Origin of the sequence: Mesorhizobium sp. L103C131B0 (genome assembly GCF_000502275.1) — a bacterium.
In the GTDB taxonomy this organism is placed as follows: domain Bacteria; phylum Pseudomonadota; class Alphaproteobacteria; order Rhizobiales; family Rhizobiaceae; genus Mesorhizobium.
Window position 1 is genome coordinate 57672 of the sequence record NZ_AYXC01000012.1, and the last position, 55581, is coordinate 113252.

General features: G+C 63.4%; 58 protein-coding genes (2 of these 58 running past the window's edge). 20 read left to right on the forward strand and 38 right to left on the reverse strand.

Annotation, left to right across the window (positions count from 1 at the left end; translation table 11 throughout):
- Positions 1-56 carry the 3' end of a TadE/TadG family type IV pilus assembly protein gene (locus X730_RS145545; protein WP_023688725.1) on the forward strand. 580 nt of this gene lie to the left of the window's left edge, so only the last 56 of its 636 coding nucleotides appear in the window; its start codon lies beyond the left edge, outside the window; it ends in the stop codon at positions 54-56.
- Between the two features lie 28 nt (positions 57-84).
- On the opposite strand, the gene X730_RS145540 is transcribed toward X730_RS145545, so the two are convergent.
- Entirely contained in the window at positions 85-1038 is a 954-nt protein-coding gene (locus X730_RS145540; RefSeq protein ID WP_023669581.1) for a PhnD/SsuA/transferrin family substrate-binding protein, read from the reverse strand.
- 175 nt (positions 1039-1213) lie between these two features.
- On the opposite strand from X730_RS145540, the gene X730_RS145535 reads away from it, so the two are divergent.
- The 4 genes from X730_RS145535 (at position 1214) to rpsT (ending at position 4575) form a co-directional block, all read left to right on the forward strand.
- The gene (locus X730_RS145535; protein WP_023681992.1) at positions 1214-2452 is read left to right on the forward strand and encodes a phosphopentomutase; all 1239 of its coding nucleotides are present in this window, start codon (positions 1214-1216) and stop codon (positions 2450-2452) included.
- Entirely contained in the window at positions 2445-3335 is an 891-nt protein-coding gene (gene mutM / locus X730_RS145530; RefSeq protein ID WP_023681993.1) for a bifunctional DNA-formamidopyrimidine glycosylase/DNA-(apurinic or apyrimidinic site) lyase, read from the forward strand. The genes X730_RS145535 and mutM overlap by 8 nt, the downstream gene beginning before the upstream one ends.
- 40 nt (positions 3336-3375) lie before the next feature.
- Positions 3376-4149, forward strand: a complete 774-nt coding sequence (locus tag X730_RS145525; protein ID WP_023681994.1) for an enoyl-CoA hydratase — start codon at positions 3376-3378, stop codon at positions 4147-4149.
- Between the two features lie 159 nt (positions 4150-4308).
- A complete protein-coding gene (gene rpsT / locus X730_RS145520) occupies positions 4309-4575 on the forward strand; it encodes a 30S ribosomal protein S20 (RefSeq protein ID WP_023681995.1) in 267 nt (88 codons plus the stop codon).
- Positions 4576-4601: 26 nt separating this feature from the next.
- Here rpsT and X730_RS1000000167610 read toward each other — a convergent pair whose 3' ends face one another.
- Positions 4602-4853, reverse strand: a complete 252-nt coding sequence (locus X730_RS1000000167610; protein WP_155922475.1) for a hypothetical protein — start codon at positions 4851-4853, stop codon at positions 4602-4604.
- Positions 4854-5421: 568 nt separating this feature from the next.
- On the opposite strand from X730_RS1000000167610, the gene dnaA reads away from it, so the two are divergent.
- Positions 5422-6966 carry a chromosomal replication initiator protein DnaA gene (dnaA, locus tag X730_RS145515; protein ID WP_031197124.1) on the forward strand — a complete coding sequence of 515 codons (1545 nt, stop codon included), beginning with the start codon at positions 5422-5424 and terminating at the stop codon, positions 6964-6966.
- 27 nt (positions 6967-6993) lie between these two features.
- Here the strand turns inward: dnaA and X730_RS1000000167615 are convergent, their stop codons facing one another.
- Positions 6994-7269: a hypothetical protein gene (locus X730_RS1000000167615; RefSeq protein WP_155922476.1), complete on the reverse strand. Its 276-nt coding sequence runs from the start codon at positions 7267-7269 to the stop codon at positions 6994-6996.
- Between X730_RS1000000167615 and dnaN the strand changes: the two genes are divergently transcribed.
- The 6 genes from dnaN (at position 7268) to X730_RS145485 (ending at position 12536) form a co-directional block, all read left to right on the forward strand.
- On the forward strand, positions 7268-8386 hold the full coding sequence (gene dnaN / locus X730_RS145510) for a DNA polymerase III subunit beta (RefSeq protein ID WP_023669575.1): 1119 nt from the start codon (positions 7268-7270) through the stop codon (positions 8384-8386). The two genes, X730_RS1000000167615 and dnaN, sit on opposite strands and share 2 nt — an antisense overlap.
- Before the next feature lie 58 nt (positions 8387-8444).
- A complete protein-coding gene (recF, locus tag X730_RS145505; protein ID WP_023818816.1) occupies positions 8445-9590 on the forward strand; it encodes a DNA replication/repair protein RecF in 1146 nt (381 codons plus the stop codon).
- Positions 9591-9621: 31 nt separating this feature from the next.
- The gene (locus tag X730_RS145500) at positions 9622-10383 is read left to right on the forward strand and encodes a molybdopterin-synthase adenylyltransferase MoeB (protein WP_023826815.1); all 762 of its coding nucleotides are present in this window, start codon (positions 9622-9624) and stop codon (positions 10381-10383) included.
- Positions 10384-10387: 4 nt separating this feature from the next.
- Entirely contained in the window at positions 10388-10876 is a 489-nt protein-coding gene (locus tag X730_RS145495; protein WP_023826816.1) for a GNAT family N-acetyltransferase, read from the forward strand.
- Positions 10873-12126: an aconitase X catalytic domain-containing protein gene (locus X730_RS145490; protein WP_023682000.1), complete on the forward strand. Its 1254-nt coding sequence runs from the start codon at positions 10873-10875 to the stop codon at positions 12124-12126. Before X730_RS145495 ends, X730_RS145490 begins: the two co-directional genes overlap by 4 nt.
- The gene (locus X730_RS145485) at positions 12123-12536 is read left to right on the forward strand and encodes a DUF126 domain-containing protein (RefSeq protein ID WP_023826817.1); all 414 of its coding nucleotides are present in this window, start codon (positions 12123-12125) and stop codon (positions 12534-12536) included. Before X730_RS145490 ends, X730_RS145485 begins: the two co-directional genes overlap by 4 nt.
- A 12-nt stretch (positions 12537-12548) precedes the next feature.
- On the opposite strand, the gene X730_RS145480 is transcribed toward X730_RS145485, so the two are convergent.
- Entirely contained in the window at positions 12549-13550 is a 1002-nt protein-coding gene (locus X730_RS145480) for a D-glycerate dehydrogenase (protein ID WP_023703476.1), read from the reverse strand.
- Between the two features lie 157 nt (positions 13551-13707).
- Between X730_RS145480 and X730_RS145475 the strand changes: the two genes are divergently transcribed.
- Entirely contained in the window at positions 13708-14265 is a 558-nt protein-coding gene (locus X730_RS145475; RefSeq protein WP_023669569.1) for an SH3 domain-containing protein, read from the forward strand.
- A gap of 13 nt (positions 14266-14278) precedes the next feature.
- On the opposite strand, the gene X730_RS145470 is transcribed toward X730_RS145475, so the two are convergent.
- A complete protein-coding gene (locus tag X730_RS145470) occupies positions 14279-14638 on the reverse strand; it encodes a DUF4260 domain-containing protein (RefSeq protein ID WP_023669568.1) in 360 nt (119 codons plus the stop codon).
- Positions 14639-14648: 10 nt separating this feature from the next.
- On the reverse strand, positions 14649-15080 hold the full coding sequence (gene irrA / locus X730_RS145465; protein ID WP_031197125.1) for an iron response transcriptional regulator IrrA: 432 nt from the start codon (positions 15078-15080) through the stop codon (positions 14649-14651).
- Positions 15081-15424: 344 nt separating this feature from the next.
- Here irrA and fabA point away from each other — a divergent pair, with 344 nt between their 5' ends.
- The 4 genes from fabA (at position 15425) to X730_RS145445 (ending at position 19866) form a co-directional block, all read left to right on the forward strand.
- Positions 15425-15940, forward strand: coding sequence for a 3-hydroxyacyl-[acyl-carrier-protein] dehydratase FabA (fabA, locus tag X730_RS145460; RefSeq protein ID WP_023669566.1), 516 nt, complete (start codon positions 15425-15427; stop codon positions 15938-15940).
- 122 nt (positions 15941-16062) lie between these two features.
- The gene (fabB, locus tag X730_RS145455) at positions 16063-17283 is read left to right on the forward strand and encodes a beta-ketoacyl-ACP synthase I (protein WP_023669565.1); all 1221 of its coding nucleotides are present in this window, start codon (positions 16063-16065) and stop codon (positions 17281-17283) included.
- A gap of 33 nt (positions 17284-17316) precedes the next feature.
- Positions 17317-18129 (forward strand): enoyl-ACP reductase FabI, encoded by an 813-nt coding sequence (gene fabI / locus X730_RS145450; RefSeq protein ID WP_023669564.1) that lies wholly within the window; start codon positions 17317-17319, stop codon positions 18127-18129.
- Between the two features lie 183 nt (positions 18130-18312).
- Positions 18313-19866 (forward strand): bifunctional diguanylate cyclase/phosphodiesterase, encoded by a 1554-nt coding sequence (locus X730_RS145445; RefSeq protein ID WP_023669563.1) that lies wholly within the window; start codon positions 18313-18315, stop codon positions 19864-19866.
- A 16-nt stretch (positions 19867-19882) separates the two neighbouring features.
- On the opposite strand, the gene X730_RS145440 is transcribed toward X730_RS145445, so the two are convergent.
- From X730_RS145440 to rimP, 10 genes are all read right to left on the reverse strand, one after another.
- The gene (locus X730_RS145440) at positions 19883-20896 is read right to left on the reverse strand and encodes a class I SAM-dependent methyltransferase (RefSeq protein WP_023715304.1); all 1014 of its coding nucleotides are present in this window, start codon (positions 20894-20896) and stop codon (positions 19883-19885) included.
- A gap of 85 nt (positions 20897-20981) precedes the next feature.
- Positions 20982-23129, reverse strand: coding sequence for a polyribonucleotide nucleotidyltransferase (gene pnp, locus X730_RS145435; protein ID WP_023682005.1), 2148 nt, complete (start codon positions 23127-23129; stop codon positions 20982-20984).
- A 278-nt stretch (positions 23130-23407) separates the two neighbouring features.
- Positions 23408-23782, reverse strand: a complete 375-nt coding sequence (gene rpsO, locus X730_RS145430; protein WP_280790898.1) for a 30S ribosomal protein S15 — start codon at positions 23780-23782, stop codon at positions 23408-23410.
- 95 nt (positions 23783-23877) lie between these two features.
- Complete coding sequence (gene corA, locus X730_RS145425; protein WP_023826819.1) at positions 23878-24972, reverse strand: magnesium/cobalt transporter CorA; 1095 nt, start codon at positions 24970-24972, stop codon at positions 23878-23880.
- 44 nt (positions 24973-25016) lie between these two features.
- The gene (gene truB, locus X730_RS145420; RefSeq protein ID WP_023826820.1) at positions 25017-25988 is read right to left on the reverse strand and encodes a tRNA pseudouridine(55) synthase TruB; all 972 of its coding nucleotides are present in this window, start codon (positions 25986-25988) and stop codon (positions 25017-25019) included.
- Positions 25988-26407 (reverse strand): 30S ribosome-binding factor RbfA, encoded by a 420-nt coding sequence (gene rbfA, locus X730_RS145415; protein ID WP_023826821.1) that lies wholly within the window; start codon positions 26405-26407, stop codon positions 25988-25990. The genes truB and rbfA overlap by 1 nt, the downstream gene beginning before the upstream one ends.
- A gap of 161 nt (positions 26408-26568) precedes the next feature.
- Complete coding sequence (infB, locus tag X730_RS145410) at positions 26569-29130, reverse strand: translation initiation factor IF-2 (protein WP_023826822.1); 2562 nt, start codon at positions 29128-29130, stop codon at positions 26569-26571.
- Positions 29127-29777, reverse strand: coding sequence for an RNA-binding protein (locus X730_RS145405; protein WP_023826823.1), 651 nt, complete (start codon positions 29775-29777; stop codon positions 29127-29129). Before X730_RS145405 ends, infB begins: the two co-directional genes overlap by 4 nt.
- A gap of 38 nt (positions 29778-29815) precedes the next feature.
- Entirely contained in the window at positions 29816-31411 is a 1596-nt protein-coding gene (gene nusA, locus X730_RS145400; protein ID WP_023669555.1) for a transcription termination factor NusA, read from the reverse strand.
- 47 nt (positions 31412-31458) lie between these two features.
- On the reverse strand, positions 31459-32103 hold the full coding sequence (gene rimP, locus X730_RS145395; protein ID WP_023669554.1) for a ribosome maturation factor RimP: 645 nt from the start codon (positions 32101-32103) through the stop codon (positions 31459-31461).
- A gap of 335 nt (positions 32104-32438) precedes the next feature.
- On the opposite strand from rimP, the gene X730_RS1000000166400 reads away from it, so the two are divergent.
- On the forward strand, positions 32439-32603 hold the full coding sequence (locus X730_RS1000000166400; protein WP_023669553.1) for a hypothetical protein: 165 nt from the start codon (positions 32439-32441) through the stop codon (positions 32601-32603).
- A gap of 42 nt (positions 32604-32645) precedes the next feature.
- Here X730_RS1000000166400 and X730_RS145390 read toward each other — a convergent pair whose 3' ends face one another.
- The 18 genes from X730_RS145390 to X730_RS145305 all read right to left on the reverse strand — a co-directional run bounded on the left by X730_RS145390 (position 32646) and on the right by X730_RS145305 (position 49921).
- Complete coding sequence (locus tag X730_RS145390; RefSeq protein WP_023826824.1) at positions 32646-33347, reverse strand: tRNA (guanosine(46)-N(7))-methyltransferase TrmB; 702 nt, start codon at positions 33345-33347, stop codon at positions 32646-32648.
- Between the two features lie 137 nt (positions 33348-33484).
- Positions 33485-34750, reverse strand: coding sequence for a methionine adenosyltransferase (gene metK / locus X730_RS145385; RefSeq protein WP_023826825.1), 1266 nt, complete (start codon positions 34748-34750; stop codon positions 33485-33487).
- Between the two features lie 221 nt (positions 34751-34971).
- On the reverse strand, positions 34972-35391 hold the full coding sequence (locus X730_RS145380; RefSeq protein WP_023669550.1) for a helix-turn-helix domain-containing protein: 420 nt from the start codon (positions 35389-35391) through the stop codon (positions 34972-34974).
- Positions 35392-35528: 137 nt separating this feature from the next.
- Positions 35529-37121, reverse strand: a complete 1593-nt coding sequence (gene lnt, locus X730_RS145375) for an apolipoprotein N-acyltransferase (protein WP_023826826.1) — start codon at positions 37119-37121, stop codon at positions 35529-35531.
- A 77-nt stretch (positions 37122-37198) separates the two neighbouring features.
- Positions 37199-37669, reverse strand: a complete 471-nt coding sequence (locus tag X730_RS145370; RefSeq protein WP_023826827.1) for a VOC family protein — start codon at positions 37667-37669, stop codon at positions 37199-37201.
- Positions 37670-37689: 20 nt separating this feature from the next.
- Positions 37690-38784 (reverse strand): hemolysin family protein, encoded by a 1095-nt coding sequence (locus tag X730_RS145365; RefSeq protein WP_023826828.1) that lies wholly within the window; start codon positions 38782-38784, stop codon positions 37690-37692.
- 28 nt (positions 38785-38812) lie between these two features.
- Positions 38813-39319: an rRNA maturation RNase YbeY gene (gene ybeY, locus X730_RS145360; RefSeq protein ID WP_023692587.1), complete on the reverse strand. Its 507-nt coding sequence runs from the start codon at positions 39317-39319 to the stop codon at positions 38813-38815.
- 17 nt (positions 39320-39336) lie between these two features.
- Positions 39337-40413: a PhoH family protein gene (locus X730_RS145355; protein ID WP_196813585.1), complete on the reverse strand. Its 1077-nt coding sequence runs from the start codon at positions 40411-40413 to the stop codon at positions 39337-39339.
- Positions 40413-41822, reverse strand: a complete 1410-nt coding sequence (miaB, locus tag X730_RS145350) for a tRNA (N6-isopentenyl adenosine(37)-C2)-methylthiotransferase MiaB (protein WP_023826829.1) — start codon at positions 41820-41822, stop codon at positions 40413-40415. The genes X730_RS145355 and miaB overlap by 1 nt, the downstream gene beginning before the upstream one ends.
- A 76-nt stretch (positions 41823-41898) precedes the next feature.
- Positions 41899-42699 (reverse strand): 1-acyl-sn-glycerol-3-phosphate acyltransferase, encoded by an 801-nt coding sequence (locus tag X730_RS145345; RefSeq protein ID WP_023740770.1) that lies wholly within the window; start codon positions 42697-42699, stop codon positions 41899-41901.
- 28 nt (positions 42700-42727) lie between these two features.
- Positions 42728-43222 carry a ribosomal protein S18-alanine N-acetyltransferase gene (rimI, locus tag X730_RS145340; protein WP_023669542.1) on the reverse strand — a complete coding sequence of 165 codons (495 nt, stop codon included), beginning with the start codon at positions 43220-43222 and terminating at the stop codon, positions 42728-42730.
- Complete coding sequence (tsaB, locus tag X730_RS145335) at positions 43222-43899, reverse strand: tRNA (adenosine(37)-N6)-threonylcarbamoyltransferase complex dimerization subunit type 1 TsaB (RefSeq protein ID WP_023711441.1); 678 nt, start codon at positions 43897-43899, stop codon at positions 43222-43224. The genes rimI and tsaB overlap by 1 nt, the downstream gene beginning before the upstream one ends.
- Before the next feature lie 107 nt (positions 43900-44006).
- On the reverse strand, positions 44007-45122 hold the full coding sequence (locus X730_RS145330; protein ID WP_023826830.1) for a DUF1513 domain-containing protein: 1116 nt from the start codon (positions 45120-45122) through the stop codon (positions 44007-44009).
- 3 nt (positions 45123-45125) lie between these two features.
- Positions 45126-46205, reverse strand: a complete 1080-nt coding sequence (locus tag X730_RS145325) for an imelysin family protein (RefSeq protein ID WP_023682016.1) — start codon at positions 46203-46205, stop codon at positions 45126-45128.
- Positions 46205-47794 carry a di-heme oxidoredictase family protein gene (locus X730_RS145320; protein ID WP_023703488.1) on the reverse strand — a complete coding sequence of 530 codons (1590 nt, stop codon included), beginning with the start codon at positions 47792-47794 and terminating at the stop codon, positions 46205-46207. Before X730_RS145320 ends, X730_RS145325 begins: the two co-directional genes overlap by 1 nt.
- Positions 47795-47806: 12 nt before the next feature.
- On the reverse strand, positions 47807-48292 hold the full coding sequence (gene bfr / locus X730_RS145315) for a bacterioferritin (protein WP_023669537.1): 486 nt from the start codon (positions 48290-48292) through the stop codon (positions 47807-47809).
- A complete protein-coding gene (locus X730_RS145310) occupies positions 48258-48569 on the reverse strand; it encodes a (2Fe-2S)-binding protein (protein ID WP_023669536.1) in 312 nt (103 codons plus the stop codon). Before X730_RS145310 ends, bfr begins: the two co-directional genes overlap by 35 nt.
- Positions 48570-48628: 59 nt before the next feature.
- The gene (locus X730_RS145305; protein ID WP_023692591.1) at positions 48629-49921 is read right to left on the reverse strand and encodes an imelysin family protein; all 1293 of its coding nucleotides are present in this window, start codon (positions 49919-49921) and stop codon (positions 48629-48631) included.
- Positions 49922-50411: 490 nt separating this feature from the next.
- Here X730_RS145305 and X730_RS145300 point away from each other — a divergent pair, with 490 nt between their 5' ends.
- On the forward strand, positions 50412-51665 hold the full coding sequence (locus tag X730_RS145300; protein ID WP_023696740.1) for an FAD-dependent oxidoreductase: 1254 nt from the start codon (positions 50412-50414) through the stop codon (positions 51663-51665).
- A 121-nt stretch (positions 51666-51786) separates the two neighbouring features.
- Here the strand turns inward: X730_RS145300 and X730_RS145295 are convergent, their stop codons facing one another.
- Entirely contained in the window at positions 51787-53064 is a 1278-nt protein-coding gene (locus X730_RS145295) for a 4-aminobutyrate--2-oxoglutarate transaminase (RefSeq protein ID WP_023669533.1), read from the reverse strand.
- 228 nt (positions 53065-53292) lie between these two features.
- Between X730_RS145295 and X730_RS145290 the strand changes: the two genes are divergently transcribed.
- Positions 53293-53967 (forward strand): efflux RND transporter permease subunit, encoded by a 675-nt coding sequence (locus tag X730_RS145290; protein ID WP_023826831.1) that lies wholly within the window; start codon positions 53293-53295, stop codon positions 53965-53967.
- A gap of 68 nt (positions 53968-54035) precedes the next feature.
- On the opposite strand, the gene X730_RS145285 is transcribed toward X730_RS145290, so the two are convergent.
- The 3 genes in view from X730_RS145285 to X730_RS145275 are tightly spaced (at most 14 nt apart) and all read right to left on the reverse strand, a layout consistent with a single transcriptional unit that may run on beyond the window.
- Positions 54036-54374: a hypothetical protein gene (locus tag X730_RS145285; RefSeq protein ID WP_023682021.1), complete on the reverse strand. Its 339-nt coding sequence runs from the start codon at positions 54372-54374 to the stop codon at positions 54036-54038.
- 14 nt (positions 54375-54388) lie between these two features.
- Positions 54389-55138, reverse strand: a complete 750-nt coding sequence (locus X730_RS145280) for an ABC transporter ATP-binding protein (RefSeq protein WP_023682022.1) — start codon at positions 55136-55138, stop codon at positions 54389-54391.
- Positions 55135-55581, reverse strand: partial view of an ABC transporter ATP-binding protein gene (locus X730_RS145275; protein ID WP_023682023.1) — the 3' portion only. 390 nt of this gene lie beyond the right edge of the window; the window shows 447 of its 837 coding nt (coding positions 391-837); its start codon lies beyond the right edge, outside the window; the stop codon is at positions 55135-55137. Before X730_RS145275 ends, X730_RS145280 begins: the two co-directional genes overlap by 4 nt.

Consider the following 55581-nt stretch of genomic DNA (forward strand, 5'->3'; position numbering starts at 1 on the left):
AAACCTACTATCTCAGGCCGCGCCGGACCACGTCGATCCCCTGCAGCGATTGCTGAAGCAGCTCTGGCCCATCCGACCCCGGCTTTATTGCGCGCCGCTGTCGGTGCTGCCCGACACCAGGCGCACGATGGAATCGGCCATCGCATAGTCACTCGCAGCGGCGAGCGTGAACCCTCCCGAATGTTTCGATTCCACGAAATCGTAGACTTCCGGCGACTGCGATCTGAGATTGGTGAGGAAGACGGTCAGTCGGCGTTTGGCTTCGGGGTCGAGATCGCTGCGGACGGCGTGAGGGCCGTATCTGAGCACGCCGGAGGTCCAGATGATCTGGAGCGCGGCTTCTGGAATGCCCGCCGCCTCCAGTCGCGCCGCCGTGCCGTCCGGATCAGCCGGCTGATCGCCAGCAATCGCCGTCCGGTTTTCCGCCGTGGCCCGCTCCCAGCCGAACAAGGCATCGGCCTGGCCATCGACCAGCATCGCTTCTGCGGCGGCAGCCGAGCCGGCATGAGCGAGGAATGGCGCATCCTGGCTGATCTTGATGCCGTCGGCCGCCAGCCCGGCGAGCGGTAGAAGCGAACCGCCGACATTGTCGGAAGGCGCCATGGCGATGCGGTGCGTTTCCAGGGCCGCGAGATCGGAAAGCCTGCCGTCGCGCGTCAAAAGCACGGAGCGGATGCCCGTGGCACCGTCGGCATCGACCGGCGCCACAAGAGGTTCGACGCAGCCGCAGCGCTCCGAGGCGGTGGCGTAGGCGGTCGCCGAATAGACCGCGTACTGAATCCGGCCATTGGCCTGTGCCTCTATCAGCGCCGCATAGTCATGCGCGACGACGAATTCCACCTTCATGCCGAGCGCCCTGCCGTAGGCGTCAGTCAGCATGGCCAGACCCGGAACCGTGTTGCCGGCGCCCGGCTCGGCAACGATGCCGATCCGAAACGTGCCGATCTGGTCGCGCCAGTCGGCGTGCGCGGCGAGCTGCGAGGCCAGCAGCGCTACAGTGGTCGCCAGTGCACTCCAACCCAGGTCAGCCCGTCTCATCGATCCATGCCCCGCACGCCGTTCCTTGAAGCGCATCGCATGTCTCAAGGATGCGTACAGCGCGCCTGCCCGACTTCGCGACCATCGCGTCAGGCCGTTGCCGCCTGGTTTACGATTTGCCAATGCCGCGACGGGACCTTATGTCTGGTCAACCAGACTGGCAATGACGGCACCGATGGCACGCGCTTTCCTCTTCGTTCTCGATTCTTTCGGCATTGGCGGCGCCGCCGATGCCGAACCCTATGGCGACGCCGGCTCGAACACATTCGGACATATCGCGCTGGCCTGCGCGGAAGCCCGCGCCGATCGCGAGGGCCTGCGCGAGGGACCGCTGAAGGTGCCCACCATGGTTTCGCTCGGTCTCGGCCGCGCAGCAGAAACCGCAACCGGCTTCCAATTCGACAGCAAAGCCGCTGTTTCAGCCTCCGCTTTCCACGGCGCCGCGCAGGAGATTTCGAGCGGCAAGGATACGCCGTCGGGTCACTGGGAAATCGCCGGGCTGCCCGTGCGGTTCGACTGGGGCTATTTCCCCGATAAGGTGCCCACCTTCCCTGCCGAACTGACCGAAGCGATGATCCGCGAGGGTAAGGTGCCGGGCATTCTCGGCAACTGCCATGCGCCCGGCACGGAGATCATCGAGCGCTTCGGCGAGGAGCATATCCGCACTGGCCAGCCGATCTGCTACACCTCGGTCGATTCCGTCCTGCAGATAGCAGCGCACGAAGTTCATTTCGGCCTGGAGCGGCTCTACGAGTTCTGCAAGACGGTACGCCGGCTGGTCGATCCGCTGAAGATCGGACGGGTGATCGCACGGCCTTTCCTGGGCGAAACATCGGCCACCTTCGAGCGCACCTACAACCGCCATGACTACGCCGTGCCGCCGCCTGAGCCGACGCTGCTCGACCGCTTGACCGGGCGCGGCAGCCGGGTGATCGCGGTCGGCAAGATCGGCGACATCTTCGCCCATCGCGGTATCTCGGAAGTACGCAAGGCGCCCGGCAACATGGCAATGTTCGACAAGGCGCTGGGTGCGATGGACGATGCCGGCGACGGCGACCTGGTGTTCGCCAATTTCGTCGACTTCGACACCGATTTCGGCCATCGCCGCGACGTCGCCGGCTATGCTGCAGCGCTCGAAGCCTTCGACCGCCGGCTGCCCGAGGCACTGGCAAAGCTGAAGCCGGGCGATCTGCTCATCCTCACCGCCGACCATGGCAACGATCCGACATGGCGAGGCACCGACCACACGCGCGAACGCGTCCCGGTCATCGGCACCGCACCGGGTCTCACGGGCGGCGACATCGGGCTCAGGACCACCTTCGCCGATATCGGCGAGACGGTCGCCGAACACCTCAAGCTGGCGCGCGGCCGCCACGGCGCTTCCTTCCATGCGGCGATAGGCGGCCATGCCTGAACTGCCCGAGGTCGAAACCGTCCGGCGCGGCCTGCAGCCGGTTCTGGAAAGCGCGCGGATCGTACGCGTCGAGGCGCGCCGGCCCGATCTCAGATTTCCGTTTCCGGCGAAATTTGCGCAGCGGCTGACCGGCAAGACGGTCATCGCGCTTGGCCGCCGCGCCAAATATCTCACCATACACCTGGACGATGGCCCGGTGATGATCTGCCATCTCGGCATGTCGGGCTCGTTCCGCATCGAGACCGCCGATGAGAAAGAGACGCCCGGCACGTTCCATCAAGAGCGCTCGAGGAATGCCAAGCACGACCATGTGGTGTTCCATGTCGTGTCGCCTGTCGGCGTCCAGTCTCGCGTGGTCTTCAACGACCCGCGTCGGTTCGGCTTCATGCTGTTTGCGGAAGGCCTGGCCGAGGCGCATCCGATGCTCGCGGGACTGGGCGTCGAGCCGACCGGCAATGCGCTGGAAGGCGCCCTGCTCGCCTCTCTGCTGAAGGGCCGCAGATCGCCGTTGAAGGCGGCGCTGCTCGACCAGAAGCTGATTGCCGGGCTCGGCAATATCTATGTGTCGGAAGCGCTGTGGCGCGCCGGCCTTTCGCCATTGCGCGAGGCAGGCACCATCGCCGGGACCAGCAAGAAGGCCAAGGAACAGAGCGAACGACTGGCCGAGGCAATCCGTTCGGTGATCGCCGATGCGATCGCCGCCGGCGGGTCTTCGCTGCGCGACTATGTGCACACAGACGGGTCGCTGGGCTATTTCCAGCATTCCTTCGCGGTCTACGATCGCGAAGGCGAGCCCTGTCCGACGCCCGGCTGTCGCGGCCACATCGAGCGCATCGTGCAAAGCGGCCGCTCGACCTTTTATTGCCGGACCTGCCAGCGGTAAGCTAGACGGTCCTTCAGTGCCGCAACCAGGAGGCCAGCCCATGAGCTATGAAACCATCATCGTCGAGACGCGCGGCAAGGTCGGCCTGATCACGTTGAACCGGCCTAAGGCGCTCAACGCGCTGAACGCGCAGGTGCTGGCGGATTTGCTGACGGCGGCAAAGGGGTTCGACGCCGATCCCGGCATCGGCGCCATGGTCATCACCGGTTCCGAGAAGGCTTTTGCGGCGGGCGCCGACATCAAGGAAATGCAGGCCGTCACCTACGCGGAGGCCTATGTGCAGGATTTCTTCGTCGGCTGGGAAGAGTTTACCCGTGCGCGCAAGCCGATGATCGCCGCTGTCGCGGGCTATGCGCTGGGCGGCGGCTGCGAACTGGCGATGATGTGCGATTTCATCATTGCCGCCGACACGGCCAAGTTCGGCCAACCCGAAATCACGCTTGGCGTCATTCCCGGCATGGGCGGCTCGCAACGGCTGACCCGCTTTGTCGGCAAGTCGAAGGCCATGGACATGTGCCTGACCGGTCGGATGATGGATGCCGCCGAAGCCGAGCGCAGCGGCCTGGCCTCGCGCGTCGTGCCGGCCGGCGAGTTGATCGAGGAGGCGATGAAGGCCGCGGCCAGGATATCAGAGTTTTCACTGCCATCGGTGATGATGGCCAAGGAGGCAGTCAACCGCGCCTACGAGACGACGCTGGCGGAGGGACTGCGCTTCGAACGCCGGCTGTTCCACTCGCTGTTTGCGCTCGACGACCAGAAGGAAGGGATGGCAGCCTTTGCCGAGAAGCGGAAGCCGAATTTCACCAATCGCTAGAGTGGCGGCGGCGAGGACCAAAAAGAAGCCAAAGCGGCGTTGACGCGCCGGAAAAGCTGAACTATAAGCCGCTCCAACCGAGGCGGCCGTTGGCTGCCCGTTTGTTTTTTGCGCCCTGCGGCATCCCGCATGCGCCCACCAGATCAGAAGAGAGGCATCATGGCCAATACCTCCTCGGCCAAAAAGGCAACGCGCAAGATCGCCCGCCGCGCAGCGATCAACAAGAACCGCCGCTCGCGCGTGCGTACATATGTCCGCCAGGTCGAAGAGGCACTGGCTGCCGGCGACAAGGCAGCCGCGCTGGAAGCCTTCAAGACCGCAGAGCCGGAATTGATGCGCGCCGCGACCAAGGGCGTGATCCATAAGAATACGGCATCGCGCAAGGTGTCGCGTCTGGCTCACCGCCTCAAGGTGCTGTCGGCCTGATTGACCGTTCCTGAACTGTCGTTCTTTCAAACCCGGCCAATCGCGCCGGGTTTTTTCGTTTGCCGGCAAGCACTTAAAAAGAACGGCCGCAAAGCACGCCCGAGCCGCATTCCAGAGTCTGGAATGCTTTGCCGGCACATACACTCCCACTGATATTCCAATCCGCCGAAACGGCCCACGCCAATAAATTTGGCTGTCACAAATTGCTGATGTTTTTCAACGACTTGCTGGAAGTGATCCACAGCTTGTTCACATCGCCTGTGGGCGATAGGCAGCAAGTTGGTGTCAAGCGAATTATTTCAGAAAATTTCAAACCGCACAGCCATTTTCATATTCGCGGCAAAAGGGTTTGAATCCCAATGGCTTTGTCAAAATATGCGCTTCCAGCACGGAGCCCGAACCGTTGTTCACTAACCAGATTCCTTAAAAATCCGTTAGAGGTGGCCTTGCCCTATCCACAGCGATTTCGGTAATGTCGATCTATCGAAAGGGACGGGCCTTAGCCCTTAACCCAGCCTGAATCGGCCAGCTAACAGTGGCAGAATTCATGACGTGGATCAATTCCGCGAACGGGTATGGCTTGCCTTTTCGATACGATAGGGGACTGGCGTAATTGTACATGGCAGCTTGATGGCGCACCGGCGTTTTCGCCGGGTAGCACCGCTTTGCCCGAACATGTCAGACGGACTGGCCTTAAGCAGCCGGGACCGATCCCATTCTGACGAGGCAACGTCATCCGCCGGCGGCGGCGGTGGTGTTGTAGCGAAGATACGGTCGCCGGAAACATGGGTGCAGGAGGCGCACTCCCGGCGGAAAAAAGGTACAAAGGAAAAGGGACGCACAATCATGCAGAGCGGCATCGAGCGGGAGCTTACGGGCGACCTGCCATTTCCCGGAACATTGGTCGGAGCGCACGATATGGCGGCTTCCAGCGACGCGGAACAGAAGTTCGACCGGGTCAAGGCCCAGTTGAAGGCGCGCCTGGGAACCGAGGTCTATTCGAGTTGGTTCGGCCGTATGAAGGTGGCTGAGGCTTCCCGGGGCATTGTACGCATCTCGGTGCCCACGGCCTTCCTGCGCTCGTGGATCAATGGCCATTATCTCGATCTCATCGCCGATCTGTGGAAGCACGAGGATCCCGAAATCCTCAAGATCGAGATGGTCGTGCGCACCGCGACCCGTCCTGCCCGCAATGGCGCCGAACCCGAGGTCGTGCCGGCGCGCAAGATGACCAAGCATACGCAGACCGCATTGGCGGCCGGCACGGTCGGCCCCGGCAGGGTGGAGCGGGCGCCCGCCCCTCGTCCCGGCACGCCGATCGAGAGCGAATTCCGGCACAATGTGCTGGGGTCGCCGCTCGACCCGCGCTACACGTTCGGCTCCTTCATCGAAGGCCCGTCGAACCGGGTGGCTTTCGCCGCAGCCAAAGCCGTGGCGGAATCGCAGTCGAGCGCGGTGCGCTTCAACCCGCTGTTCCTTCATGCAACCGTCGGGCTCGGCAAGACGCACCTTTTGCAGGCGATTGCGGCCGAATCCCTGAAACAGAACCCGAAATCGCGCGTCGTCTATCTGACGGCCGAATATTTCATGTGGCGCTTCGCCACCGCGATCCGCGACAACAATGCGCTGACGCTGAAGGAACAGCTGCGCGACATCGACCTCTTGATCATCGACGACATGCAGTTCCTGCAGGGCAAGTCGATCCAGCACGAATTCTGCCATCTCATCAACATGCTGCTCGACAGCGCCAAGCAAGTGGTGGTTGCCGCCGACAGGCCGCCGTCGGAACTGGAATCGCTGGAACCGCGGGTGCGCTCGCGCCTCAATGGCGGTGTCGCGCTGGAAATGTCGGCGCCGGACTTCGCCATGCGCATCGGCATGCTCAAGCTGCGGCTTGCCACGGCCAAGGTCGACGATGCGTCGCTCAATATTTCGGAGGAGATCCTCAACCATGTCGCCCGTACCGTCACCGGCAGCGGGCGTGAGCTGGAGGGCGCGTTCAACCAACTGCTGTTTCGTCAGTCGTTCGAGCCGGCGATCACCATCGACCGCATCGACGAGATCCTGGGGCACATCTATCGCTCTGGCGAGCCGAAGCGGGTGCGCATCGAGGACATCCAGCGCATCGTGGCGCGCCACTACAATGTGTCGAAGACCGAGTTGCTGTCCAACCGGCGCACGCGCACCATCGTGAAGCCCAGGCAGGTCGCCATGTACCTGTCGAAGGTATTGACGCCGCGCTCGCTGCCGGAGATCGGCCGGCGGTTCGGCGGGCGCGACCACACCACGGTGCTGCATGCGGTGCGCAAGATCGAGGACCTTTCCGGCGTCGACAACACGCTGGCGCAGGAACTGGAACTGTTGCGCAGGCTGATCAACGACCAAGCCTGATCGGCGCGGCAAACGGAGCGCGCCGGGTTAGAGTATTCGGTCGTCGCGCTTTAAATTTTCTTGTTTTGATGCATGTCTTTGTCCCAAAACCGCTGCGCAGTTTTCGGCGACATGCATCGGTTGCCGGCCAACGTCCGCTTTATCCCCAGAAAGCCCGCTTAACCGGCGCGAACCGGTGGCCCGGACTTGCGTTTGCTGGCTTTTTCCTGTCAGTTTGCATAGATTCTGAGCCTGTTCAGACCTTTCGCGGGGCGCCGCCCACTGGTGACCCGTCCATTCATTCAAGCGAGCCTGTTTCGTCATGCGTGTTATCCTGGAACGGTCCAATCTCCTGAAGTCGCTCAACCACGTTCATCGCGTGGTCGAGCGGCGCAATACCATACCGATCCTGTCGAACGTGCTGCTCAGCGCCGAGGGCGCCAGCCTTGAAATGAAAGCCACCGACCTCGACCTCGAAGTGACCGAAGCGACGCCGGCAAAGGTCGAGCGCGGCGGGGCGACGACGGTTCCGGCGCACCTGCTCTACGACATCGTGCGCAAGCTGGCCGACGGCGCCGAAGTGATGCTGAAGACCGACGAGGACGGCAACGCCATGACGGTAACGTCGGGCCGCTCGAGCTTTCGCCTGCAATGCCTGCCGCAGTCCGATTTCCCGGAGCTTTCGGCGGGATCCTTCTCACACATCTTCCGGCTCGATTCCGTCGCCCTGAGAGGCCTTATCGAAAAGACCCAGTTCGCCATATCCACCGAAGAGACGCGCTACTATCTCAACGGCATCTACCTGCACACGCATGAAACTGGCGGCAAGCTGAAGCTGCGTTCGGTGGCGACCGACGGCCACCGCCTGGCGCGCGCCGAGATCGACGCTCCGGCCGGGTCCGAAGGCATGCCGGGCATCATCATTCCGCGCAAGACGGTCAGCGAGTTGCAGAAGCTGGTCGACGATCCCGATGTCGCGGTGACCACCGAATTGTCCGACACCAAGATCCGCTTCACCATCGGCAGCGTGGTTCTGACCTCGAAGCTGATCGACGGCACTTTCCCGGACTACCAGCGCGTCATTCCGACCGGCAACGACAAGAAGCTGATCATCGACCGCCAGAGCTTCGCCGCCGCCGTCGATCGCGTCTCGACCATTTCCTCCGAGCGCGGCCGCGCGGTGAAGCTTTCGATCACCGAAGGCCAGGTGACGCTTGCCGTCAACAATCCGGATTCGGGCAGCGCCACCGAGGAACTGGCGGCCGACTATTCGTCCGACCCGATCGAGATTGGCTTCAACGCCAAATATCTGCTCGACGTCGCTGCTCAACTGACCGGCACGGAAGCCAAGTTCATGCTGGCCGATGCCGGCTCGCCGACGCTGATCCACGACATGGCCGATGAGACCGCGCTCTACGTGCTGATGCCGATGCGGGTGTAGCCGCACTGCGGCACACTGCAGCATAGTGATTGCGGCGACTTCTATAGGCGGATAGCGGTTGCCGGAACAAAATCACATAAGTAAGCTCACACTTACGAATTTCCGCAATTATGCGGCGTTGTCGATCGGCTTTTCACCCGGCGCGGTGGTGTTTTCCGGCGACAATGGCGCCGGCAAGACCAATCTCCTGGAAGCCATCTCGCTGCTGACGCCTGGCCGCGGCCTGCGCCGCGCGCCCTATGTCGACGTGGCCCGCGAAGGCGGCGATGGCGGCTTTGCGCTCCACGCAAGGCTCGACGGGCCGGAGGGACAGGTCGAGATCGGCACCGGCATCACCGGGGGTGAAGCGGCCGGCGAGGGTGGTCGCAAGGTGCGCATCAATGGCGCGCCGGCAAGGTCGGCCGACGCCATGCTGGAATGGCTGCGCGTGGTCTGGCTGACGCCGGCCATGGACGGCCTGTTCCCCGGACCTGCCGCGGACCGGCGGCGCTTTCTCGACAGGCTGGTGCTTGCGATCGATCCCGGCCACGGCCAGCGCGCGCTCGACTATGAGAAGGCGATGCGCGGACGTAACCGACTGCTTACGGAAGGTTCGCGAGACGGCGCATGGTTCGACGCCATCGAGATGCAGATGGCCGAAACCGGCGTGGCGATCGCGGCTGCGCGCGCCGAACTGGTGCGCCTGCTTACCGCCATGATCGACAGGCTGCCTTCCAGCGGGCCGTTTCCGCAGGCCGACATCAGCCTCTCCGGCGACCTTGAAAGCGACGTCGCCACAGCACCCGCCGTGGACGTCGAGGAACGCTATCGCGGTGCCCTTGCCGACGGCCGCGAGCGCGACCGCGCCGCCGGACGCACGTTCGATGGCCCGCACCGTTCGGATCTGCTGGTGCGCCACCGCCCCAAGGCGATGCCGGCCGAACTCTGCTCGACCGGAGAGCAGAAGGCGCTGCTGGTCGGCATCGTGTTGTCGCACGCAAGGCTGACCGGCGAGATGTCGGGGATGACGCCGATCCTGTTGCTCGACGAGATTGCCGCGCATCTCGATGCCGGCCGGCGCGCCGCGCTGTTCTCGATCCTGGAAGAGCTGAGCTGCCAAGCCTTCATGACCGGAACCGACGCCGCGCTGTTTTCCAGCCTGAGGGGACGCGCGCAGTTCCTCACCGTCGACCACGGCACGGTTGGGCCAACCGAAGAGACCTGACAAGCTTTTTGCTCCGCTATATGGTCCGGCAATGACCCCTGCCGCCCTCACCGACGAAGAGCTCGAACGCTATGCCCGCCACATCGTGCTGCCCGAGATCGGCGGCGCCGGCCAGCAGAGGCTGAAGCGGGCCCGGGTACTGGTCATCGGCGCCGGCGGGCTCGGCGCGCCGGTGCTGGAATATCTCGCTGCCGCGGGCGTCGGCACGCTTGGCATCGTTGATGACGACATTGTCTCGCTGTCCAATCTGCAGCGGCAAGTGATCCACGCCACCGATACGGTCGGCACGGCGAAGACCGAGAGCGCCAAAGCAGCGGTCGCCCGGATCAATCCCCATGTCGCGGTGGAATTGCACGGTTTCAGGCTGACGGCCGACAATGCTGCCGTCCTCGTCACGCGCTACGACGTGGTCGTCGACGGCTCCGACAATTTCGAGACGCGCTATGTGGTGGCTGATGCCTGCGCGGCGGAAAAGCGGCCGCTCGTGCATGCCGCCGTCGGCCGCTTCGACGGCTCGGTGACGGTGTTGATGCCGTTCGGCACCGGCGCCGACGGCAGACCGAACCCTGGATATCGCGACCTCNACCTCTTTCCCGAAGCGCCGCCAGAGGGGCTGGTGCCGTCCTGCGCGGTGGCCGGGGTCGTCGGTGCGCTGACCGGCGTCGTCGGCACGCTGCAGGCGATGGAAGCCATCAAGCTGATCACCGGCATCGGCGAACCACTGGTCGGCCGGCTGCTGCTCTACGATGCGCTGTCGGCGCGCTTCGACACGATCCGCTACAAGAAAAACTGACCGCATGGATCAGTCCACCAGCGTCCTTGTTACGCAGCTCGCCTCCGATTTCGAGCGCTGGGATGAACTGCTCAGCCTGATCATGCATTCCTTTGCGCCGATGGACGGCGTCATCGATCCGCCCTCCTCTGCGCATCTGCTGAGCGTCGAAAGCCTGAGGGACAAGGCTGGGCGGGAAACGGTGTTCGTGGCTCTGCAGGGCGGCCAGATCGCAGGCTGCGTTTTTGCGCTGGAGAGACCCGATGATTTCTATGTCGGCAAGCTCGCCGTCGAACTCGGGCTTCAGGGCCAAGGCATCGGCAGACGATTGATGCAGGCTGTCGAGGATCTTGCCCGCAACCGCAACAAACCCGCCATCGAACTGCAGACGCGGGTCGAGCTCACGGCAAATCACGCAACCTTTGCGCGTCTCGGCTTCCGCGAAACCGCGCGCACGGCGCATGACGGTTATGACCGGCCGACCTCGATCACCATGCGCAAGGAGTTCGCGTGAGCCTCGCCCTCAGCGCACAGGAGCAGACAATCGCCTCCGGCCATGACGGGGCGGCGATGGCGATGCGCATCGTTGCCGAAAGCGCTGCGCTGCTCGGCGCGCCGCGACTGATCCCGATCGCCTCGACGCATATAGACGGCGCGCTCTATCACGGCGATTCCGGCACGCTGTTTGCCGAAAGGCTGGTCGATGGCGGCGCCAGGGTCGCGGTGCGCTCGACGCTCAATGTCGGCGCGCTCGACCTGATGGGCTGCTCGCGCGTGCGCCTCGAAGAGCCGGCGCGCGGCATGGCGCGACGAATGATGGAGGCCTACCGCAAACTTGGCTGCGAGCAGAGCTGGACCTGCGCGCCCTATCAGGCCGGCCACAGGCCAGCGCTTGGCAGCGATGTCGCCTGGGGTGAATCCAACGCGGTGGTGTTCTGCAATTCGGTGCTGGGGGCACGCACCAACCGCTATGGCGACTTCCTCGACATCGCCTGCGCCATATCGGGGCGCGCGCCGGATTACGGCCTGCATCGCCCCGAGAACCGGCAGGCACGGCTGGTGTTCGATGTGTCCGGCCTCTCCGCCTCGTTCCTTGGATCCGAGATCGCCTGGCCGGTGCTGGGCAACCTCTACGGCCGTGAGGTCGGCAATGCGGTCGGCGTCGTCACCGGCATATCCAGCCATCCCGGCGAGGATGCGCTGAAGGCCTTCGGCGCGGCGGCGGCATCGTCGGGCGCCGTCGGCCTGTTCCATATCGCTGGGGTAACGCCAGAAGCGCCCGACGCCGAGACCATCCTGGTGGGCGGCAGGCCGGAAACGATGATCCGCGTAACGCCGGAGATGGCCATGAAGGCCCGCGCCGGCCTGTCCACCGCAGCCACGCAGACCGCCATCGATGCCGTGGCGATCGGCAGTCCGCATCTGTCTTTGGCCGAATTCGATGCACTTGAGCGGCTGATTGGCGGGCGGCGGCTCAGCGTGCCGATTTACGCCTGCACCGGCCGCCACGTGCTCACCAGGCTGGAGCAGAACGGCAAGCGCAAGATGCTCGAAGCCAGCGGCGTCATCATCGTCGCCGACACCTGCGTGGTGGTGACGCCGATCCTGCCGAATCTGGCCGGCGGCGTGCTGATGACCAATTCGGGAAAATTCGCGCACTACGCGCCGGGCAATACCGGTTACGCCGTGCTTTACGGCTCGCTGGCCGACTGCGTGGAAAGCGCGGTTGCCGGTAAGCCCAGGTTTACGGATATCGCCGCATGAGCGCCATCGCTGAAATCCTGGTGCCGGGCAGCGGAGGCGAAGGGCTGGCCTTGGTGCTGATGGCGCCGATCAGCTTCTGGGGCGGCGTCGATCCGAAGAGCGGCCGCATCGCCGATGTCCGTCACCCGCAGCATGGCGAGACCATTTCCGGGCGTGTGCTGTTCCTGCCCGGCACGATCGGCTCGTCCTCAGCGTCAGCCGTGCTGATGGAACTCGTCCACAATGGCCATGCGCCGACGGCACTCGTGCTGCACGAGCCGGACGCGATCCTGCTGCTTGGCTTGATTGTGGCCAGGGAAATGGGCTGGCCGGCGCCGGTAGCGCTCAGGCTCAGGCGCGACGCTTTTGAGGCCTATCGCGGCAAGCGTGTGAGTGTCGCGGCGGATGGCGCCCTCACAACCGCATCCTGAACGCGGCCCGCTTCAAGTCCGTAGCGGCAGCACGCGGTCCGGCGGCCGGTGGCCGTCGAAGAAGGCGCGGATGTTGATGATCACCTTCTCGCCCATGTCGATGCGGCCCTCGATCGTCGCAGAACCCATATGCGGCAAAAGCACGACTTTGTTCTTGGCGGCAAGCTTCAGCAGTTTCGAGTTCAGCGCCGGTTCGTGCTCGTAGACGTCGAGGCCGGCGCCGGCGATCTTGCCGTCCTGGATCAGCTTGACCAGCGCTTCCTCGTCGATGATGTCGCCGCGCGCGGTGTTGACCACATAGGCGGTGGGCTGAAGCAGAGCTAGGCGCCGCGCCGAAAGCAGATGAAAGGTCGCCGGCGTCGACGGGCAGTTGATCGAGATGATGTCCATGCGGGCAAGCATCTGGTCGAGGCTTTCCCAATAGGTCGCCTCCAGCCCTTCCTCGACCGCCGGCAGCACGCGATGGCGGTTATGGTAGTGGATCGACAGGCCGAAAGCCTTGGCGCGCCTCGCAACCGCAGTGCCGATGCGGCCCATGCCGACGATACCGAGGCGCTTGCCCCAGATGCGCCGGCCGAGCATCCAGGTCGGCGACCAACCGGCCCATTTCTTGTCGCTGGTGAGCACATTGGCGCCTTCGGCCAGCCGCCGCGGCCCGGCCAGCATCAGCGCCATGGTCATGTCGGCCGTATCTTCGGTCAGCACGTTCGGCGTGTTGGTGACGGTAATGCCTTTCTTGGCCGCCGCCGCCACATCGATCTTGTCGACGCCATTGCCGAAATTGGCGATCAGCTTGAGATTGTCGCCGGCCTGGGCAATCAGCGCCGCATCGATCTGGTCGGTGATGGTCGGCACCAGCACATCGGCTTCCTTGATCGCCGCGACCAGCTCCGGCTGCGTCATCGGGCGGTCCTCGACATTCAGCCTGGCGTCGAAGAGTTCGCGCATGCGGGTCTCGACCGGATCGGGCAGCTTGCGCGTGATGACGACGAGAGGCCGTTTTTTGCCTGCCATTGTTTCCTCGAACCCGATCTCGTTGAGACCTCTTTAACCAAGACAGGCGAAACTGAATACCGGTCGCGGTGCCTGCCACTCCTGTAACAAGCGGTGCCGCCGAAGACAAAGAAAAAGGGGCGCCCGGACCAAAGGGCACGCGCCGAAAGGAATGAAAGTGTCTGGTTTCGCGTCGCTTCGCCTGATCCTCAGCGCAGCGCTTCTCGGCGCTCTCCTGCATTCCCCGCAAGCCGCGGCGCAAGGTGCCGCCGCACCTGTGCAGACGGTCACGCTCGGGCCGAGCGGCCTGCCGCTGCCGCGTTTCGTCAGCCTGAAATCGGCTCGCGTCAACTCGCGCGTTGGCCCCGGCGCCAACTATTCCGTCGACTGGATGTACACAAAGGCCGGCCTGCCGATGGAAATCATCCAGGAATTCGATACCTGGCGGCGGGTGCGCGATGCCGATGGCTCGGAGGGTTGGATCAACCAGTCGCTGCTGTCCGGCCGCCGGACCGCGATCGTCGCCCCTTGGCAACGCACCAAAGGTGGCCGAATCAATCTGCTCGACGATGCCGATAAGGACGCCAGCGTCATCGCCATCATCGAGCCGGGCGTTACGGGCACGATCAAAACCTGCGATGGCCAGTGGTGCGAAATGACCTTCGACGGCCACACCGGCTGGATCGCCCAGTCGCAGGTGTGGGGCGCCTATCCCGGCGAGCACGTCAAGAATTGAGATTGCTGGAGGCCTAACGGCCGATACGGCCGAGATGGGTGTCCTGAAAACCGGTCGACAGTTTGAGACCGTAGCCGAGCGCGCGGTCGACGGCGATGTGGATGATCCAGATCAGACCAATCGCGGTCGCCGTCGAATTGGCCAGAACATATCCGGCGAGGGCCAGCAACAGCGGGACGATCAGGATGTGCAACGCGTTGTAAGCGACAGCGCCGATCCGTGCCCCGGCGAGATAGCCCAGCATCGACAGGTCGGGCGCCAGAATAAGCAGGGCGAACAGCCACCAGGAAACGCCTGACGCGGCATAGGCGACTATAGCCACGACCGCGACCGCAACCCATTCGAGCCGGATTGCAAAATCGACAGGTTTCACGGGTTGGGGCTTAAACGCTGCGCTTCGGGCGCAGCCTCACCACGATGTCGACATTGGCGATCTCCATGCCTGCGGGTGGCTCCGGCAGGTCGGAGACGGTCACCGGACCGCTTTCTATATCGAAGATCCTGTTTTCGCCTTCGATGTAAAAATGATGGTGATCGGAGGTGTTGGTGTCGAAATAGGTCTTGGACCCCTCGACCGCCAGGATGCGCAGCAGGCCGGCCTGGGTGAACTGGTGAAGCGCGTTGTAGACGGTGGCGAGCGAGACCGGCACGCCGGCGGCGACCGCCTCTTCATGCAGTTCCTCGGCCGAAAGGTGGCGGTCGCCCTTGGCAAACAGCAGATCGGCCAGCGCAATGCGTTGGCGTGTCGGCCTAAGGCCGGCTTCGCGAACCCGCTTGTCCACAGCGACATTTTCCTTCCGGCCGCCCAGATCCATCTATCCGTCCAAGCCCACAGTTCTGCCTCAAGACACGCCCAGAGTGGCGAAAAAACGTCATCAACCGAAACTGGATACCTCCCGACATATATTCTGTTGGCGGAATACGATCAATAGAGCGACGTGCGTCCAGTTGGACGCACTAAGTGCGCTCTATCGCTTTTTTGGCGTCGCATCGTGCTTTCCGGAATCGAGATCGATTTCGGGCCGATGCGAGAGCGCGCATTGACCCGGGCAGACGGGCGGGTTAAGCGCAAACGCCGGTTTCCGGACCGAAAGGGATTGTGTTAGGAAACCAACGACAAGGGCGCCCCACCGCCCGGGACATTATGGGGACGAGACATATGGCGGGTTCGAAATCCAGCTACGGTTATGAGGAATTGCTTGCCTGCGCCCGCGGCGAGCTGTTTGGGCCCGGCAACGCCCAGCTGCCCTATCCGCCGATGCTGATGTTCGACCGCATCACCGAGATCAGCGAGACCGGCGGCGCCCACGACAAGGGCTTCATCCGCGCCGAATTCGACATCAAGCCGGACCTGTGGTTTTTCGCCTGCCATTTCATCGGCAATCCGATCATGCCGGGGTGCCTGGGCCTCGACGCCATGTGGCAATTGACGGGTTTCTACCTCGGCTGGCTCGGTGAGCCGGGCAAGGGCATGGCGCTGTCGACCGGCGAAGTGAAGTTCAAGGGGATGGTGACGCCTTCGGTCAAGAAAGTGGAATACGGCATCGATTTCAAGCGCGTCATGCGCGGACGCCTGGTTCTCGGCATCGCCGATGGCTGGCTTAAAGCCGACGGCGAACCCATATACGCGGCGACAGACCTCAAAGTGGGGCTGTCCAAGCAATCGGCCGCCTGACCGGCGCCACTGCAGCAGGGCGTTCCCGGACGCGCAACGACGCTGCGGCATTTTGGTTTTGCGTATGATCGCCGGCGAAAACCGACTAGGGTTTCGGGATCATCCGCTGGAAGGAGTTGCGAATGAGAAGGGTCGTCGTCACAGGCCTCGGCATCGTATCGTCGATCGGCAACAACGCCAACGAGGTGCAATCCTCGCTCCACGATGCCAAATCAGGCATCAGCTTCTCCGATTCCTTCGCCGAACACGGCTTCCGCTGCCAGGTCTGGGGCGCGCCGACGCTCGACCCGACCCCTATGATCGACCGGCGCGCCATGCGCTTCCTGAGCCAGGGCGCGGCCTGGAACCATGTCGCGATGGACCAGGCGATCGCCGACGCCGGGCTTGGCGAAAGCGACATCACCAATGAGCGCACCGGCATCGTCATGGGCTCGGGTGGCCCCTCGACCCGCACCATCGTCGAGGCGGCCGAGACCACGCTCAAGAACAACAGCCCCAAGCGCATCGGTCCGTTCGCGGTGCCGAAGGCGATGTCGTCGACCGCGTCGGCGACGCTCGCCACCTGGTTCAAGATCCACGGCGTCAACTATTCGATCTCGTCGGCCTGCTCGACCTCGGCGCATTGCATCGGCAACGCCTACGAACTGATCCAGTGGGGCAAGCAGGATGTGATGTTTGCCGGCGGCCATGAGGACCTCGACTGGACGATGTCGGACCTGTTCGATGCCATGGGGGCGATGTCGTCGAAGTATAACGACAAGGCGTCAACAGCTTCCCGCGCGTATGACGCCAATCGCGATGGCTTCGTCATCGCGGGCGGCGCGGGCGTCCTCATCCTGGAGGAGCTCGAACACGCCAAGGCGCGCGGCGCCAAGATCTACGCTGAGATCGTCGGCTATGGCGCGACGTCGGACGGTTACGACATGGTGGCGCCGTCGGGCGAAGGCGCGGTGCGCTGCATGCGCCAGGCTCTGGCGACGGTGTCCGCGCCGGTCGACTACATCAACACCCACGGCACCTCGACGCCGGTCGGCGATTCCCGGGAAATGGGCGCCATCCGAGAGGTGTTCGGCGACACGATGCCGTTCATCACCTCGACCAAGTCGCTGACCGGCCATTCCCTTGGTGCCGCCGGCGTACAGGAATCGATCTACTCGATCCTGATGATGCAAGGCGGCTTCATCGGCGAGAGCGCCCATATCGAAAACCTCGATCCCGAATTCGAGGGCATGCCGATCGTGCGCAAGCGCATCGACGACGCCAGGATCGACACGGTTTTGTCCAACTCGTTCGGCTTCGGTGGCACCAACGCAACGCTGATTTTCCAGCGCTATTCCGCATAAGGCTAGCGTTTTATTGTAGGGGGATTGCCGGCCATGGACGGACTGATGAAGGGCAAGCGCGGGCTTGTCATGGGCGTCGCCAACGATCATTCGATCGCCTGGGGCATCGCCAGGAAATTGTCCGAACACGGGGCGGAGCTTGCCTTCACCTATCAGGGCGACGCCTTCGGGCGCCGCGTCAAGCCGCTTGCCGAGAAACTTGGGGCGTCACTGGTGGTGCCGTGCGACGTCGAGGACAGCGCATCGGTCGCCGCCACCTTCGAGACGCTCGGCAAGGAATGGGGCGGGCTCGACTTCGTCGTCCACGCCATCGGCTTTTCCGACAAGAACGAGCTCAAAGGGCTCTACGCCGACACCAGCCGCGACAATTTCGTCCGCACCATGGTCATCTCCTGCTACTCCTTCACCGAGGTCGCCCGCCATGCCGCCCCGCTGATGAGCGAAGGCGGCGCGATGATCACGCTGACCTATGCCGGCTCTGTCCGCGTCATGCCGAACTACAACGTCATGGGCGTCGCCAAGGCCGGGCTGGAAGCCAGCGTGCGCTATCTCGCCAACGATTATGGCCCGCGCGGCATCCGGGTGAACGGCATATCGGCGGGACCTGTGCGTACTTTGGCCGGCGCCGGAATCTCGGACGCCCGCCACATGTACTCCTACCAGCAGCGCAACTCGCCGCTGCGCCGCACGGTGACCATCGACGAGGTCGGCGGCTCGGCGCTCTATCTTTTGTCCGACCTCTCGTCAGGCGTCACCGGCGAAATCCATTATGTGGATTCCGGCTATCACATCGTGTCGATGCCAACCCTGGATGAGTTGAAGCAGACCGACAGCGTACGCGATTAACTCACCAGTAAAATTAGATGCATCGGCGGAAACTCATTTTAAGGAGATATCCGCTAGAAGTCTTATGGGCTTGGGCTCTGCGCGTTCTTGCTGGGCGCAAAGGATGCTTTAGCCTTTATGAATTTGCGCTTGATATTTCCGAAAGTCGAGTTGATTTCGGGATCATGCGACAGGGACTGAGCAATGCCTGCTGTCAGCAACCCGAAGCGAACACCTGTGTTCCGGCTGCTCACCGTCGCCAGTTCGGGCCTTGGCAGTTTCATCCTTGGGCTTTGGGGCCTCCGGCATGGTTTCGGGGACGGCTTTGCCGGCATGCAGGCGGAAACCATGATCGGCATCGCGTCGGCGCTATGCGCGCTGGCCGCCGCCGGTGCTGCCTTGTCCTTCTTCGCCGGCGTCGATGAATCGGTGGACTACGTTTTCAACGAAACCCATTTCGACAAGCTGACCGGGCTTTTTGCGCGGCCGGCGATGGTCGGCAGGATTGCCGACGCGGCGTCCGCGACGATCAGGACCGGTGAGCCGGTGTTCCTCATCGACATCGACATCGACCGCTTCAAGCAGATCAACGACGCCATCGGCTACAGCCATGGCGACGAACTGATCCGCGGCTTCACCAAGCGGTTGAAGGCCTGCATGCCCGAAGGCGCGGTGATGGGGCGCATCGGCGCCGGCGAGTTCGCTATCCTTGTCTGGGAACACCAACTCCAAAGGTCCATGGAAAGCACCGTCGAAACCATGATCGAGGAGATGCTGAAGCCGTACCAGCTCGATTCCCACCTGCAGTCGGTCGGCCTGTCGGTCGGCATCGTGGCGATGCCAAAGGATGGCGTCGATCCGGTCCTCATCCTGCGCCGCTCCAACCTGGCGCTGCAGAATGCCCGCGCCGGCGGCGTGGGCAACTGGTCGGTCTTCCATTCCGACATGGGCCAGGTCGCCGACTACCGCCACTGGATCGAATCCGAACTGCACATCGCCTTCGTCCGTGGCGATTTCGACCTTCACTACCAGCCGCAGCTCGACCTGCCGACCGGCCGTATCGTCGGCTACGAGGCGCTGATCCGCTGGAAGCACCCGGAACGCGGCATGATCCCGCCGATGGAATTCATTCCGATCGCCGAAGAGACCGGCATGATCCACCCGATCGGCAATTGGGTGCTGAACAAGGCCTGCAGCGATGCCCGTCATTTGCCCGAGGACTGCTTCGTTGCCGTCAACATCTCGCCGGTCCAGTTCATGACCAAGGATTTCGTCGGCATCGTGCGCGATACGATGGCCAGCACCGGCATCAAGCCGTCGCGGCTGGAGCTCGAAGTGACCGAGACGGCGATGATGCAGGACCGCGACCGCGCCGCCACCATCCTGCAGCAGCTTGCCGACATGGGCATTTCGGTGGCCGTCGACGATTTCGGCACCGGCTATTCCAATCTCAGCTACCTGATCGACTTCGCCTTCGGCAAGCTGAAGATCGACCGCTCCTTCGTCAGCCGCATCGACACCGATTCGAATTCGGGCGCCGTCGTCTCTACCATCGTCGGCCTGTCGCGGGCGCTCGGCGTCGGCATCATCGCCGAAGGCGTCGAGACCGAGAACCAGGCGACGCTTTTGCGAGCAGCTGGTTGCGAGATGGTGCAGGGCTATCTGTTCGGCAGGCCGGCGCCGCTCAAGATCAAGCCTGGCGATATCAGACCGACCATTCCCGTCCACGAGCCGGCGCGCATCGTCAGCATGCATTGAGGCGACCGGCACCGTCCTATCGGCGCGCGGAGAAAACCTTGAACATGCCGTCGCGGGCGAGCTCGGCATGGCTGGAGAAGACGGCCTTCAGAACCGGTTCGTAAGGCAGCTGACGGTTCGCCACCATGAACAGCCGCCCGCCCGGCTTCAGCGCCTTGCCCGCCGCCTGGATCATGCCGGCGCCGATTTCCGGCTCGGCCGCCCGGCTGCGATGGAAGGGCGGGTTCATGACGATGGCATCATAGCGCCGCTCGACCGGCTCGCTCAGCAGATCGGTCCAAAAGAAGCCGGGCTCGAAGCCTGTCTGGCCGATATTGCCCTTGGCCGCCTCAAGCGCGTCGAAATCCGCTTCGTAAAGGTCGAGCCCCGTTATACCGGATGAACGTGCCGCGACCTCGGCGGCGACATAACCCCAGCCGGCGCAGAAATCAGCAATGTTGCCGCGCAGGTCTTTGGGCAGGTTGTCGACCAGAAGTTTCGAGCCGGCGTCGATCCGGTCGAAGGAGAACATGCCCGGCGCAGTGCGGAAGCGGTCCTCTACGACCAAGGCAGGATTGGCGACGCGCAGTTTTTCCGCAGGCGCCAGATCGACCGGACGGCGAAGCCAGAAGGCGATGCCGTGATATTTCGGCAGATGCCCTTCGATGGGGACAAGCTCGTCGATGCGCTTGCGCAGGCTGGCGATGCCTTCGTCCTTACCGCCGGCGACAATGATCAGACCGCCCGGCGTGACGCGTTCGATCGCCTCGGCAATACGCATCTCGTTTAGCCCACGATGGCGGCCGGCAAGCACGAGCGCTGCATCGAATGCATCGCCTTCCGAGCGGGGCGTTACCTTGTGACCGGCACGCTCCAGCGCTCGGAGATGCGGCCGGAAACCCTGTGCAAGATGGAGCTCTGCCTCGAAGCCTTCCGGCAAGCGGAAGCCGGGCTCCGCACCCAGGAACAACACACGCTCGCCCTTTTGCGGCAGAGGGAGCCCCTCGGCCTCGAAGGGATGGAACAGTGTCTTCAGCGGCTCAGCGGCCATTCTTCGATTCTCATGTCGTAGACGGGTATTAAACGAAAACGGGCGCGACATAAGCCGCGCCCGTTCAACTCTATTGTCAGACCACTCAGGCGGCGTTTTCTTCGCCTTCGGCCTTCTTGTCGCGGGCGATTTCCTTGCCGGTGGCCTGGTCGACGACCTTCATCGACAGGCGGACCTTGCCGCGCTCGTCGAAGCCCATCAGCTTGACCCAGACCTTGTCGCCTTCCTTGACGACGTCCGAGGTCTTGGCGACCCGGTCGTTGGCAAGCTGCGAGATGTGGACGAGGCCGTCACGCGGACCGAAGAAGTTGACGAAAGCGCCGAAGTCGGCGGTCTTGACGACCGTGCCTTCGTAGATTTCGCCGACTTCCGGCTCGGCGACGATGGTATGGATCCACTTCTTGGCCGCCTCGATCTCCTTGGCGTTCGACGAAGCGATCTTGACCGTGCCGTCGTCCTCGATGTTGATCTTTGCGCCGGTCTTCTCGACGATCTCACGGATAACCTTGCCGCCGGAGCCGATCACGTCGCGGATCTTGTCGGTCGGGATGTGCATGACCTCGATGCGCGGTGCGAACTCACCGAGTTCGGGGCGGGCGCCGGTCAGAGCATGCGCCATCTCGCTGAGGATATGCTGGCGGCCGTCCTTGGCCTGGTCCAGCGCGATCTTCATGATCTCCTCGGTGATGCCCTCGATCTTGATGTCCATCTGCAGCGAGGTGATGCCGCCTTCGGTACCGGCAACCTTGAAGTCCATGTCGCCGAGGTGATCTTCGTCACCCAGGATGTCGGACAGAACCGCGAAGCGCTCGCCTTCCTTGATCAGGCCCATCGCGATACCAGCAACCGGCTTGGCCAGCGGAACGCCGGCATCCATCAGCGCCAGCGATGTGCCGCAGACGGTGGCCATCGACGACGAACCGTTGGACTCGGTGATCTCCGAGACGACGCGCAGCGTGTAGGGGAACTGGTCCGCGCTCGGCAGCATCGGACGGATGGCGCGCCAGGCGAGCTTGCCGTGGCCGATTTCGCGGCGGCCCGGCGAACCCATGCGGCCGGTCTCGCCGACGGAGTAGGGAGGGAAGTTGTAGTGAAGGAGGAACTTCTCCTTGTACATACCGGTCAGCGAATCGACATACTGCTCGTCCTCGCCGGTGCCCAGCGTGGCAACGACCAGCGCCTGGGTCTCGCCGCGGGTGAACAGCGCCGAACCGTGCGTGCGCGGCAGGACGCCGACTTCCGAGACGATCTTGCGGACAGTCTTGAGGTCACGGCCATCGATGCGCGAACCGGTGTCGAGGATGTTCCAGCGCACGACCTTGGCCTGGAGTTCCTTGAACACCGAACCGATCTGCTCGGAGGTGTACTTGGCGTCTTCGCCTTCAGCCGGGGCAAACGCAGCCTTGACCTTCGCCTTGACGGCGTCGACGGCAGCGTAACGCTTCTGCTTGTCGACGTTCTTGTAGGCATTGCTGAGCTCGTCGCCGACGATCTTCAGCATTTCGGCTTCAAGCGCGGAGTAGTCCGGCGCCGTGAAATCGCGCGGCTCCTTGGCGGCAACTTCGGCCAGCTTGATAATGGCGTCGATCACCGGCTGGAAGCCCCTGTGGCCGAACATGACGGCGCCGAGCATCAGCTCTTCGCCGAGTTCCTTGGCTTCGGACTCGACCATCAGCACGGCGTCGGCGGTGCCGGCGACAATGAGGTCGAGCCTGGATTCCTGCATCTCATCGACATGCGGGTTGAGCACGTATTCGCCGTTGATGTAGCCGACTCGGGCGCCGCCGATCGGGCCCATGAAGGGAACGCCCGACAGCGTCAAAGCGGCCGAGGTGGCGACGATCGACAGGATATCGGGATCGTTCTCGAGGTCATGCTGGACGACGGTGACGACGATCTGGGTGTCGTTCTTGTAGCCGTCGGCGAAGAGCGGGCGGATCGGGCGGTCGATCAGGCGGGAAACCAGCGTTTCCTTTTCGCTCGGACGTCCCTCGCGCTTGAAGTAGCCGCCGGGGATCTTGCCGGCGGCGTAGGTCTTTTCCTGGTAGTTGACGGTCAGCGGGAAGAAATCGAGGCCTGGCTTCGGCTCCTTCATCGAAACGACGGTGGCGAGAACCTTGGTTTCGCCGTAGGTCGCAAGCACCGCGCCGTCAGCCTGACGTGCGATCTTGCCGGTTTCCAGGATGAGCGGACGGCCGCCCCATTCGATTTCCACTTTGTGGTAGTTGAACATATCTTGTCCTTAATAAGCGGAAAGGGCCGCGCCGTTTCACGGTGCGCGGATGCCCTTTCCCTTGCTTCCTTTCTCGGGCAGCCACGGGCAAGACAACGGGAAGCTCGGGTAGATTTCGGCACTGGTTAGCGCACGAGCGTCCTGCAATCCTGCCCCATGACCGTCCATGGGCGGTTTCGAGTGGCCTCTGCGCGCTCGAAACCGGGTCTAGCCAATCGATGCGACTGGCAGAATGCGCGACCGGCGGGCTCTCCTTCGAAAGCCCGCCGGTCAATTCGTCAACGGCGCAGACCGAGCTTCTCGATCAACGTCTGATAGCGCGCGTCATCCTTGCGCTTGAGATAATCAAGCAGGCTGCGGCGCTGGGAGACGAGAGCGAGCAGACCACGGCGGGAATGGTTATCCTTCTTGTGGTCCTTGAAGTGGTCGGTCAGGTTCTTGATGCGCTCGGAAAGGATGGCCACCTGGACTTCCGGAGACCCGGTATCGCCCTTGGCGGTTGCGAATTCACCCATCAATTCCTGTTTGCGCTCGGCAGTAATCGACATCGTGTTTTTCCTTATCTGTTTGAGGAAACGGGTCGCCCTCAGCCGGGATGTCGTCCAGCAGGGGCCGGTGCAAGCAAAGCGACATGGCGCGATGCTGCGGCGCATATAGGGCAATTCCCCGGAAAACACCAGCCCATTCATAAAGCCGGCTTGTCGCAGCCCTTTGCTCGGGAATCCAGGATTCCCCTGACACCGAAACCTTACAGCCACTTCTTGCTTTTGAAGAAGACGATCAGCCCGACAGCAACGGCCAGCATGAACAGCAGCGAAGCCGGGTAGCCATAGTAGGCTTTCAGTTCCGGCATGTTCCACGGCGAGCTCTCGGGATCGAAATTCATCCCCCAGATACTGACCAGGAAGGTTAGCGGCATGAAAATCACCGAGACGATGGTGAGATAAGAGATCACATCGTTGGTGCGTGCCTGGCTCAGCGACAAATGCATTTCGATCAAGCCGGTCAGCATATCACGCTGGTTCTCGACCAGCTCGATCAGCCGCAATGCGTGGTCGAGCGTGTCGTTGAAGAAGATTTTCGTCTCCGGCTTCACATAGGGCACGTCGTTGCGGATCAGCGTCGCCAGCGCGTCGCGCATCGGCCACAGCACGCCCTTGAGCACATTGGCGTCGCGCCGCAATTCGTGCAGCTGGCGCATCTGATGCTTGTGAGGCGTGTTGAGCATCTCGTCCTCGATGCCATCGACCTCCTCGCTAGCGGCCTCAATCGGCGGGAAATAGCTGTCGACGATGGAGTCGATGAGCGCATAGGCCAGATAGTCGGCGCCGCGCATCCGCAAGCGGTTGGGCAACGCTGCGGCGATGCGCTTGCGCACGGGGTCGAACGGATCGCCTTCGCGCTCCTGGAAGGTGACGACGAATTTCTTGCCGAAGAACACCGCGATCTGCTCATAGCGATGCACCTTGACGTCGTCGATCATGCGCATGACGACGAAGGCGTGGTCCTCGAAGAAGTCGACCTTCGGCCGCTGGCCGGTGTTGACGACATCTTCCAGAGCCAGTGGATGCAGGTTGAAGATCCGGCCGATCTCCTCGATCAGCTGGATGTTGGCGAGACCGGTGCAGTCCAGCCAGACGACCGGCCAGTTGTCGCAATGGGTGTTGAGATCGTCGATGCTGGCATCGTTGATGGTCTTGAATTTTTCAGGCGAAATCAGCGTCAGCCGCAGCTCGGACCGTCGCGCCGCCGGATCGGCGATCAGCGTGCCGGGCGAGGCGCCAACCGGCGGCCGGCGCGTTGTCACCGGCGCCCGCTTCTTCACCGCCTCAGCCTTTGCCATGTGCCCCTCGGATGTGACGTCGACGTAAGACTAGACGAGAGTGGTCAGCCGACAAAGACCCGCTTCGGCTTGAACATGCCTTGCTCGATGGCGCCGATGGCGACAAGCTTGCCGCGCGCGGTGGCGCAGGCTTCCTCGGCTTCCACGGGCGCGTCGCGGCCGCGGATGATGACGGGATTACCAAGGCGGATTTTCGTCGCCGCTTCGTCGCTGATGGCAATCTGCGGCAGGCAGTCGAGCGCGGCGGCCGTGTCGACAAGCAGCGCATCGATGGCGCCGAAGTCGATCGGCGCATCGGCAACATCGGCGTCGCCCTCTCCGTCAGCTTCGCGCTGTTCGCCGAAACGGGCGACTTCCAGTTCGGCGAGGGTGACGAAATCCTCCTGGGTGAACGGCTCGACCTCGACCCGGCGCAATTCGGCGATATGACCGAAGCAGCCGAGGTCGCGGCCCATGTCGCGGGCCAGCGAGCGCACATAGGTGCCCTTGCCGCATTCGACCTCGAACAAAGTGTGGTCGGCAGCGTGCTCGACGATGTCCAGACGGCCGATCTCGATCTCGCGCGCGGGGATGTCGACTGTCTCGCCCCCACGGGCGAGATCGTAGGCGCGTTCGCCTGATATCTTGATGGCCGAGAATTGCGGCGGTGTCTGCATGATGACGCCGGTGTAGTTCGGCAGCAGCGCCCTGACATCGTTTTCCGCCGGACGGCGGTCGGAACTTTGCGTCACCAGGCCTTCGAGATCGTCGGTCGAACGCTCCTCGCCCCAGGCGACGGTGAACCGGTAGATTTTGGCGCCGTCCTGCACATAAGGCACGGTCTTGGTTGCCTCGCCGAGCGCGATCGGCAGCATGCCAGAGGCCAGCGGGTCGAGCGTGCCGGCATGGCCGGCCTTTTCGGCCTGGAAAAGCCATTTGATCTTGGAGACGGCTTCGGTCGAACCCATGCCAACCGGCTTGTCCAGCACCACCCAGCCGGAGATCGGCCGTCCCTTCTTCTTGCCGCGGCGCCCCACTATTTCTCGTCCTTGTCGTTGTCTTCGCCATCGGCACCCAAGTCTCGCGCGACTTCGGGCGATTTCAGCAAATCGTTGATCCTGGCGTAATTGTCGAAGGACGTATCGAGCTTGAAGCGGAACTCCGGCATGAACTTCATCTGGCGGAGCGCGCCGGAGACGCGGCCACGGACGAACTTCGCATGCTTGTTGAGCGCGTCGATGACCGCACCCGTGTCCTTGGCGCCGAGCGGCGAAACGAAGGCCGTTGCGACCCTCAGATCAGTCGACATGCGCACTTCCGAGACCGAAACCACGGTGTTCTCGATCAGCGGGTCGATAATCTCGCCGCGCTGCAAGGTTTCCGACAGCGCATGGCGCACCTGTTCGGCGACGCGAAGCATGCGCTGGGATGGGCTGGAGGCGGTTGGACGGGGCATTTTTCTCAATCCGGAAAGCGTGAGGCGCGGGATGGGACCGTGCCGCATGTCTCATACTTGTTTCTATGCATGTCGTTTATCCCGCACTTTTGGGCGACAGGCATTAAAGTTAGAGCGGCGGTCTTTCGACCACCGCCCGGTCGTATCGACAGTATACGAACTCAGAGCGTCCGGGTCACCATCTCGACGCGGAAGCACTCGATGATGTCGCCAACGCGCATGTCCTCGTAGTTCTGGAAGGCCATGCCGCACTCCTGGCCGCCCGGAACTTCCGCGACTTCGTCCTTGAAGCGCTTGAGGGTCTTCAGCGTGCCTTCATGGATGACGACATTGTCGCGGATCAGGCGCACGCCCGCTCCACGCTCGACCTTGCCTTCGGTGACACGGCAGCCGGCGATCTTGCCGACCTTGGTGATGTCAAAGATCTCGAGGATCTCGGCATTGCCGATGAAGGTCTCGCGGCGTTCCGGCGACAGCAGGCCGGAAAGTGCTGCCTTCACATCGTCGACGAGGTTGTAGATGATCGAGTAGTAGCGGATTTCGATGCCCGCGGCCGCCGCGGCCGCACGTGCCTGCACGTTGGCACGGACGTTGAAGCCGATGATCGCGGCCCCCGAGGTCTCCGCCAGCGACACGTCGCTTTCGGTGATGGCGCCGGCGCCGGCATGAACGATGCGCGCACGCACCTCGTCGGTGCCAAGCTTGTCGAGAGCCGCGTTGATCGCCTCGATCGAACCCTGCACGTCGCCCTTGATGACCAGCGGGAATTCCTTCAACCCGCTCGTCTGCAGCTGCGACATCATCTGTTCGAGCGAGCCGCGCTGGCCGGCATGGCGAGCCACTGCCTTCTCGCGCGCCAGACGCTGGCGATATTCGGTGATCTCACGGGCGCGGGCCTCGTTGTTGACGACAGCGAAGCGGTCGCCGGCTTGCGGCGTGCCTTGCAGGCCGAGCACCTCGACCGGCATTGCCGGCGGCGCCTCCTTGATCTGCTCGCCATGGTCGTTGACCAGCGCGCGCACCCGGCCCCATTCGTTGCCGGCGACGAGGATGTCGCCCGGCATCAAAGTGCCGGTCTGCACCAGTACGGTGGCGACGGGGCCACGGCCCTTGTCGAGCTGGGCTTCGATGACCACGCCCTCGGCGGTACGGTCCGGATTGGCCTTGAGGTCGAGGATTTCGGCCTGCAGCAGGATCGCCTCGAGCAGCTTGTCGAGGTTGGTGCCCTTGGTCGCCGACACTTCGACGTCCAGCACTTCACCGCCCATCGATTCGACGAACACCTCATGGCGCAGCAGTTCCGACCGCACCTTCTGCGGATCGGCATCATGCTTGTCGATCTTGTTGATCGCCACGATGATCGGAACGCCGGCCGCCTTGGCATGGCTGATCGATTCGATGGTCTGCGGCATGACGCTGTCGTCGGCCGCCACCACCAGGATGGCGATGTCGGTCGCCTGAGCGCCGCGGGCGCGCATCGCCGTGAAGGCGGCGTGACCGGGCGTGTCGATGAAGGTGATCTTCTGACCGTTCTTCTCGACCTGGTAGGCGCCGATATGCTGGGTGATGCCGCCGGCTTCGCCGGAGACGACATTGGCATTGCGGATGGCGTCGAGCAGCGAGGTCTTGCCGTGGTCGACATGGCCCATGATGGTCACGACAGGCGGCCGCGACACCAGGTCCTCGGCATTGTCGGCAATGTTGAACAGGCCTTCCTCGATGTCGGACTCGGCGACGCGGCGGACCGTGTGGCCGAATTCGGTGGCGACCAGCTCGGCCGTGTCGGCGTCGATGATGTCGCCCGGCTTCAGGATCTGGCCCTGCTTCATGAAGTACTTAACCACATCGACAGCGCGCTCGGACATGCGCTGCGCCAGTTCCTGGATGGTGATCGTTTCAGGCAGGATCACTTCGCGCATAACCTTCTCGCGCGGCTCATTATGCATCGCGCGCTTGAATTTTTCCTGGCGGCGACGCATCGACGACAGCGAGCGGGCGCGCGCGTCCTCGTCGGAAAGCGCCGTGTTGAGGGTCAGCTTGCCGCGACGACGGTCTTCCTCGGCCTTGGTCGGCTTGGCCGGGCGCGCCACTTCGGGCGTAACCGGACGGCGTACCGGGGCGCCGGCGGCGGTGCGCTTCGGCTTGACCTCTTCCTCGTCGTCCGATGCCACAAGCTCGGCAGCCTGCGGCGCGCGGCGGCGCGCTTCTTCCTCGGCGCGGCGGCGGGACTCGGCCTCGGTCTGCAGGCGGGCTTCTTCCTCGGCCTGACGGCGCGCGGATTCCTCGCGCTCGCGCTTGCGGCGTTCCTCATCCTCGTTGCGGCGCTTGGCCTCTTCGATGGCGCGTTGGCGGTCCTCGACGTCGCGAACCTTGGAGCCTTCGAGCGCCCTGCGGCGCGCTTCCATTTCATTGCGCGACAGTTCGTTCAGCACCATGCCGCCGCGTTCGGCCGGGGGCGGAGGCGGCGCCTTGGGCGCTTCCTGCACGACGGGGGCTGCCACTACCGCGGGCTTGGGCGTAAATACGGGTGCAGCCACCGGCTCCGGCTTGTCGCCGGGCATGGAGAATTTACGCTTCTTGATCTCGACCTGGACCTGCTTGGTGCGGCCATGCGAGAAATTCTGTCGCACGACGCTCTGCTCGGTACCGGGGCGCTTCAGCGTCAAGGTCTTCTTCGGTGTAACACTCAACGTCTTATCGTCGCCCGATTTCGTATCGCTCATTCCATATCCTCTGCAGCATCATCTTCGTCAGCAACGGCCGCAAGCATTGCCAGATCGTCGGGGGTTCCGCCCCGATATCGGTCGAGCGCAACCATGCGCCTCTCAACCGCCTTGCCCGCGTCTCCCGCGAGAACGGCAGCATGTATCACATTTGTACCCCCCAATGCCAAGCTCAACTCGGCCTCGGAGAAAAGTTTGTAGGCAAGGACTGCCGGCCCGCCGAGGTGGACAGTTGCCCGCCGCGCCTGACTGATCTTGCGCACGCCATCGTCGGATGCCTCGGTCGCGTGGAGCACGAAAAGCGCCGACCCCGAGCGCACCGCGCTCTCGACCTTGGTTGCGCCGAGTGCGATCGAGCCAGCCTTGCGGGCAAGGCCAAGCATACCCAAAGCGGATCGTGCAAGCAGTCCGTCGACCATGCCGCCGAGATCGGGCGGCACGACGACCTGCGCCTTGAAGGCGCGGGCAAACAGGTTCTTCGCCGCCGCCTTGTCGATATGTAGGCGGTCGGCGCTCACCCAACAACCACGGCCGGGCAGATTTCTCTTCAGGTCAGGAACGACGGACGAATCCGGGCCGACGACGAAACGGATCAGTTCATCCGGCTCGGCTTGCTTGCGCGTGACGATGCAGGTGCGATCGTTCATCTCGTCCTGGGGCGGGTTGTGTGCGATGCGGTTTCACCTCACGCACCAACGGCTTCGTCAGCCGGGACCTGTTCGGCTGCAAGCTCGTCTTCTGTGATCCAGCCGGCCTTGAGGCGGGCTGCCAGAACCATCTGCTCGGCGTCAGCGCGCGACACGCCGTGATTGGCGAGCACACCCGGGAATACCTTGGTCTCGCCGTCCTTGCGTTCCTTCCAGCCGGTCAGGTCGTCGGCGGCATAGCCGGCGAAATCCTCGATCGTCTTCACGCCATCCTCGCCGAGCGTCACCATCATGGCGGTGGTGACCCCAGGGATCTCGCGCAGTTCGTCGGTGACGCCCAGCGCCTTGCGCTTGTCGTCATGCTCGGCTTCGATCTTCTCCAGATATTCGCGGGCGCGGGTCTGGATCTCCGAAGCGGTGTCTTCGTCGAAACCGTCGATCGAGGCGATCTCGCCCGAATCGACGTAGGCAACTTCCTCGACGCTGGTGAAGCCTTCGGAGGCCAACACCTGGCCGACCATCTCGTCGACATCAAGGGCTTCCATGAACAGCGACGAGCGTTCGACGAATTCCTTCTGGCGGCGCTCGGACTCCTCGGCCTCGGTCAGGATGTCGATGTCCCAGCCGGTGAGCTGCGAGGCAAGACGCACGTTCTGGCCGCGACGGCCGATGGCCAGCGACAGCTGGTCGTCGGGAACCACCACTTCGATGCGCTCGGCATCCTCGTCGAGCACCACCTTGGCGACTTCCGCCGGCTGCAGCGCGTTGACGATGAAGGAGGCGGCCGAAGGCGACCACGGAATGATGTCGATCTTTTCGCCCTGCAATTCGCCGACCACGGCCTGGACGCGGCTGCCGCGCATACCGACGCAGGCGCCGACCGGATCGATCGACGAGTCACGCGAAATGACGGCGATCTTAGCGCGCGAGCCTGGGTCGCGGGCGACCGACTTGATCTCGATGATGCCGTCATAGATTTCCGGCACTTCCATGGTGAAGAGCTTGGCCATGAACTGCGGATGGGTGCGCGACAGGAATATCTGCGGGCCGCGCTGTTCGCGGCGCACGTCGTAGACATAGGCGCGGACGCGGTCGCCGTACTTGTAGTTTTCACGCGGGATCAGCTCGTCGCGGCGGATAATCGCCTCGCCACGGCCGAGATCGACGATGACGTTGCCATATTCGACGCGCTTGACGGTGCCGTTGACGATCTCGCCGATGCGGTCCTTGTATTCGTCGTACTGGCGGTCGCGCTCGGCCTCGCGCACTTTCTGCACGATGACCTGCTTGGCTGACTGGGCGGCGATGCGGCCGAAATCCATTGGCGGCAGCTGTTCGGCGATGAAGTCGCCAAGCTGGGCGTCCGGATTGCGCTCGCGGGCCGAGGAAATGGCGATCTGGGTGGCGTAGTCGTCGACCTTCTCGACCACTTCCATCAGCCGCTGCAGCTTCATCTCGCCGGTGTTGGCGTTGATGTCGGCGCGGATGTTGGTTTCCTGGCCGTAGCGCGAGCGAGCGGCCTTCTGGATCGCATCAGCCATGGCGGCAATGACGATCGACTTGTCGATCGACTTTTCACGCGCCACCGCGTCGGCGATCTGCAGCAGTTCAAGTCTGTTGGCGCTTACAACCATCTTATTTCTCCCGAGCTTGTTGCCGAGCTTTTAGGCCCGGCCGCTCATCATAGTTCCTGTTCGATTTCGTCTTCCGCGCCGCCTTCAGCACCTTCGGGTGCATCATCAGCTTCGCCGCGGCGTTTCTTGGCTTCCTTGCGTTCCCGGTTGTCCTTCGAAAGGGCATCGCGAATAAGGTCGTCGGTGAGGATCAGCCGCACATCGGCGATCGCGTCATAAGGAATGCGAACCGTCGGCTCTTCGCCGTAGGCGGCCTTGTCGCGCTCGAGCAGCATGTCGTCTTCGCCGGCTTCGGCGATCTTGCCCTTGAAGCGCTTGCGGTCGGCGACCGGCACCGAGGTTTCCATCTTCACCAGATGGCCGGTCCAGGTGACGAAATCCGACTTGCGTACCAGCGGCCGGTCGATGCCCGGCGACGACACTTCGAGATGATAGGCCTTCTCGATCGGGTCATCGACGTCGAGCGCCGGCGACACAGCGCGGCTGACCTCTTCGCAATCCTCGACGGTCATGGTGCCGTCCTCGCGTTCGGCCATGATCTGCAGCGTCAGGCCGTTCTGGCCCGACAGATGCACCCGCACGAGGCGGAAGCCAATGCCTCGCAACACCGGCTGAACGATCAGCGCGATGCGCGCATCGATACCGCTTTCGCGGATGATGCGGTCGTCGGCTTCGCTTGCCGTTGCAGTCATGCGGTTCCTGTCGTTCTCTGGATCAGGATGATCGTCGTCCCGAACCATCTCTTTGCTGATGGCTGACCGGCAGGTAATAAAAAAGAGCGGGACCGGGTGGACCCACTCTTCGTCATACCGACCAAGAATTTGAGGCTGATATAGACGATCCCGGCCGGTGTTTCAAGTCTGTTGACGGGCCGGGCAGAGTGCAGCCGGGGACGGCTGGCAGGATTGCGCGCGGCGCATGCCGGCTATGCGGTAACGGCCCTGTGATCCCGGATTTCACATCCCTATCTATGTTGCACTGCACAAATCAAAGATGAGCGCGCGGTGGCGCGCGAAAGGTCAAGACAATGAGCAACCGTACCGTGTTTTCCGCCATAGGCGACGCCTTTGCCCTGTTCGGCAGCGCCGTTGCCGCCTCGCGGGCCGTCGAAGCCGGCCGCAAGCCGCGCGCCAACGATCTGCGCCGGCTCGGCATGGACCCGACCGCTTTCGGCAAGATCGGCCGTTTCTGAAGCCAGACCGGCTGTCGATGCGGGACACTTTCCCGCATCGAACTATTTTCTGATGAAGGTGAGATAGGCCGGCCGTCGGCCCTCGCGAATGGCTTTTGCCTCGTAGCGTGTGCCCGGCCAGCCTTCATAGGGCCGATGCCAGTCGGCCCCATCTTGCACCTGCCAGAGGAGCCCGCCATGCGCCCGGCAGTGCAACAAGGTCCAGTTCACATAGGTGTCGATGTCGGAGGCGAAGCGGAAGCTTCCGCCCGGCTTCAGCACGCGCGCGAACCGATCGAGGTTGAGCGGGCTGACAAAGCGCCGCTTCCAGTGCTTTTTCTTCGGCCAGGGATCGGGATAGAGCAGATCGATGCCGTCGAGCGACGCCTGCGGCAGCCAATCGAGCAGGCGCGTGGCGTCGTCGTCATGGACGCGAAGATTGGCAAGCGGCTTTTCCCGCACCGCCATCATCAGCTTGGCCATGCCGTTGACGAACGGCTCGGCACCGATGAAGCCGGTCGCCGGTGCCTCCGTGGCACGGTGCAGCAGATGCTCACCGCCGCCGAAGCCGATTTCCAGCCGAACCGTTGAAACATCCGCTGAGAATAGCGCGCGCAATTCTGCCGGTGCCTGGACGGAGAGGTCGAGGCCATAGGCCCCAAGACCGCTTTCCAGCGCCGCCGCCTGCTGCGGGCGAATGGTCTTGCCGTGCCGGCGGCCGAAGAACCCTTCGGTCGCGCGGCTCCGCCTGTCCTGTGGATCCATGGCCTGGTCGCGCCGCGCTTAGATTGAGATGAGATTTGGGATTGAGATGAGATTTGGCTGAAATCTCATCTCAATCTAATCCTTTGTTGGAGCATGATCTTTTCCAAAAAACCGGTACCCACTTTTTGGAATCATGCCTAAGCAGCGATCGCGTCCTTGAGCGCCTTGGCCAGATCGGTCTTTTCCCAGGAGAAGGACCCGTCTCGGCCGGCCTTGCGGCCGAAATGGCCGTAGGACGAGGTCTTTGCGTAGATCGGCTTGTTGAGGTCGAGATGCCTGCGGATGCCGGATGGCGACAAATCCATCACCGTGCGCAGCGCTTCCTCGAGCTTGGCCTCGTCGACCTTGCCGGTGCCGTGCAGGTCGACATAGACCGACAGCGGCTGAGCAACGCCGATGGCGTAGGACAGCTGGATGGTGCAGCGGTCGGCGAGCTTGGCCGCCACCACATTTTTGGCGAGATAGCGCGCCGCGTAGGCGGCGGAGCGGTCGACCTTGGTGGTGTCCTTGCCGGAGAAGGCGCCGCCGCCGTGCGGGGCAGCACCACCGTAGGTGTCGACGATGATCTTGCGGCCGGTCAGGCCGGCGTCGCCGTCCGGCCCACCGATGACGAACTTGCCGGTCGGGTTGATGTACCACATGCAATCGTCGGCGATCTTGAGGTCGCCGAGCGCCTCACGGATGTAAGGCTCAACGACCTTGCGGACCTTCTTGGAATCCCAGGTCGCGTCGAGATGCTGCGTCGATAGCACGATCTGAGTCGCTTCGGCGGCCTTGCCATCGACATAGCGAACGGTGACCTGGCTCTTGGCGTCGGGTCCGAGCTTGCCGGCTTCGCCGTTGTTTTCGTGACGGGCAGCGGCGAGCAGTTCGAGAATCTTGTGGCTGTAATAGATCGGCGCCGGCATCAGATCCGGGGTCTCGCGGCAGGCATAGCCGAACATGATGCCCTGGTCGCCGGCACCCTCTTCGCCCTGGCGGTCGGCGGCGCTGTCGACGCCCTGGCCGATGTCGGGCGACTGGCCGTGCAGCAGAACCTCGATCTTTGCCGTCTTCCAGTGGAAGCCGGCCTGCTCGTAGCCGATTTCGCGGATCGCCTTGCGGGCGACCGACTTGAACTTGGCCGGGTTGACGACCGAATGCCCGGCGGCGTCCTTGAGGATGTTGCCGGCTTTGTCCCGCTTCAGCAGAGTATCGGGAACCCTTACTTCGCCGGCGATGACGACGCGGTTGGTGGTTGCGAGCGTCTCGCAGGCGACGCGGACTTTCCATGGGTCCATGCCGGTCTTCTTGGCCTCGCGATAGACCAGATCGACGATCTCGTCCGAGATGCGGTCACAGACTTTATCGGGATGACCCTCGGCCACGGATTCCGAGGTGAAGAAGTAGTTCTGCCGCGTCACGGGTGTCCCCTCTTGAAAAAACGATCGGCAGGGCTGCCGATTTGGCGCGCCACGTGTTAACGGTGCCGGGCGCCGCTCGTCAAGCGGTGCCGCGGTTCTGGCATGAGTGCCGCAGCAATATATCTTGTACCACCGGCGGCTTGGCGCCGCCGGCAGTCGAGCCTCTGGGCTACTCGGGCCCAGGGGATTACTGGGGCCAATGGGTCAATCGACCCACCGAATCACTCGGCATCTTCGGCAGAAAGGGACTTCACAAGGTCGATAATCCGGCGGCGCACCTTCACATCCGCGATCTTGACGAACGCGCGGTTGAGCTGAAGCCCTTCCGGACTGCCGCAGAATTCGACGGCGAAAGCCATCGAAGTGTCCTCGGCAAATCCTCTATTACCCACCGGCTCCTGCCCTGGCGCATCCTCGAAAAAGAAGGCGACAGGCACGCTGAGTATCGAGGCTATTGCCTGCAGACGGCTGGCGCCGACGCGGTTCGTTCCTTTTTCATATTTTTGGATCTGCTGAAACGTAATACCGAGATTTTCACCAAGCTTTTCCTGGCTCATTCCAAGCATATTGCGCCGAAGGCGGACGCGACTTCCGACATGGATGTCGATCGGATTCGGTTTCTTCTTGTTTTCTTCTGTCATTTTTTCCTCGCCGAATTTTTCCGGCCTTTTCTATTTTTCTCGCCCAAACGAAGCCGGAGCCAACTGCCCCAACAGAAACACCAACCGACTTCGAGAAAATTAGGCGGTAACAGTATGAGTTTCTAATGTGTCGACTGTCAATTCACCCGTAGCCGTTGCCTTACGTTCAAGCTGAGGGCGATTGCGGCAAACACCAACATGATCAGCATTCCGTTAATGCGCCGCCGCGCGGCGGAGATGAAGGCTTGGCCGGAGATCGGCACCCGCACGTCGATGGCGCCACGTGCATCGACCGCCAATGCGTCGACGATGCGTCCCCGCGTATCGACAACGGCGGAAATGCCGTTGTTGGCGGCGCGCAACAGCGGCAATCCGTTTTCCACCGCGCGAATCTGAGCCTGCCTGAAATGCTGGTACGGCCCGGGCGTGTCGCCGAACCATGCGTCGTTGGTGACGTTTACAATAAGCTGGGATGACGTTGCGTCAACAGCCACCAGATCAGGAAAGATCACCTCGTAGCAAATAAACGGCAAGGCGCTGATGCCGCCGGGCAGAGCGATCGGATGGCGCTCGTTGCCGGCGGCGAAGTTCATCGGCCCGGCGACGAGTTGTCCGATGCCGAAGCGGCTGAGCAGACCGGAAAACGGCAGATACTCGCCGAACGGCACCAGATGGACCTTGTCGACGGCATCAGCGATTTCGCCCCTGTCGTCGATCGCCACCACCGAATTGTAGTAGCGGCTGTCGGCATCCGCCCCCGATCCGCGCTCCTCGCGCACTACGCCGGCAATCAGCATCTGACCAGGCTGCAGCATGTCGCCGAGCGCGGTCAGCGCGTCCGGACGCTCGGTGAACAGGAACGGTACCGAGGTCTCCGGCCACAGGATAAGTTGCGGTTTGTCATGACCGGGATCGGGCGCTGCGGCCGACAGGCCCATCATCGTGGCGAAGATGCGGTCGCGCACCGAGGCGTCCCATTTTTCGCTGAGGTCGACATCCGGTTGCACGATGCGGACATCGAGAGTGCGGGTTGTCGGCTTGTCGGGGGTCGCGAGCCTGACATAGCCGAAGCCGGCATGGGCGGCGACGAGCATGGCAAGCAGGACCACACCGAGACGGACATGCCGGCGTGCTGCAAGCAAGGCCGGCATGGCGAAGACAAAGACCGCCAGCGCGTTCATGCCGACCATGCCGGTCACCGACACGCTTTGCATCAACAGCGGCACGGGCATCGCCGCATAACCCACGGCATTCCAGGGAAAGCCGGTGAACAGGAAGCCGCGCAGCCATTCCGTCAGGCCAAAAGCAAAGGCAAGGGCGGCAATGCGGCCAATATCGTTGGTCCATAACAGCCGCGCGACGACGGTGGCGAAGCCGTAGAAAAATGCCAGCGCCAAAGGAATGCCTACGACCGCGAAGGGTAAGGCCCAGGCGAAACTGTCGGCCTCGACCAGAAGCGCCTCGCCGATCCACCATAGGCCGGCGAGGAAATAGCCGAAGCCGAACCACCAGCCGATGGCAAAAGCCGGCCGCAGGCGCCTGAGCCAGCCGTCGGAAGCCTCGCCGGTGGCGCCGTCGAGCAGCCAGACCAGCAGTGGAAACGAGACGAAACAGACGGCGAAGAAATCGTAAGGCGCCTGGGCGAGCACCGCCAGCGCCCCGGCAAGAAACGCCACCAGCGCGCGCCGCCAGCCCCAAAGCAGAATTATCCGGCCGGCAAGGCGCTCCATACAGACTTCCCAGGTCGCGCGAATCAAGAGCCAAGATTTATCAGATTTATTGAAACGCGAACCGGCCGATCGCTGCGCTATCGGTGCCATCCCTCGATGGTTAGCCCGCTCAGTTGCTCGGCCTCCTCGCGCGGCACGGTGCGCAAGGTCTGGGAGAAGGTCCAGACATGGCCTTCGGGGTCGCGCGCCCGATACTGCCGTTCGCCGTAGAAATGGTCGGCAGGCCCCTCGACGATTTGGGCTCCAGCCGCCATTGCCCGCTCACAATGCACGTCCAGGCCGTCTTTCAGACGCACACAGACCGACTGAGTGTTCTTGCCGCCGACGCTTACCGGACTGGCAATATGATCGGCCCATTCGGAATCGACGATGATGTAGCCGTCGCCAAAACGCATTTCGGCATGGACCAGCCGTCCGTCGGCATCGCTGACCACCATGCTCGGCTCGAAGCCGAAGGCCGTTTCGAGCCATTTCAATGCGGCTCGCGGGTCCTTGTAGAAGACACCCGAGCCAAAGGTTGAGTGCTTGAAGGGATCGTCGATCGTCATCGGCCGGGCAACGTTCTGTCCTAGGCCTGCTCGGTGCGGGGGGCGGTCACGCGGCGGCGACGCTCGCCCTTCTGGTTCTGGACGATGCGCACCCGCTTGACGCGGCGCGGATCGGCGTCGAGCACGTGGAATTCGAAGCCGGGGATGGCTTGCACAACCTCACCACGCGCGGGCACGCGACCGAGCGTGTTGAAAATCATGCCGCCGATCGTGTCGACATATTCACCATGCTCACCGGCGGTAAAGTCCTCGCCGATCATCTTGGCGACCTCGTCGATCTCGGCCTTGCCGTCGACGACGAACACGCCCTCGCCGGTCTGGGTGATCAGCGGCTCGTCCTCGTCATGCTCGTCCTCGATATCGCCGACGACCATCTCGACGATGTCTTCCAGCGAGGCGAGACCATCGGTGCCGCCATATTCGTCGATGACCAGCGCCATCTGGGTTCGCGTCGTCTGCATATGGCCCATCAGGTCGGAGGCAAGCATCGAGGGCGGCACGAACAGCACCGGGCGGATCAGATTGAGGTCGCCGATGGTGCGGCCGAGATCGACCTGAGCGAGGTCGAGAAGCGTCGTTGCCGGCGTCTTCCTGGATGTTCTGCCCTTCTTGACCCGGGCGACCTTGGTGATGTGGGCCAGCACGTCGCGGATGTGAACCATGCCGCGCGGATCGTCGAGCGTCTCGGAATAGACCGGCATGCGGGAATGGCCGGACTGCTCGAACAGACCGAGCAGATCGCCCAACGTCGTGGTGATCTCGACGGCCTCAATATCGGCGCGCGGCACCATGACGTCCTCGACGCGTACCTCGCGCAGGCGCAATATGTTGTTGAGCATGGCGCGTTCGCCGGGCGAGAAAGACCCGGCATCGCTGGTCGTTTCGGCAAGCGCGCCGGCGATTTCCTCGCGCAGGCTGGTGCCGTTCCGCTGCCTGAAAAGGCCCAAGACGCGGTCGAACAGGGACGGACCGGCAGGCGATGGCTCGCTGGCAATACCACCAGAAGCGAGGCTGCCGGAACTGGGACTCGGACTCGATCCCTCTTCCGTCGTATCGGAAGGCTTTGTCGCACTGCCAGCCTCGGGGCGGGCGGCAGTTTCTGGTTTGTCGTTCATCGTCGTCCGGTCAATTGGTCTTTTGTCATTACGTGTAGGGATCGGGAATGGCAAGCCTTGCGAGCGCTGAGCGCTCGATGGCTTCCATCTCCTCGGCCTCTGCATCGGTCTCATGATCGTAGCCCAGCAAATGCAGCAGGCCGTGGATGACGAGATGGGTGATATGGTTCTCGAAGGGCTTGTCTTCCAGGGCTGCTTCGCGCGCCACCGTCTCGGCGGCCAGCACGATGTCACCCAGCATGGGCGGCAGCTTGCCACCCCTGGGGAACGGAAAAGCAGGGAAAGACAAGACGTTGGTCGCCTTGTCCTTGCCGCGCCAGCCGGCATTGAGGGTACGGATATGGGCATCGTCGGAAAAGACGATGCTGAGTTCGGAAGGACCGGCAGCAGCGGTTTCGGCAAAGGCAGCCGACACGGCGCGATTGACCAGACGCGTCAGCGCCGCCTCGTCGGGCCAGTCGCCGGCCCCGACCGACATATCGATCTCGACGGGAACCGAACTATCCCCGCCGCCAGGTCTTATGTCTTCAGGCATGAGCCCGCATCGTCACATCAGCTCTCGGCGCCGAGGCCGCGCGCCAGCTTGGCGTCGCGGTCATAGGCCCTGACGATTTCGGCCACCAGCGGGTGGCGCACAACGTCGACATCGTTGAAGCGCACGGTTACCGCGCCGGCCACGCCGTCAAGGACACGCAAGGCTTCGACGAGGCCCGACTTGGTGCTTGGAGGCAGATCGATCTGCGTCGGATCGCCGGTGACGATCATGCGCGAATTCTCGCCGAGGCGGGTCAAAAACATCTTCATCTGCATCGGCGTGGTGTTCTGCGCCTCGTCGAGGATGACGGCGGCATGCGCCAGCGTGCGGCCGCGCATGAAGGCCAGCGGCGCGATTTCGATGACCTCGGCAGCGATAGCACGCTCGACCTTGTCGGCCGGCATCATGTCGTAGAGCGCGTCATAGAGGGGCCGCAGGTACGGATCGACCTTTTCCTTCATATCGCCGGGCAGAAAACCCAGCCGCTCGCCGGCCTCGACCGCTGGCCGTGACAGGATGATGCGCTCGACCATGCCGCGTTCGAGCAGCATCGCCGCATGCGCCACCGCCAGATAGGTCTTGCCGGTGCCGGCGGGGCCAATGCCGAAGACAAGTTCCGAACGCTCCAGTGCCCGCATATAGGCGTCCTGATTGAGCGAACGGGCATAGATCGTCTTCTTGCGGGTGGAGATCTGGGCGGCCGAGACTTTGCCCTTGCGTTCCAGCGTCGGCAGCGTCAGCTGGTCGTCGGCGGCAATCGCCATGCGCACGGCGCCATCAACGTCGGACTGGCCGATATCGGTGCCCTTCTGGAGAATGCCGTAGAGATTGTCGAGCGCGCGGCGCGCCTGCTCGGCCGCCGAGGCCGAGCCCTTGATGGTCAGCTGGTTGCCGCGCGAGCGGATGTCGACGCCGAGCTTCTGCTCAAGCCGGGCCAAATTCTCGTCGAACTGACCGTACAGGGCGCTGGCAAGCTTGTTGTTGTCGAAAGTCAGAACGATGTGCGCCATGTCAGAGGCCCCGGATGTCTGGTTCTGGGGCAGAGTCTTCACTTCAGCAGCGCTCAACCGTCTCTCCTCATCTGCCGAGGCCATCAAGCCAACTCGGCGAACAGGCTATTGTAGCCCGTCTTCGTGATTCGCACCCGGATAATGTCACCGATTTCGCCGGCCTTTTCATCAACAATAACCGGCTGCAGCCAGGGCGAGCGGCCGACCTTCTGGCCGGCCTGACGGCCGGGCTTCTCGATCAGCGTGTCGATGGTGCTGCCGACCAGGCCCAGGCCGAAATCCTGCTGTTGTTTCAGCAGCAGCGCCTGCAGGCGTTGCAGGCGCTCGTCCTTGACCGCTTCCGGCACGTGATCGGGCATATCGGCGCCCGGCGTGCCGGGACGCGGCGAATATTTGAACGAGAAGGCCGAGGCGTAGTTCACCTGGCCCACCAGATCCATCGTCGCCTCGAAATCGGCGTCGGTTTCGCCGGGGAAGCCGACGATGAAGTCACCGGACAGCGCGATGTCGCCGCGTGCAGCGCGGATGCGCTCGAGCAGCGCCAGATAGTCCTTGGCCGTGTGCCTGCGGTTCATCGCCTTGAGGATGCGGTCTGACCCGGATTGCACCGGCAGGTGCAGATAAGGCATCAAAGCCGGGAGGTCGCGATGGGCAGCGATCAATTCGTCGTTCATGTCGCGCGGATGGCTGGTGGTGTAGCGCAGCCGCGCCAGGCCGGGAATTTCGGCTAGCCGGAACAGCAGACGGCCAAGCCCCCATTCCATGCTATCCTCACCCTTGCCGTGCCATGCATTGACGTTCTGCCCCAGCAGCGTCACCTCGCGCACACCGGCATCGGCCAGCCGCTCGGCTTCGGCGACGATCTGCGCCACCGGCCGCGACACTTCCGAGCCCCTGGTATAGGGCACGACGCAGAAGGTGCAGAATTTGTCGCAGCCTTCCTGTACCGTGAGGAAGGCGGTGACGCCGCGCTTGATCATTTCGGCACGCTTCGGCTGCGGCAGATGCTCGAACTTGTCCTCGATGGCGTATTCGGTCTCGACGATCTTCTCGCCGCCACGCACCCGGGCCAGCACATCGGGCAGCCGGTGATAGGTCTGCGGGCCGATGACCAGATCGACAGCAGGCGAACGGCGGATGATTTCCGGGCCTTCGGCCTGCGCGACGCAACCGGCGACGCCGATCAGCATTTCGCGCCCAACTGCTGCGCGTTCAGCCTTCATGTCGCGGATGCGGCCGAGCTCAGAATAGACCTTTTCCGCCGCCTTCTCCCTGATATGGCAGGTGTTGAGCAGCACCAGGTCGGCGTCGGCGATGACATCGGTCGCGGTGTAGCCGTCGGCGGCCAGCGCATCGGTCATGCGCTGTGAGTCATAGACATTCATCTGGCAGCCATAGGTCTTGACGAAGACCTTTTTGGCCGGGGCGGACGCCGCAGCAGCGCTTTGCGAGGCGCTGTCGGTTTCGTTCCGCTCTATCGTGTTCAAATCCATCCGGCGGCTTCTAACGCCTTTCCGTGACAAAAAACAGACGATTCTCGGGCATCGGCCTGTAGGCGCTCGGCCTGCGCTAGCGGCTCGGTCGGGGATCGGCGAGCGCGGCCTGCATCATGGCGCGCACCTTGCTTTCCATCAGCCTCGACGTTTCCTTGCGGTTCGAGCCCTTGGAAAAGGCGATGGGCTCGCCGAAATGCACCTCGACGTCAATGGCGCCTTCGGCCATCAGCACCTTGAGATGCGGCATCAGGTCCTGATCGCCGATCCAGGCAGCGAGCGGCCGGTGGCGACGGCCGAGAGGCACGCCGTGCACCCGCGTGTAGGCAATCGCCAGCGGCTGGATGAAGACCTGCTCGGCCGCGCCTTCCGAAATCGCCATCGAGGCGGCGCCGAACAAGGTGCTCTTGAACGGCAGGATGGTGTTGCCGTCGCCGGTAGAGCCCTCGGCAAACAGCACCATGGCGTCGCCCTTGGCCATGCGGCTGGCGATCTCGCTGGCCTGGTCGCCAGCTGTCCGCTTGCGCTCGCGTTCGATGAAGACCGTACGCTGCAGTTTCGACAGCCAGCCGATCAGCGGCCATCCCTCCATGTCCGCCCGAGCGATGAAGGTCACATCGGCAAAGGAGCCCAGCACCATGATGTCGGTCCAGGAGATATGGTTCGAGGCGACCAGCAGCGGGCGCTGGCTGGACAGCGCACCTTTGACATGGATGCGCAGGCCGAGCGTCCGGACGATGAGGCTGTGCCAGGCCTTCAGAATGACCGTCTCGCGCCAGATTCCGGTCTTCATCGACAGCAGCTGCAAAGGCACAAGGACCAGCGAACCGATGACAACGAGGCTCAGCGCCAGGAAGATCCTGATTTTTCCGATCATGCAGCTTGGCCCTGCCCCAAAACTTTGGCTAGCGAAGATCGCGGCGCATGACAAGCGCGCCGGTAGGACCATGTTCGGTCGAGCGGTAATAATTGGCGCGGTGGCCGACCTGGCGGAAACCCAGCCGCCGGTAGAGGGCGATGGCAGCGACATTGGTCTCGTCGACCTCAAGGAACAGCGCCTCGGCCCGCTGCGCATGCAATTCGCGCAGTACCGCGTCCATCAACTGCCAGCCGAGCCCCTGGCGGCGATGCGAGCGCGCCACCGCCACGGTCAGAATCTCGCCCTCGCCGGCTGCAAGCCTGGCCAGCACGAAGCCGACCGGCGGCTTGGCGCCCTGGCCGATTTCGCGCGCGGCATAGCCGAACACGGTTTCCTGTTCGAGCAACGCGGCGAACTCGCCATCGGTCCAGGGCCGGACGAAATCCTCGCGGTGCAGCACCGACGCTGCCGGGCTGTCGGCGATGGTCAGCGGCTCGAGCGCATAGTCCCTGCGGCGCGGCTGGAGGAAAGGGATGCGCATCACTTTTCCTGCCTCAACAGGATGAACCCGGCCTGCGCCTTGGCATCGGCGCCGCGCAGATAGAGTGGCTTCGGCTTGTCGCCCTCACCTTTTGCAGCGGCGAGCCGGGCGTAGACGGCAATGTCGGCGGTGGCAGCCGTCGGGCCGATATCGAAATCGCGACCGGCCGCGGCTGCGATCTGCACGGCGGCCGTGCCGGCAAGCACCGGACGATTGTCCGCCGCCATTCCCGCGGCTTGGGCAAGTGTGGTCACAGCCGGACCATAGCGCAAAATCGCTTCCGCATCGTAAAACGCCGCATGGATCTCCTCGCGGCCTGCATCGAGAGCCGCCAGGATCGGGCGGCCGGGAAATGCCGCCCTCGCCTCGGCCGCCAGCGCCTCCAGTGTCGTTACCCCGATCGCCGGGATCTTCAGCGCCAGCGCCAGGCCGCGCGCCGCCGAGACGCCCACCCGCAGGCCGGTGAAGGAACCCGGACCGATGGAGACCGCAACGGCGCCAAGGCCGGCATAATCGGTGCCGTCCGCTTTCAACGCTTCGTCAATGACAGCCATCAGGTGTTCGGCGTGGCCTTTGCCGAGATCGAGTACCGAGCGGCCGAGCTCTCTGTCGCCCGATGCGTCATAGACGCAAGCGGCGCAGAGATTGGCGGCACAGTCGATGGCGAGCAGTTTCATGGGCGACCGGTTCGAAAAACAGTCTCCCTCTGCCCGCCACGGCGCGCCGCCGCAAGAGCCAGCGCGTAAATTGTTAAGCGGCTTCGCTTCGGTGCAGGCCGGACGGCTTACGCCGCCGGCGCGATGCGCAGCATGTGGTTGTCCCAGACATAGTCGGGCTCGCAGCGCGTCGCGCCGCTGCCTTCGATGATTTCGCCGGCACCCGTGGTTGCCATGAAGCCCGGGCCGTCGGGCGCCAGGCCGCAGACCTCGACCAGCGCCTTGGTGGCGACGATCTTGCCGCTGGCGGCGTCGATGACGGCCAGCGAATTGCCTTCCGGCGAAGACACCGCGACCGTGCCGGCAATCGGGTTGGCGGCGACCGAGCCGATGTAATTCCGGAAGCCGGATAGCACGTCCTGCGGCATGTCGAGCAGCTGCAGCCCCTTGCCGCGCGTGGCGCGGCCGACCAGCGGTGGCCGCTCGGTGCCCGGCCCGCGGTACTGGCAGCCGAACCAGATGGTGCCTGTGGGGTCGGCATCCATGTGGCGAATCGACAGCTGGTGCAGAGCCGGCGGCAGTTCGTGCTTTTCGATGAGATCGCCGGTTGTGCGATCGACCAGCACATAGGACGGCTTCATGGTGGCGATGTTGAGCTCGGCGCGGCCATAGTCGGGATGGGTCTCGATGCCGCCATTGGCGATGGCGATCGTCCGGCCGTCTCCGAGCAGCAAGAGCTCATGCGGCCCCATGCCATAGGTCGGAAACTCGCCGATGCGGCTGAACTTGGCCCGTGCGTCGTAGATCCCGACGACGCCGGCGGCATTGTCGAAATTGTTTTCGGTGGCGTAAAGCAGCGCGCCGTCGGTGGAAAACACACCGTGGCCGAAGAAATGCCGACCGGTGATGCTGGCGATGGTCAGCGGCGGCTCGCGGCCGGCATGGTCGAAGACCACGGCGAAGGTGCCGGGTTGCCGGGCGAAGACCACGGAGCGCTTTGAGACCGGATCGAAGGTGACGTCGTGGCCACGGTCGGGCAGGTCGATCGCATGCAATACTTTTCCGGCTTCCGACAACACAGCGGCGCCAAAGCTGCCGTCGCGCTTGCCGAAGGCGGTGGCAAAGACGGCATCGGCGGCAAGCGTGTCCGCCCAGGCCCGCGGCGCCATTGACGCGACGAAGCCGGCGCCGGCAGCTCTGAGAAAATCGCGGCGGTCCATCAGCGGCGTGCGTGTCGCAACCATTGGTCAGTCCCCGTCCAGTGACGAAAAGCCGGCGGTCAGGCCGAACTCGGCGGTTAGCCGGGTGCCGATCAAGCCCGACAGGCTGGAGGTGATCAGCGCGAAATGTTCGAGTTTTCCGCGCTCCGCGGGATCGGCGAGCGTCTTGTCGATCCGACCCTGGATGGATTTGGCAGTGGCAACGCCATTGATGAGCTGGATATGGATGGATTCCGCCATCCATCTGCTATCCTCGGGCAGCGCGTCGCCGAGCTTCGAGGCCTGGAACAGCGCATCAATGCCGGAGAGGTTGCCGGCTAATGAAAGGCCGGTGTTTTGCGAGCGCCAGTAGATCGCTTGCCTCGGCTTGTCACCCTGCGGTTTGGCGCCGAGAAAACCTTTGAGGCGCACGTCGCGCACCATTTCGAGTTCATTGATGAACACGCCGACCAATTCGGTCACCGCTTCAGTGCCGTCGCGGTAAAGCGCATTGTCGGGTCCGGGATTGGCCCACAGGCCTGCAAAACCGTCCGGTTTTTTCCAGGCGGCGTCGACATCGGCCGCCATGGTCTCGATATTCTTGGCGATCGCCGCGCCATAGGCGCAGCGATAGGGCTCGTCCTTGCCGACGAGCGTCTCGGCGCCGTCGCCGTAAAGCACGAACTCAAGCGCCCCTAATCCCTGCATCGCGACACTCTTGCCCGCCAGCTGCGCCGGATCGGTGGCGGTCGGATCCTTGCCGGCCAGCGCCGCCTGCACCTGCTTCAGGCCGATGCTCTTTCGGTCCGGCCAGTAGAGCATGCGCTCCAGCCGGTTGTTCTCCTTGATTGGCCCGAAGCCGATGATTTCAGCCGACGACCAGGCTGCGACCGTGGCCGAGAATCCGGCATGCGCGGCATCGAGGTTACCCTGCGACGGCGCCTGGCAGAGCGCGTCCATGGCCTTCGCCAAGGTGCCGGCATGGCCATGCAGGCTGGCATAGGCGGGGCGGACAAAGCCGTCGATCGCTCTTTGGATCACGTCGGAGGCTTTCACCGAGGCCGATGCCGGGGACGCACCGAACAGAGCCAATGGGAGGAGTAGAACAGGCAAAACCCGCTTGAGCATCAGAATGACTCCAGGAATTTGATGAGAGCATCGCGGTCGGCCGTATTGGCGGCGGCGAAGCGATCGCGCGCTTTCTGCCCCTCGCCACCATGCCACAGGATCGCTTCGGCAAGCGTGCGCGCACGCCCGTCATGCAGGAAGAAAGCGTTGCCGTTGACGGTCTTTGTCAGGCCGATGCCCCATAGCGGCGGGGTGCGCCATTCACTGCCCGTGGCATCGCCCACCGCCTGGCCGTCGGCAAGGCCAGGCCCCATGTCGTGCAGCAGAAAGTCGGAATAGGGCCAGATCAGTTGGAACGCCTGCGCCTTGTTCCCGCGCATGGTGACGAATTTCGGCGTATGACAGGCAATGCAGCCCATCTCGTAGAACAGCTTCTTGCCGGCGAGCACGGCGGGTGCGCCGACATCGCGCCGCGCCGGCACCGCAAGGTTCTGCGAATAGAAGGTGACGAGGTCCATCACCGGTGGTGGCGCCTCGACCGGGCCGAGCCGCTTCTGCACGCCATTGGGCATGGCCAAACAGGCCTCTTCGGCTGCGGTGCAATCGCCCCAGTGACTGGGCTCTTCCGGCGTCGAAATGCCGATGTCGCCGGCAAAGGCGTCCGCCGCCTGCTGGCGGATCGACGCGGTCTGGGCCTTCCAACCGAAGCGGCCAAGCGTCAGTTGCCCACTGCTGAGGTCACGCACCATGTTGGGCTTGCCGGAAATGCCGTCGCGGTCGTCGGGATCGGCATGGGCAAGGAGGTCGGCCGGCGCGATCTGCTCGATCAGGCCAAGGCCGATCATTGGCGGCGTCAGGCGCGGCGACAGCGTGGTGCGCGGGTCAAGCGGGCCGTAGCCAAGCCCGTCGACCGAATAGCTCGGCTTGCGCAGCCAAACCAGGCTGCCGTCGCCGAGCGTGACCTTTTCCTCGCGATAGTCGACATACATGCGGCCTTCGCCCTTGAGGCCGGGCACCGCCAGTCCCTGCAACTGCGCGCCGTAGACCGGATCGGGGAAGTTCAGCACCTTGTGCGCGGCGATCTCGGTCTTTTCCTCGGCCGTGCTCGCATCGCGCGCTAGCCGCAGGAACATCGACGTGGTGCGGCTGTCGGCGGCCGGCGGGCGGCCGCGGCCATCCTTCAAATGGCAATTCTGGCAGGCGCGCTCGTTGAACAGGGGTCCGAGACCGTCCGAGGCCTGGGTCGAGGATGGCGACGACACCCAGTTCTTGCGGAAAAGCGCATTGCCGAGCTTGAAATTGCCCTGTTCCTCGAAGGTAATGTTTTCAGAGGGTTGCGAGAAGGCGTCGCGGTCGACCTGCTTGCGCGACGTGCCGGCGCCGCCTTGCATCGTTTCGAAGGATTCGGGCTTGGAGAAATCCTGGGTTGGCCTGGTAACTGCAAGGACGCGGGCCTGGTCCTTCGGCGTCAGGTCGGTGCGGCTCGTGGCGAGGCCGACCGGTTCCGACGATCCGGCCAGGGCCGGGGCCAAAATTGCCGCCAGGGTTACAACCGAAAGCCCGCGAAAGGCCTGATATCGCGGGTTTTTGAGGAGCAGCGGGCCGGCGGCCCGCCGCAAGCGGCGCAGAATATCTATGGGGCGCCGCATTCCTGCATGGTCCTATTCCGCCTCGTCCGCCGATGCGGCGTTGAGCTGGCCGTATTTTTCCTCGCCGATCGAGGCAAGGAGGTCGAGCTGCGTCTCGAGGAAGTCGATGTGACCTTCCTCATCCGCCAGCAATTCCTCGAACAGCTTCATCGTCACGTAGTCGCCGGCTTCGTTGCAGATCTCGCGCGAACGCTTGTAGGCGGTGCGTGCGTCATATTCGCCGGCGAGATCGGATTCGAGCACTTCCTTGACGTTCTGGCCGATGCGCAACGGCGCCACGGACTGCAAATTGGGATGCCCTTCGAGGAAGATGATACGGGCCACCAGCCGGTCGGCATGGTGCATCTCCTCGATCGATTCGGCGCGTTCCTTCTTTGCCAGCTTGGCATATCCCCAATCTTCGAGCAGGCGGAAATGCACCCAGTATTGATTGACGGCGCCAAGCTCCAGGAACAGAGCCTCGTTAAGCCGCTCGATGATCTGCGGTTCGCCTTTCATGGATTCTGCTCCCATATTGGACGCGCAGGCCTCTGACGCGATCCAGGTGTGAAACGATGTCCACGCCGCTCGCCTCCGAACGGGTGTGGTAATTTTCGGTGACCCGAATGATCGTTTCGACCACATTTGGGAAGCAGCCGCAACAGCGACCGCGCTTTTGCATCGTGTGATAGACCTTCGCCGGCACGATCAGTTGCCAGGGGTCCTGATCCAGCAGATCGACGATCGTCTGCTCAATCTCCTTTTCGGTGATGATGTTGCAATGGCAGATCAGCATGGATTGGCTCTGGCTGACGGCGCCCCTCCGCGCCGTTTGGCTGGTAGTTGGTTGGGGTGCTACTTGAACACCTTGTCCGGTGCGTCGAGGCTGTCGGACCCCTCGAAGGCTATGTTGTTCAGGTTCAGCGCGCCGACGGCGCGTTCGATCGACTTGGTCTGGTCGACCAGCGCGTCGATTGCCGCCTGCACGGTAGCATTGCCTTCGGTGTTGCCCTCGGCGATCTGCTGGTCGTAGGCCTCGCCGGCCACTTCCCGCGCCTTGATCGCCTCCATCTTGGCGACCGAGACATCGAGCTTGTCGGACAGTTCCTTGTCGATCGCCGGATCGGCCGCCTTGACCATATCGTGCACCGACGGGCCTGAAACGACGGTGCCGTCGATGCGCGTGTAGCTGGCGAGATAGGCGGCGCGGATGCCGATGGCGTCATAGAGATGCGAGTTGTAGGTATTATCCGAGAAGCAGTCGTGCTCCTCTTCGGGATCGTGCAGCAGCAGGCCGAGTTTCATGCGCTCCCCGGCCAGTTCGCCGTAGGACAGCGAGCCCATGCCGTTGAAGATCACCGAGATAGCGGTGTTCGGCTGGCCATCGACGAGGTTCTTGCGGGCGGCGCCGTCTTCCTTCCAGTTGCCGACCATCTCCTGCAGGTCGGAGACCAGAAGATCGCTGGCCGACTTCAGATACTCGGCCCGGCGATCGCAATTGCCGCCGGTGCAGTTCTTGAGGTCGTAGTCGGTGTACGGACGCTCGCCGGCGCCCGGGCCGGTGCCGTGCAAATCCTGGCCCCAGAGCAGGAATTCGATGGCGTGATAACCGGTGGCGACATTGGCCTCGATGCCGCCGGCCTCCTGCAGCGTGCCGGCGAGGAACTCCGGCGAAAGCTTCGAGGCGTCGACCTTCTTGCCGTCGATCTCGATGTCCTTGTTAGCGATGACATTGGCGGTGTAGAGCGCGTTGGCGTCGGACTCGGTGCCGTAGCTCTTGGCGACGTAGTCGATCAGGCCTTCGTCGAGCGGCCAGGAGTTCACCTTGCCTTCCCAGTCGTCGACGATCTTGTTGCCGAAGCGGTAGACCTCGGTCTGCTGGTAGGGCACGCGCGACGCCTTCCAGGCATCGCGGGCGGCATTCAGCGTGTCCGCCGACGGGTTGGCAAGCAGCGCGTCGACAGCCTTGTCGAGCGCCTGCGCCGTGGTCAGCGAATCCTCGTACTTGGCCAGCGCGATGTCGGAATAGGTCTTGATGACCGCCTTGGCATCGATCTCCGCCGCCTTGGCCGGCAGGATGAAAACCGCCGCCGTCAACATAGCCGTGGCACCGATCGCAGCCAGTCTGCCGCCATATCGCGCTGTCATCATCAGTCTCCAGTTCAAAGGGGATTCGGTAAAAGGCGCGCGTGCCAAACGGTGCCGGGACATAGGCATGCCGTAGGACACCACAGATGCCGCGCCGCTCTGCGGCTCACGGGAGAAAGACACCAAATGCCTCCAATCGAACGGGTTCAAGGCCCAAACATCAAAGGGATGCGCTGACGCGCGAGCCTCCATAAAACGATGGCGAGGCCGGAAGTCAACTGGTGAACCCTAGAAAATTCAATTGAAACAACAGTTTAGAATTATTCTAAACTAGCACTATCAACTTTAAATCGTAGCCAGCAGCCAAGGTGAGAGACGCCGCGATTGACAAGCGACCGTTCCGGGTGCGACCCGGACCGGGGCTCTTGCGACGGCGGCAGACAATCGCCATCTGGCGGAACGGCTCACAATCAAAGCATGATGTCGTCCGAAAACCGCTTCACACTTTTCGGCATCATGCTCCAGATTTGAAACAGGAATTCGGGTTGCGATGAAGAACGGGGTCGTCATTGTCGGTGCGGGTCATGCGGGCGTGCAAGCGGCCGCCAGCCTGCGCGAGGAAGGCTATGACGGGCCTGTCATACTGATCGGCGACGAAACCGATCTGCCCTATCACAAGCCGCCGCTGTCGAAGACCTTCATCAAGGACGCCGATGCCAAGCCGCAACCCTTGCGCGGCGAGGCCTTTTACACCGGCAGCGCCATCGACTTCAGGCCGGGCGTCCGAATCGACAGCATCGATACGGCAGGCCGCAAGCTGGACATAGCGGGCGGCGGCGTGCTGCCGTTCGACCGGCTCATCCTGGCCACCGGTTCGCGGCCGCGGCTTCTGCCGCTGCCGGGCGCCGACCTCTCGGGCGTGCTGTCGCTGCGCTCGATCGCCGATGCGCGGCTGATCCGCGCGCTCAGCGCCCAAAGCGAAGACGTGGTCATCCTCGGCGGCGGCTTCATCGGGCTGGAGATCGCGGCAACGCTGAGGGCCGCCGGCCGCAACGTCACCCTGGTCGAGGCTGTCGACCGGCTGCTTGGCCGCGCCGTGGCGCCGGTGGTGGCGAGCCATGTCCGCCAACGGCTGGAGGCGATCGGCGTGCGTATCCTCACCGGCACCACCATTGCCAGGCTGGAAGGGGAAAACCGCCATGTCTGCGCTGCCATCACCTCCACCGGCGAAAGGCTGCCCGCGCGCATGGTCATCGTCGGCATCGGCGCCGTGCCGAATGTCGAACTTGCGCAGGCTGCCGGACTGACTGTCGCCAATGGCATCCGCGTCGACCAACAGATGCGCACCTCAGTGCCTGATATTCTGGCCATCGGCGACGCCGCTTCCTACCGCCACTGGTCGACCGGCGGCGACGTGCGGCTGGAATCGGTGCAGAACGCCACCGACCAGGCGCGGCTTGCCGCACGCACGATCACCGGCCATACGGACGCGTATGCGGCGGTGCCGTGGTTCTGGTCTGACATCGGCGACATGAAACTGCAGATGGTCGGGCTGACCTCGGGCGGCGACAGCCATGTCGTGCTGGGCGACCTCGCTGAGAACAAGTTCTCGATCTACCACTATGCTGGAAGCCGGCTGCTCGGCATCGAATCCGTCAACAGGCCGGGCGACCATATGCTGGGCCGCAAGATGCTCGGGGCCGGGTTTTCGCCGATGGCGCAGACGATTGCTGAGGGACCTGACGGGCTGAAGGCTGCACTGGCAGCGTTCCAGCAGGATGAGCCGGCACGGGCTGCGGGCTAGACGCACTTACCCTCCCCCTTGTGGGGAGGGTCGCTGCGAAGCAGCGGGGTTGGGGTCGGCGCGAGGCCCCCCACCCGGACCTGCGGTCCGACCTCCCCACAAGGGGGAGGTAGGGTTTGCGCTAGGCAGCGCAGACTTCGCGGATCGAGCTTTCCAGAATGTCGAGCGCCTCGTTCATGACATTGTCCTGGATGGTGATCGGAGCCAGGAAACGGATGACGTTGCCGTAGACGCCGCAGGTCAGCAGGATCAGCCCCTTGTCGAGCGCCTTCAGCCGGATCGCATTGGCGATCTCGGCCGACGGCAGGCCCTTCTTGACGTCGTTGAACTCGACCGCGTTCATGAAGCCGAGACCCCTGATGTCGACAATCTCGGGCACATCGTCGCGGATCGACTGCAGCCGCTGTTTCAGCCGGGCGCCCAGCGTATTGGCGCGGTCGCACAGCTTTTCGTCCTCGATTACGTCGAGCACGGCGTGTGCTGCGGCGACACCGATCGGGCTGCCGCCATAGGTGCCGCCGAGCCCGCCAGGACCGGGCGCATCCATGATCTCGGCGCGGCCGGTGACCGCCGCCAGCGGGAAGCCGCCGGCCAGGCTTTTCGCCATGGTGGTAATGTCGGCCGCGACCTCATGATGATCCATGGCGAACATCTTGCCGGTGCGGGCAAAGCCGGTCTGCACCTCATCGGCGATCAGCAGCATGCCGTGCTGGTCGCAGAGCTTGCGCAGCGCCGTCAGGAATTCGCGCGGCGCGTCGTAGAAGCCGCCCTCGCCCTGGACCGGCTCGATGATGATGGCGGCAACGCGAGCCGGATCGACATCGGCCTTGAACAGTTTGTCGAGTGCGGCCAGCGAATCGGCTGTAGACACGCCGTGCAGCGGCACCGGAAACGGCGCGTGGTAGACGTCGCCCGGCATGGCGCCGAAGCCGACCTTGTAGGGCACGACCTTGCCGGTCAGCGCCATGCCCATGAAGGTGCGGCCGTGGAAGCCGCCGGCAAAGGCGATGACGGCTTGGCGGCCAGTGGCGTTGCGGGCGATCTTGATGGCGTTCTCGACGGCTTCAGCACCCGTAGTGACGAAGATGGTCTTCTTCTCGAACTTGCCGGGCAGCATGCCGTTCAGCCGTTCGGCCAGCCTGACATAGCTCTCATAGGGCACGACCTGGTGGCAGGTATGGGTGAAGCGGTCGAGCTGTGCCTTGACCGCCTCGATCACCCTGGGATGGCGGTGGCCGGTGTTGACGACGGCGATACCGGAGGAGAAATCGATGTATCGGCGGCCTTCTACATCCCAGATCTCCGAATTCTCGGCGCGGTCGGCATAGATCTGCGTCGTCATGCCGACGCCGCGCGAGATCGACTGGTTCTTGCGCTCAGAAATGGCTGCGTTCTTCATTTCGTCCCTCATCGGGCCGACGCCCGTTCTCGTTAGATGAATGCCAAGGCCTCTTCTGACCTTATTTCACGTTTTCCTCAAGTTGGCACCGCCGCCGGGCGATTGGGCCTGTCGTCGATGCGGGCCACTTCGACAGACCGGTCTTAACCAGCCGACCGATACACGTACGGGGCAGTCCGTGACAGCTCACCCGTCACCGGGAACGGCGAAGCGATCCCGCTCGCCGCGGTGGCGAACTTCCGCTACGACCTCGAACAGCCGACGGTGTGGCGGCGCAACCGCATCCCGATGATCACCGTTCGCGCAGGCCTCGTTGGCGACGTGCTGCCGGCCACCGTCGTGAACGAATTGAAGCCGTCGGTCGACGCCTTCATCGCCAAACTACCGCCCGCTATTCCGTTGCAACCGCCGGCTCGGTCGAAGAAAGCGCAAAAAGCCGCAGCGGTGGTGCCGCTGATGCTGTTCGTGATGGCGACCATCCTGATGATCCAGTTGCAAAGTTTTCAGCGCCTGTTCCTGGTGGTGGCGGTGGCGCCGCTCGGCCTGATCGGCGTGGTCGCGGCCCTGGTGCCGAGCGGCGCACCGCTCGGCTTCGTCGCCATTCTGGGCGTCCTGGCGCTGATCGGCATCCTGATCCGCAACTCAGGTGATCCTGATCGTGCAGATCGAGGATCTGGTGGCCGAGGGCCAAGACCGCTGGGAAGCCGTATCGAAGCGACCGAGCACCGCATGCGGCCGATCGCGCTGACGGCCGCGGCCGCCAGCCTGGCGCTGATCCCGATCGCGCGCGAAGTGTTCCGGGGCCCGATGGCATACGCCATGATGGGCGGCATCATCGCCGGCGATCACGCTGCTGTTCCTGCCGGCGCTTTATGTGACGTGGTTCAGGATCAAGGAGCCTAAGCAGGGGGACGAACCATCTGTTCCAGAGAACGGCGAACTGGCGCAAAGCTCGACTTAGCCCTCCTGCATCACTCGTTGTCGTTGGAGGGTACAGGGAGTGATTTAGCGCGCTGCCAAGGCGACAATTTTGAACTGCGCCAAGCATGCCAGCCTTTTGGCAAATCGGCCAATTCCAGGATGCTCTCATCCCGCTGAACCACATTCTGGAGGCTGACGAGCATTAGCTCGGGTTCATCTCGATTTTGCTTGTCGTTGCTATGAAATTGCCAACTGCCACCCTCATCGTTGTGGTTATCGTCGTCATCAGCTTCGTGCACAACGTATGCGATCCAGTCACCACGTTTAAATATGCTTCTGTCCGACAACACCGCGACATTGGGTGGGTCTTCGAACGTCCATTCCGCCATAGGAAACCCCAGATTCAAGCGGTCCGCACAAACCCCTCGCTCGCCCTCAACAGATTGCGCGTATAATCCTTCTCTACGCGATGCCCGATCAGCTGGCTCGCGGTGAGATTTTCCACCGCTTCGCCGTTCTGCATCACCATCAGGCGCTCGCACATATGGGTGATGATGGCGAGGTCGTGGCTGACCATCAGGAAGGTCAGCTTGCGCCGACGGCGAACCTCTTCCAGCAGGTTGAGCACTTCGGCCTGCACCGAAGCGTCGAGCGCCGAGGTTGGTTCGTCGAGCAGCAGGATCGACGGTTCGAGGATGAGCGCGCGCGCGATCGCCACGCGCTGACGCTGACCGCCGGAGAGCTGGTGCGCGTAGCGGAAACGGAAACCGTTGCCTAATCCGACCTCGTCGAGGGCGCGCTGGATGCGTTGCTCGCCATCGGCAAAGCCGTGAATGGCGAGCGGTTCCTGTAGCAGGCGGTCGACGGTCTGACGCGGGTGCAGCGAACCATAGGGGTCCTGGAAGACCATCTGCACTTCGCGATAAAAAGCCTTGTCGCGGCGCGCTCCCAGCGTCTTGCCATTGACCGTGATAGTACCGGATGCGACAGGCACCAGGCCGGCAATGGCTTTGAGCAGCGTCGACTTGCCGGAACCGCTCTCGCCGACCAGGCCGAAGGATTCGCCGGACTTCACCTCGAGGTTCGCCCCTTTCAGCGCGCGAAAACGGTCGAACACCACCTCCAGCCCTTCAATCGAAATAGCTGGCGTCATGCCGCCCACTCCGGCTTGCGGTCGAGCACCGGCAGCGGGTGGCGTTCGTAACCGATCCTGGGCATGCAGTTGAGCAGGCCGCGCGTGTAGGGATGCTGGGCGTCGCGCAGCTCCGACGCCTTGAGCTGCTCGACCACCTTGCCGGCATACATGACGATGACGCGGTCGCAGAAGGAGGCGACCAGCCGCAGGTCGTGCGAGATGAAGATCAGGCCCATGCCGCGCTCACTGACCAAGCGGTCGAGGATGCCGAGCACATCGAGCTGCACGGTGACGTCGAGCGCCGAGGTCGGCTCGTCGGCGATCATCAGTTCCGGTCCGGCGATCAGCATCATTGCGATCATGGCGCGCTGGCCCATCCCGCCGGACACCTCGTGCGGATGCAGGTCGAAGACACGCGAGGGATCGCGGATCTGCACAGCTTCCAGCATGGCCAGCGCCCG

What these genes read in the sequence shown, in the direction of transcription:
- X730_RS145540 (WP_023669581.1), bottom strand. Translation starts at nt 1,038, where the DNA reads ATGAGACGGGCTGACCTGGGTTGGAGTGCACTGGCGACCACTGTAGCG.
- X730_RS145535 (WP_023681992.1), top strand. Translation starts at nt 1,214, where the DNA reads ATGGCACGCGCTTTCCTCTTCGTTCTCGATTCTTTCGGCATTGGCGGC.
- mutM (WP_023681993.1), top strand. Translation starts at nt 2,445, where the DNA reads ATGCCTGAACTGCCCGAGGTCGAAACCGTCCGGCGCGGCCTGCAGCCG.
- X730_RS145525 (WP_023681994.1), top strand. Translation starts at nt 3,376, where the DNA reads ATGAGCTATGAAACCATCATCGTCGAGACGCGCGGCAAGGTCGGCCTG.
- rpsT (WP_023681995.1), top strand. Translation starts at nt 4,309, where the DNA reads ATGGCCAATACCTCCTCGGCCAAAAAGGCAACGCGCAAGATCGCCCGC.
- dnaA (WP_031197124.1), top strand. Translation starts at nt 5,422, where the DNA reads ATGCAGAGCGGCATCGAGCGGGAGCTTACGGGCGACCTGCCATTTCCC.
- dnaN (WP_023669575.1), top strand. Translation starts at nt 7,268, where the DNA reads ATGCGTGTTATCCTGGAACGGTCCAATCTCCTGAAGTCGCTCAACCAC.
- X730_RS1000000167615 (WP_155922476.1), bottom strand. Translation starts at nt 7,269, where the DNA reads ATGACGAAACAGGCTCGCTTGAATGAATGGACGGGTCACCAGTGGGCG.
- X730_RS145495 (WP_023826816.1), top strand. Translation starts at nt 10,388, where the DNA reads ATGGATCAGTCCACCAGCGTCCTTGTTACGCAGCTCGCCTCCGATTTC.
- X730_RS145485 (WP_023826817.1), top strand. Translation starts at nt 12,123, where the DNA reads ATGAGCGCCATCGCTGAAATCCTGGTGCCGGGCAGCGGAGGCGAAGGG.
- X730_RS145480 (WP_023703476.1), bottom strand. Translation starts at nt 13,550, where the DNA reads ATGGCAGGCAAAAAACGGCCTCTCGTCGTCATCACGCGCAAGCTGCCC.
- irrA (WP_031197125.1), bottom strand. Translation starts at nt 15,080, where the DNA reads ATGGATCTGGGCGGCCGGAAGGAAAATGTCGCTGTGGACAAGCGGGTT.
- fabA (WP_023669566.1), top strand. Translation starts at nt 15,425, where the DNA reads ATGGCGGGTTCGAAATCCAGCTACGGTTATGAGGAATTGCTTGCCTGC.
- fabB (WP_023669565.1), top strand. Translation starts at nt 16,063, where the DNA reads ATGAGAAGGGTCGTCGTCACAGGCCTCGGCATCGTATCGTCGATCGGC.
- fabI (WP_023669564.1), top strand. Translation starts at nt 17,317, where the DNA reads ATGGACGGACTGATGAAGGGCAAGCGCGGGCTTGTCATGGGCGTCGCC.
- X730_RS145445 (WP_023669563.1), top strand. Translation starts at nt 18,313, where the DNA reads ATGCCTGCTGTCAGCAACCCGAAGCGAACACCTGTGTTCCGGCTGCTC.
- X730_RS145440 (WP_023715304.1), bottom strand. Translation starts at nt 20,896, where the DNA reads ATGGCCGCTGAGCCGCTGAAGACACTGTTCCATCCCTTCGAGGCCGAG.
- pnp (WP_023682005.1), bottom strand. Translation starts at nt 23,129, where the DNA reads ATGTTCAACTACCACAAAGTGGAAATCGAATGGGGCGGCCGTCCGCTC.
- rpsO (WP_280790898.1), bottom strand. Translation starts at nt 23,782, where the DNA reads ATGCGCCGCAGCATCGCGCCATGTCGCTTTGCTTGCACCGGCCCCTGC.
- corA (WP_023826819.1), bottom strand. Translation starts at nt 24,972, where the DNA reads ATGGCAAAGGCTGAGGCGGTGAAGAAGCGGGCGCCGGTGACAACGCGC.
- rbfA (WP_023826821.1), bottom strand. Translation starts at nt 26,407, where the DNA reads ATGCCCCGTCCAACCGCCTCCAGCCCATCCCAGCGCATGCTTCGCGTC.
- infB (WP_023826822.1), bottom strand. Translation starts at nt 29,130, where the DNA reads ATGAGCGATACGAAATCGGGCGACGATAAGACGTTGAGTGTTACACCG.
- X730_RS145405 (WP_023826823.1), bottom strand. Translation starts at nt 29,777, where the DNA reads ATGAACGATCGCACCTGCATCGTCACGCGCAAGCAAGCCGAGCCGGAT.
- nusA (WP_023669555.1), bottom strand. Translation starts at nt 31,411, where the DNA reads ATGGTTGTAAGCGCCAACAGACTTGAACTGCTGCAGATCGCCGACGCG.
- rimP (WP_023669554.1), bottom strand. Translation starts at nt 32,103, where the DNA reads ATGACTGCAACGGCAAGCGAAGCCGACGACCGCATCATCCGCGAAAGC.
- X730_RS1000000166400 (WP_023669553.1), top strand. Translation starts at nt 32,439, where the DNA reads ATGAGCAACCGTACCGTGTTTTCCGCCATAGGCGACGCCTTTGCCCTG.
- X730_RS145390 (WP_023826824.1), bottom strand. Translation starts at nt 33,347, where the DNA reads ATGGATCCACAGGACAGGCGGAGCCGCGCGACCGAAGGGTTCTTCGGC.
- X730_RS145380 (WP_023669550.1), bottom strand. Translation starts at nt 35,391, where the DNA reads ATGACAGAAGAAAACAAGAAGAAACCGAATCCGATCGACATCCATGTC.
- lnt (WP_023826826.1), bottom strand. Translation starts at nt 37,121, where the DNA reads ATGGAGCGCCTTGCCGGCCGGATAATTCTGCTTTGGGGCTGGCGGCGC.
- X730_RS145370 (WP_023826827.1), bottom strand. Translation starts at nt 37,669, where the DNA reads ATGACGATCGACGATCCCTTCAAGCACTCAACCTTTGGCTCGGGTGTC.
- X730_RS145365 (WP_023826828.1), bottom strand. Translation starts at nt 38,784, where the DNA reads ATGAACGACAAACCAGAAACTGCCGCCCGCCCCGAGGCTGGCAGTGCG.
- ybeY (WP_023692587.1), bottom strand. Translation starts at nt 39,319, where the DNA reads ATGCCTGAAGACATAAGACCTGGCGGCGGGGATAGTTCGGTTCCCGTC.
- X730_RS145355 (WP_196813585.1), bottom strand. Translation starts at nt 40,413, where the DNA reads ATGGCCTCGGCAGATGAGGAGAGACGGTTGAGCGCTGCTGAAGTGAAG.
- miaB (WP_023826829.1), bottom strand. Translation starts at nt 41,822, where the DNA reads ATGGATTTGAACACGATAGAGCGGAACGAAACCGACAGCGCCTCGCAA.
- X730_RS145345 (WP_023740770.1), bottom strand. Translation starts at nt 42,699, where the DNA reads ATGATCGGAAAAATCAGGATCTTCCTGGCGCTGAGCCTCGTTGTCATC.
- rimI (WP_023669542.1), bottom strand. Translation starts at nt 43,222, where the DNA reads ATGCGCATCCCTTTCCTCCAGCCGCGCCGCAGGGACTATGCGCTCGAG.
- tsaB (WP_023711441.1), bottom strand. Translation starts at nt 43,899, where the DNA reads ATGAAACTGCTCGCCATCGACTGTGCCGCCAATCTCTGCGCCGCTTGC.
- X730_RS145330 (WP_023826830.1), bottom strand. Translation starts at nt 45,122, where the DNA reads ATGGTTGCGACACGCACGCCGCTGATGGACCGCCGCGATTTTCTCAGA.
- X730_RS145325 (WP_023682016.1), bottom strand. Translation starts at nt 46,205, where the DNA reads ATGCTCAAGCGGGTTTTGCCTGTTCTACTCCTCCCATTGGCTCTGTTC.
- X730_RS145320 (WP_023703488.1), bottom strand. Translation starts at nt 47,794, where the DNA reads ATGCGGCGCCCCATAGATATTCTGCGCCGCTTGCGGCGGGCCGCCGGC.
- bfr (WP_023669537.1), bottom strand. Translation starts at nt 48,292, where the DNA reads ATGAAAGGCGAACCGCAGATCATCGAGCGGCTTAACGAGGCTCTGTTC.
- X730_RS145310 (WP_023669536.1), bottom strand. Translation starts at nt 48,569, where the DNA reads ATGCTGATCTGCCATTGCAACATCATCACCGAAAAGGAGATTGAGCAG.
- X730_RS145305 (WP_023692591.1), bottom strand. Translation starts at nt 49,921, where the DNA reads ATGACAGCGCGATATGGCGGCAGACTGGCTGCGATCGGTGCCACGGCT.
- X730_RS145300 (WP_023696740.1), top strand. Translation starts at nt 50,412, where the DNA reads ATGAAGAACGGGGTCGTCATTGTCGGTGCGGGTCATGCGGGCGTGCAA.
- X730_RS145295 (WP_023669533.1), bottom strand. Translation starts at nt 53,064, where the DNA reads ATGAAGAACGCAGCCATTTCTGAGCGCAAGAACCAGTCGATCTCGCGC.
- X730_RS145285 (WP_023682021.1), bottom strand. Translation starts at nt 54,374, where the DNA reads ATGGCGGAATGGACGTTCGAAGACCCACCCAATGTCGCGGTGTTGTCG.
- X730_RS145280 (WP_023682022.1), bottom strand. Translation starts at nt 55,138, where the DNA reads ATGACGCCAGCTATTTCGATTGAAGGGCTGGAGGTGGTGTTCGACCGT.